Below are 57671 nucleotides of genomic sequence, written 5' to 3' on the forward strand. Positions count from 1 at the left end.
TCGCGGCGATAGGCACAGATAACCTCTTTTGCCTGCTGACGTAAAGCTGTACGCACACAATCCATGGCAGTATCACCACCGCCAAGAACCACTACGCGTTTATCGGCCATAGAAACATAATCTTTACTGGGAATATTCAGCAAATGTTCGGTATTGCCGATTAAATAAGGTAATGCCAGATAAACACCAGCGGCATCTTCATTTTCAATACCTGCACGCAGCCCCTGATAAGTACCTACACCCAGAAATATCGCATCATACTGCTGTTCCAGTTCTTGCAGGGTAACATCTTCACCTACTGTTACCCCCAGTCTGAACTCAATACCCATATCAGTCAGTACATGACGGCGGCGCATCATCACTTCTTTTTCCAGTTTAAAAGCCGGAATACCGAAAGTCAGTAAACCGCCGATTTCTGTCGCCCGTTCGTAGATCGTAACATCCACACCATTGCGAATCAGTACATCGGCACAGCCCAGCCCGGCCGGACCGGCACCGACTACCGCCACTTTTTTGCCTACTTTTTCCACCTTACTGATATCAGGATGCCATCCCTGTGCAAAAGCCTGTTCAGTAATGTATTTTTCAATGGCTCCAATCGTAACAGCTCCGAATTCAGCATTCAGCGTGCAATCACCTTCACACAAGCGGTCTTGCGGGCAAACCCGTCCGCAGACTTCCGGCAGACTGTTGGTAGAGTGTGCCAGTTCAACTGCTTCGATAATTCTTCCTTCATTGGCCAGTCGCAACCAGTTGGGAATATTATTGTGTAAAGGACATTTATTCTGACAGTACGGATTACCACAGGCCAGACAGCGGTCTGCCTGGGCAATAGCCTGTGCAGTAGTAAACGGCTGATAAATTTCCGCAAACTCATGCCGACGTACAGTCAGCGGTTCTTTCGGGGGATCCACACGCGGCACATCAATAAACTGATAAACATTTTCGCGTTGACTCATCTGGTGTTCCTTGCAATATTTCTAATTATTTCTGCATTATCCGGCGGGCTTACTGGGTCACTGCACGCAGTTCTGTAACTGTACGCGGCTTATGTCCCAGTAACGCATCAACATCATTGGCTTTCGGTTTAACCAGCACAAAACGGCTGACATAATTATCCCATTCTGCCAGAATGCGCTCCCCTAACGGACTGTGGGTATTCTCTACATGCTCGGCAATTAACCCGCGCAGATTTTCCTGATGCATAGTTAATTCGCTGATATCCAGTCCTTCCACCAGCTCCGGATTAATCCGCTGTTTAAAGCAGCCGTCTACATCCAGTACATAGGCAAAGCCACCGGTCATACCGGCACCAAAATTAATTCCGGTTTTACCGAGTACGCATACCACACCACCAGTCATATATTCACAGCCATTGTCACCAATGCCTTCTACGACCACCGTAGCGCCGGAATTGCGCACGGCAAAACGTTCACCGGCCTTACCGGAAGCAAATAGCTTGCCACCGGTAGCACCATACAGACAGGTATTGCCGATAATTGTCGTGTCTTCAGGACGGAAAGCTGTGCCGCCGTGCGGATGAATCACAATTTTGCCGCCGGCCATACCTTTACCCACATAATCATTGGCATCCCCGGTGAGATATAAATTTACAGTTCCGGCCAGCCATACGCCAAAACTTTGTCCGGCTGTTCCGGTCAGATAGATATCAAAACGCTGAGGTACGTGACCACGATTACCGTAAGTTTCTGCAATCCGGCCGGACAATGAGGCACCTACTGAACGGTCGGTATTATTAATATCATAATTTAATTCAACATCCTCACCGCTTTGTATCGCATCACCAATATCCTGCATGATGGTACGGTTAAGGCGTCCCGGATCAAACGGAGGATTGGTCTGAGTACAGTAGCGTGAGCTGCCATCCGGTACTTTCGGGGAATACAGCAGCTTGCTCAAATCCAGCGTACCTTGTTTAGGCGTAATTCCGGAAACAATTTCCAGTAACTCAGTACGGCCGATTAAATCCGTTAACTGAGTTACACCGAGCTGCGCCATAATTTCGCGTACATCCTGTGCGATGAATTTGAAATAATTCATTGCTTTCTCAGGCAGGCCGTGGAAATGTTCATGGCGCAGAGTATCATCCTGTGTCGCTACACCGGTAGCGCAGTTATTCAGATGGCAAATGCGCAGATAGCGGCAGCCCAGTGCAATCATCGGTCCGGTACCAAAACCAAAACTTTCAGCCCCCAGAATAGCTGCCTTCACAATATCCAGCCCGGTTTTCAGACCACCGTCAACCTGTAAGCGCACTTTATGGCGCAGATTATTTTCTACCAGAGCCTGCTGAGTTTCAGCCAGACCCAGTTCCCACGGGCTGCCTGCATATTTCACACTGGTTATCGGACTGGCACCGGTACCGCCGTCATAGCCGGAAATAGTAATCAGATCCGCATATGCCTTAGCCACACCGGTAGCAATCGTACCCACACCCGGTAAAGACACCAGCTTAACTGAAATCAGCGCACGCGGATTAATCTGTTTCAAGTCAAAAATCAGCTGTGCCAAATCTTCAATTGAATAAATATCATGATGCGGTGGCGGTGAAATCAGCGTAGACCCGGGAACGGCAAAGCGCAGCTGAGCAATGTACGGAGTCACCTTATCGCCGGGTAACTGACCACCTTCGCCCGGCTTGGCACCCTGTGCCACTTTAATCTGAATAACATCTGCACTCATCAGATAAGCCGGTGTTACACCAAAACGGCCGGAAGCCACCTGTTTAATCCGTGATACCCGTTCAGTGCCGTAGCGGTTCGGATCTTCGCCACCCTCTCCTGAATTGGAGAAACCGCCCAGACGGTTCATCGCAGTAGCCAGCGCTTCATGCGCTTCCGGACTCAGTGCACCGATAGACATTGCCGCACTGTCAAAGCGCTTATACAGATTTTCTGCTGCTTCTACCTGTTCCAGTTTAACCGGCGTTGCATTATCAGTTTTCAGACGCAGCAAATCTCGCAGCATAGCAGGCGGACGGTGGTTAACTGCATCTGCATAGCGACGGTAACGGCTATAGTCTCCGGTATTTATGGCCGCCTGCAATGTATTCACCACCTCAGGATTATAGGCATGATACTCACCCTGCGGCTTGTATTTCAGATAACCGCCGATTTCCAGTCCGCGGCTTTTCTGCCACGCACGCTTGTGAAGCCATCTGAGCTCATCATCCAGCTGGGCAAATGTTGCACCTTCAATCCGGTTAATCATATTCTTAAAGCATAACTGCATCACTTCGTGATGAAAGCCCACTGCTTCAAACAAACAGGCACAACGATAGGAAGAAATCGTTGAAATACCCATTTTGGAGATGATTTTATACAGCCCCTTATTAATACCATTGCGGAAATTCAGCATTACCTGCCGTAATGGTTTGGTAATTGCACCAATGCTAACCATTCTGGCCAGACTTTCATACGCCAGATACGGATACACTGCCGTGGCACCCAGACCAATCAGTACCGCAAAATGGTGCGGATTACGTGCCGAGGCAGTTTCAACAATAATATTGGCATCACAGCGCAAATTGGTTTCAACCAGACGCTGCTGAATAGCACCGACACTGAAAACAGCAGGAATAGCAATAGCATTCCGGCTGACATTGCGGTCTGATATCACCAGCAGAACAGCACCGTTTCTCACAGCAGCCACGGCTTCATCGCATAAATGTACCAGCGCTTCCTGCAAACTGGTTTCATTCGGGTTATAGACAGCATCCAGATGATGATGCTGATAATGCTCAGCTGATAACTGCAATAACTGCTGCATATCAGAGTACAGCAATACTGGTGATTTAAAATTCACCCGGTGTGACATTCCCTCAGCCTCAAAAAACACACTCATTTCGCGCCCGATACAAGTATTCAGGCTCATCACATGTTTTTCGCGCAAGGGGTCAATCGGCGGATTGGTTACCTGAGCAAAATACTGACGGAAATAGTCGTACAGTACCCGCGGCCGTTGTGACAACACCGCAAATGGCGTATCGTCACCCATTGATCCTACCGGTTCCTGCCCGTTTTCTCCCAGTATCCGCACTACATTTTCCAGCTCTTCCATATCATAACCGAACAGTTTCTGGTAAACCAGCAACTGGTCTGCTGACAAACTGGAGGTACCGGCCTCTTCATCCGGCAGTTTTTCAAACGGAATCAGCGATAATACATTTTTATCCAGCCATTCTTTATACGGATGCCGGGTTTTCAGCTCAGTATTGATATCCGCTGAATGCATCAGCCGGCCTTCACGCGTATCAATCACCAGCAACTCACCCGGTCCGACACGGCCTTTTTCCAGTACTTCATCTGGTGCGTAATCCCAGATACCTACTTCAGAGGCAATCGTAATCAGTTTATCCTGAGTAATAACATAGCGCGCCGGCCGTAAACCATTTCTGTCCAGCGTACAGGCCGCATAGCGGCCGTCACTCAGTACAATACCAGCCGGACCGTCCCATGGTTCCATATGCATGGAATTAAAATCGTAAAATGCACGCAAATCCTCATCCATATCCGGATTGTGCTGCCATGCCGGTGGTACCAGCAGACGCATAGCCCGGAACAAATCCATACCGCCGTTCACAAACAGCTCCAGCATATTGTCCAGAGAGCTGGAATCCGAACCGGTTTCATTTACAAACGGCGCAGCAGTCTGCAAATCGGGAATCAGCGGAGTATGGTATTTATACGAGCGTGCGCGCGCCCAGGCACGATTCCCTGAAATAGTATTAATTTCACCATTATGTGCCAGATAACGGAATGGCTGAGCCAGCTGCCAGCGTGGCAATGTATTGGTTGAAAAGCGCTGGTGAAACAGACAAATAGCACTTTGCATGCGCAAATCAGCCAGATCAGGATAAAACCGCGGCAAATCCTTGGGCATACACAGCCCTTTATAAATCATCGTCTGATTGGATAAGCTGCAAATATAAAAATCACGATGATTAATCCGTTTTTCAACACGCCGGCGAGTCATAAACAGCCGCCGTTCCAAATCACGCGGCAGCCAGCCGGCAGGCGCATTAACAAACACCTGCTGAATATAAGGCATATCCGCCAGAGCAATGGAACCAAGCATTTTCGGATTGGTGGGAACAGGCCGCCAGAATGAAATATTCAGCGTTTCACGGGTCAGTTCTTCCTCAATTATTGCTTTATATTCTTCTAGCAAAGCCTCATCACGGGGAAAGAAAATCATCCCTACGGCAAAGTTTTTGGCCAGCGTAATTCCTTCTTCTTCGGCAACAGCCTGAAAGAATTTTTTCGGCATTTGCAGTAACAGGCCACAACCATCACCTGTTTTGCCATCCGATAAAATCGCACCGCGATGCTGCATGCGTGACAGCCCAAGAATTGCGGTACGCACCACCTTATGGCTGGCTTCGCCTTCAATATTGGCAATCAATCCAAAACCGCAGTTTTCTTTTACCAGAGAGTGGTCGTATAAGCTGGACATCGGGAAACCTCATTTGCTGCACTAACTGCAAAGCACAAATTAATTAGACAAGGTAACAAACATACAAAAATTTACCTATAAGCGTCAAAACCTTTTTTCTCCGGCACCGCAAAAAAAACTCTGTGATTTCATTTAAATTTAGATTAAATCACTACGATAATCCGTTTTACTGCGTATAAAAATGGAATTGAGTACAATATCTGCTATTTTTCACCAATTTAGAGATAATTAATAATAACTGCCTAAACAGCCAAAAAAAATTGCCAAAAGCACAAATTATGCTATTGGCAAATTATTTTAATTGAGAATAATAATCAATTATTATTCTAATTCAACAATATAAAATTATCTGATTTAATTATTTCCGGCTTTAAATATAAAAAAACAGGCGCATCCTGTTTTTTTACTTTTCGGCTATAATAAATAAAAAAGGGAGATGCCGGCATCTCCCCGATAAATATTATTCATTAACGACACCCGCATGTTCAGCCTGAACATCAGCATGATAACTGGAGCGTACCATGGCACCAATGGCACCATGCTTAAAGCCCATCTCGTAAGCACGCTTTTCAAACTCCTTAAACTGCTGCGGCGTAACATAACGCAATACCGGCAAATGGCTGTTACTTGGCTGTAAATACTGGCCGATAGTAATCATTTCCACATCATGAGCACGTAAATCCTGCATAACTTCCAGAATTTCCTCATCACTCTCTCCCAGCCCTACCATCAGACCGGATTTGGTTGCCACTTCCGGCCTTAATGCCTTGTACTGTTTCAGCAGTTTCAGTGAATGCTGATAATCAGCTCCGGGGCGAGCCTGCTTATACAGGCGCGGTGCGGTTTCCAGATTGTGATTCAGTACATCCGGCGGTGTCTGTGCCAGAATATCCAGCGCAGTATCCAGACGGCCGCGAAAATCAGGCACCAGCACCTCAATCTGTGTATGCGGGCTGGACTCGCGAATGGCAGTAATGCAGTCGGCAAAATGCTGTGCCCCGCCATCGCGTAAATCATCACGGTCAACCGAAGTAATCACCACATAACGTAAATTCATTGCTTTCACTGAAGCAGCCAGATGCGTTGGTTCCTGCGGATCAAGCGGATTAGGACGTCCATGTCCCACATCACAGAACGGACAGCGGCGGGTGCAGATATCACCCATAATCATAAATGTTGCCGTACCCTTGCTGAAACATTCTCCAATATTCGGGCAGCTGGCTTCTTCGCATACAGTATGCAGCTTCTGCTCACGCACAATGCTTTTAATTTCAAAAAACTTCTGGCTGCTTGGCAGTCGTGCCCGTATCCATTCCGGCTTTTTCAGTTTTTCTTCCAGCGGCACAACCTTAATCGGAATGCGCGCAGTTTTTTCCGCACCTTTATGTTTTACCCCTTGGCTGTTATCTTGATTCATAGTACAACTTTCTGTGTAGATTTCCGCTCAGGCGGCGGTGCATTCAATTCTAAAGTCAGGTAGCCGGTTAAACGCTCAGCCACATCGGCCAGCTCAGGACAGGGCTTAACAAAATCCGCTATCTGGGTCATATGCAAACCGGCATAACCGCACGGATTAATATGTGTAAACGGAGTCAGATCCATATTCACATTCAGTGCCAGCCCGTGATACACCGCGCCTTGTTTAATACGCAGACCAAGCGAAGCAATTTTCTGCCCGTTCACATAAACACCGGGACGTTTCGGATCATTTACTGCTGTGATTCCGTAATCAGCCAGCGTTGCAATAATACTGTTTTCCAGCCGGCTGACCAGTTCGCGCACAGTAATATGCCGGCGCTTGAAATCAATCAGCGTATATACCACCAGCTGCCCCGGACCGTGATAAGTGACCTGTCCGCCACGGTCAATCTGCACTACCTCGATATCATCATGCACCAGAATATGTTCGGGCTTACCAGCCATACCCTGAGTAAACACCGGCGGATGTTCAACTACCCATAATTCATCTTCAGTATCAGCTGTACGCTGTGCAGTAAATTCCTGCATAGCCGCAAAAACCGGCTGATAGGTGCGTAAACCCAGCTGCACCACTTTCATAGTACAACTTTCACCATCGGATGGCTGCTTAAAGCACGATAAATATTATCCAGCTGTTCCTGATTTTCAGCACGAACCACCACCGTTGCACTAATATAATTACCCTTACTGCTCGGACGGGTATTAATATTTTCTGCCGCTGTATCCGGTGCATGCTGCTGCACCAACTCCAGCACTTTAGCCTCAAATTCCGGATGCTGTGCACCCATTACCTTAATCGGGAAATCCAGCGGAAATTCAATAATACTGGTTTTCAGATTATCACTCATTTCTGTACCTTTCCTGTCTGCTCACGTTTGTACCATGTAAATCCCATGCAAAACAGGCTTATTCACGTAAATTTTTTTAATCCAAAGCTAAGAACAGCTGCACAGCCAGACTAAACACCTGTTTTTTGTGCCAGATAGGCCTGTAATCCCCGTTCGCGCAATACACAGCTCGGGCATTTACCACAACCGCCCTCTATACCATCATAACAGGTATGTGTGTGTTTCCGTACATAGTCCAGATAGCCCAGCTCATCCGCCAATGCCCAGGTTTGCGCCTTATCCAGATACATCAGCGGCGTTATCAGCCTGAATTCATAATCCATAGCCAGATTCAGCGTTACATTCATAGACTGGACAAACACATTACGGCAATCAGGATAGCCGGAAAAATCCGTTTCACAAACACCGGCAATAACATCATGAATACCCTGACCCTTAGCGAAAATAGCCGCATAAAGTAAAAACAGCGCATTCCGTCCGTCAACAAAAGTATTGGGCAATCCTTCAGCCGGTGCCTCAATCGTCTGCTGTTTATCCATCAGCGCATTATGGGTAATACTTTGCAACAGCGACAAATCCATTACTGTCTGTGTCACGCCCAGATCCTGTGCAATCCAGCGTGCTTTTTCCAGCTCAATCGCATGACGCTGACCATACTGAAACGTAATCGTCTGCACATTCTCACGCCCGTAAGCAGCAATAGCCTGCAACAGGCAGGTAGTTGAATCCTGACCGCCGGAAAAAATTACCAGAGCCTTAGAATATTGTTTCATTATCCAGATTCCTTAGTTTTGATTTCAGAACCAGCCGGAAAGCCCTCTTTCCGGCCGCCTGACGTGGGAGGTTTGCGAACCACGCAGTCATTTATTACAAATTATAAAACATTTGCCCTCTTATACTGACAGTTTGGTCACGAAAGCGTGTAAAACAGGTAAAATAACCGGCTTTATTGCTGATATTTCAAATACACAAACATGTTGGTACTGGGAATAGAATCTTCTTGTGATGAAACCGGCGTCGCCCTGTACGACAGCACGCGCGGTCTGCTGGCTCATCAACTGCATACACAAATTGCCATGCATGCAGAATATGGCGGTGTCGTGCCTGAACTGGCCAGCCGCGATCACATCCGCCGGCTGACACCGCTTACTCAGGCCTGTCTGCAAGAGGCAGATAAAACATACAGTGATATCGACGCTATTGCCTACACACAGGGACCGGGTCTGGGCGGTGCACTTTTGGCCGGTGCCAGCTTTGCCAATGCACTGGCATTCGCCCTGAATAAACCGGTTATTCCGGTACATCACCTTGAAGGACACATGCTCTCGCCATTACTGAGCGAAGACAAACCTGCCTTTCCCTTCGTCGCCTTACTGGTTTCCGGCGGCCATACCCAGTTTATGGCCGTAAAAGGGATTGGCGACTATACCCTTCTGGGGGAAAGCATCGATGACGCTGCCGGAGAAGCTTTCGATAAAACCGCTAAACTGCTTGGCCTGCCTTATCCCGGCGGTGCCAGACTGTCAGAACTGGCCAGACTGGGACAACCGGGCAGCCTGCATTTTCCCCGCCCCATGCTGCATTCACACGACTTAAACATGAGTTTTTCCGGTTTAAAAACCGCAGTATTGACCGCAGTAAACAAAATCCGCACAGAAACAGGCTGTAAAGAACAGCTTCCGGAGCAAATTCGCAATGATATTTGCCGCGAATTTCAGAACGCCGTAGTAGATGTACTCACCAGCAAAGCAAGACAGGCATTAAAACAAACCGGTTATCAGCAGCTGGTTGTTGCCGGCGGTGTCGGCGCAAACTGGCAGCTACGCCAGAGCCTCAGCAATTTGCCCGGAATACAAACATTCTTTCCACCAATGGCCTACTGCACAGATAATGGCGCCATGATTGCTTTTGCCGGTGCCATGCACCTGAGCAACGCACAGCCTGCTGCCGGTTTTAATGTAAAGCCGCGCTGGCCGCTCAGCCAGATTGTTCAGTAATACCGTGCACCCTCGCACGGTTAACCGCACAGATTAATATGATTGAAATTAAAAACCTTAGTTTACAACGTGGTAATAAACAACTTTTGAATAATGCCAGCCTGACCATCTATCCGGGTCAGCGTATCGGCCTGATTGGTAAAAACGGCACCGGCAAATCCAGCCTGTTCGCTCTGATTGAAGGTAAAATCAGCCATGACAGCGGTGATATCCGTTTACCCAAACACTGGCAACTGGCCACTGTCAAACAGGAAACACCGGCACTGGATATACCCGCCCTGGACTATGTTTTGCAGGGCGATAGCGAATTGCAGCAACTGCAACAGCTACTGCAACAGGCCGAAGATGACGACGACGGCTTCAAACAGGCAGAATATCATGCAAGGCTGGATGAAATCGGCGCATACAGTGCACCGGCACGTGCAGCCAAACTGCTCAACGGTCTTGGTTTCTCACAGCAGGAACAGCAGCAACCGGTAAAATCATTCAGCGGTGGCTGGCGTATGCGCCTGAATCTGGCTCAGGCACTGATGTGCCGTACGGATTTACTTCTGCTGGATGAACCTACCAACCATCTGGATCTGGAAACAGTATTGTGGCTGGAACAGCATCTGGCTGGTCTGGATACCACCCAGATAATCATTTCGCATGACCGTGATTTCCTGAATGCCACCACCACTCAGACAGTTGAACTGACACAACAGCAGCTTATCCTCTACGGCGGCAACTATGATTTTTATCAGCAGGAACGTGCACAGCGGCTGACTCAGCAGCAGGCTGCCTATCTTAAACAGCAGGCACATATTCAGCACCTGCAATCCTTTATCGACCGCTTTAAAGCCAAAGCCACCAAAGCAGTACAGGCACAAAGCCGAATCAAAGCACTGGCACGGCTTGAACGCATTGCCCCGGCTCATCTGGACAGTGAGTTTTCGTTTCAGTTTGCGCAGCCTGACCATCTGCCCAATCCGTTGCTGAAACTGGAACACATTAACCTCGGCTATGGTGACAAAACCGTTCTGCACGATATCGACCTCTCAGTTGAATCCGGAGCACGTTATGGCCTGCTCGGGGTAAACGGCAGCGGTAAATCCACTCTTATCAAAGCCATTTCCGGCAGTCTGAAACCACTAAATGGTCAGATTATCCGCGCGGAAAAACTCAAAATCGGTTATTTCGCCCAGCATCAGCTCGAAACACTGCGTGCAGACCAAAGTCCGGTCTGGCATATTCAGCAGCTGTCACCGGCCGTACGCGAACAGGAAATCCGCAACTTCCTCGGCAGCTTTGCCTTCATCGGAGATATGGCTTTACAACCAATCGCCCCTTTTTCCGGCGGTGAAAAAGCCCGTCTGGCACTGGCAATGATTGTCTGGCAAAAACCGAACCTGCTGCTGCTGGATGAACCCACAAACCATCTTGATCTGGACATGCGCCATGCATTAACTGTAGCATTACAGACGTTTAAAGGCGCACTGATCGTAGTCTCTCACGACCGCAGTCTGCTTGAATCCACTACTGATGCCTTAATTTATCTCAGTGATGGCGAACTGAAACACTTTGATGGTGACCTCAGCAATTACCGCCAGTGGCGTTTAACTCAGGATCAGCATAACGGTGAACAGCCGCAGGATTCGCGTGATAACCACAATCGCAAAGAGCAGAAACGCATTGAAGCACAACAACGTCAGCAGCGTGCCCGTCTGATTAAACCGTTATTGAAAAATATCGAAAAAGCCGAACGGGATATGGGAAACTGGCAGCAGCAACGCAAACAACATGAAGCATTTCTTGCCAGTGAAGAAGCATATCTTGACGAAAATCAGACAAAATTACAACAAACCCTTACCCAATTGGCTGAGCTCAAAGTAAAATTAGCTCAGACTGAAGAAAAATGGCTTGAATGGCAGCAAGAAGTAGAAAACATTAACCAGACTACTTGAATTATTGCAGTATAAGGCTCAATAATGACATACAAAAAAATCATTCCCATACTAATATTTACCAGTGGCCTGTTTATAGGACAGAGTGCCGTTGCAAAAGTGTATACCTGTCTTGAAAACGGCGAAGTTGTCTATACCTCAAAACTAAAGGGAAATTGTGCCGTAGCCAACTTACCGGCTATCGGTAGCTATAGCGACAGCCGTCCCAGCTACCGCAACAGTAGTGCTTCGGCCACAATACGCAGCCGCCCGCGGCCTGCAACCAAGGTAGCAACAGCCTATAGCGGCCTGCAACCCACAGTTAATATCGTTCCTAAAGGCAGCGACAATACCCGTCGTGCCATTTTGCAGCAGGAGCTGACCAATGAACGTAATGCTCTTGCTCAGGCACAGCAGGCACTGAACCGCAGCCGTACCGGTAAAGGCGGTAATATTACCGAACTGCAAAGTGCGGTACTTGACCGGCAGCAGAACATTCAGGCCATACAGCGGGAACTTGGTCGTATGTAAACCCAGATAAAGGATAAATCATGAGAAAATCCCTGATACTTGCCACATTGTGTACACTGATAAGCACTTCTGCACTGGCACAGATATATGAATGCACCGACAGCAGGGGGAATCACAGTTACAGCGAAGTTCCGAAAGGTAAAAACTGCCATTCTGTCAGCAATCTGGGCGGGAATTTCTCAACCACTTCTGCCTACAAACCTGCGGTAGCTACTCCTGATACCAAAGATGCAGATTCAGCCGCCCGCAACCAGCCTGATCAGGCCGCGATTTCTGCTGCCCGTAAAAACCTTGCAGATGCCAAAAAAGCACTGGAAGACGGTAAAAAAATTCGTATGGGAAATGAACGCAACTACGTGCGCTATCAGGAACGTATAAAAGGTCTGGAAGATGCCGTAAAATCCCGGCAGCAGGATTTGGATAAAGCTTTGAATGGCAAATAAAATTTGCTTAGAATTTACCGGCTTAAAATACTTTTTAGCCGGTAAATAACTTGAATGATTCATTAAAAGTATATATCTGAGAATTAACTCTATTATTCAGGCAGTATTATCAAATATAAATCGTAGATAAACCATATAAAAACACTCCTGATATAAAGTAATAACATCATTCTCAGCCTCAACGCATCGATCAAATATCTGTTAAAACTACTATCAATATTGATTAAATAATAGATAATCATCACTATCAGTACAAAAAGATTTTTCTTTTTCTGATTAATCAATCTACATCTGATGATTCTTTTCTCAAATTTTTAACTTAATTACTTTGCGAATAATCCTTTAGATTTAATTTTATCGCACTGTTTGGTAACTCCACACGTAAACCTTTTGTCTTATTCTCTATTGACGGAATAAAAATTAAAGTTTTAGAACCAACATTAGTAAATAGAATATCTATATGTTCTAATTCGCACATGTTATCATCACATGGATTTTTTAAATCGGATTCAGACTTTTGGGAATTTAATTTATTTATTTTTTTTTGCAGTACTAAGTTGAAATAATTTTTATCTACATATAACGAAACATCAATTTGCCTTATACCATAAAAAGCAAGAGAATATTTAATTAAATTATTTGAAAACTGACCTACTACTAATGGAGTGAAAAATAAAAGCAATATAAACATTAAATTAAATTTAACTTTTTCGTTTTTTTCTGGTTTCTTTTTCTCAATATTTTGATTTACTGTTCTTTTTGTTTTTATAATAATATGATTATTATAAAAAAATTTTCCAGCATATATTAGCAACATCAAAAATTGTACAAGAATTATTTTTGGAAAATAAAAAACTCCTGAGTACATACTTAAAAGTAAAATTATTTCTGCTATTACTCCAAAAATATATATTATTCTCCTATCACTCAATGACGGAATTCCTTTTAATTTATAATTTTTAAATTTATAAGATTTTATTTCATTATAATAAATATTAGGCCGTGATTTTACTCTTGATACATAAAGAAAAAAGAAAATTGCTAAATTTGCCCAATATAGCACCCCAACAAATGATGCATATAACATACCAAAACTTATAGTTATTAATATAAATACTAACGTATCACTAATTTGTACATCTGGAGGAATAAAATGTACCTCCATGCAGTAAAAAGTAAAAATAATAATCCCAATAGTTGGACATGTAATACTTATAATCTTGAATATATTTAGTATCAATTGGGTAATTTCTTTAATTTTTTCCATAAATAAAATTTGACATATCATCATGTTATATCAACAAAAAATCCACCAATATTAACATACACAAGTTAACATTAGTGGATTTGATTTTATTCCATCTTTTTAATTATTATTTACTCCAGCTTCGGATGTAAATCAATATATTGCTGCTTACGCTTTTCCAGCTCACCTATCTGCTCCTGTAAGCGGGCAATTTCTGCATCAATATCATCCACACTCTGCTCAATATGCTGATAAGTCTGCACCAGCAGCTCACGCGCTTCCTGCTTATTCGAAGCTGAAGGAGACACACCGCGCAGCGGGCGGTTGGCCGTTTCTTTCAGGCAGATACCGGTAACAATACCGATAATTCCCACCAGCATCAGATAATAAGCCGGAATAAACAGATCATTAGTAGCATCCACCAGCGCAGCGGCAATAGTCGGCGTTAAACCGGCAATAATAATCGCAATATTAAACGCACTGGCCAGAGCACTGTAACGGATACGGGTAGGAAACAGTGCCGGCAGCGTAGAAGCCATAACACCGGTAAAAGAATTCAGAATCAGCGCCAGAATAAACAGCCCGAGAAAAATCAGCCCTACTTTGCCACTGGTAATCAGCTGAAAACACGGAATAGCCAGAATCAGCAATGCAATTGAGCCGCCAATCACAAATGGCTTACGTCCGATTTTATCGCTGACAAAACCAATAATCGGCTGCATAAACATCATACCAATCATAATCGCAATAATAATCAGCACACCGCGATCTTCACCATAATGCAGATTATGCGACAAATAGCTAGGCATATAAGTCAGCAGCATGTAGTAAGTGATATTTGTGGTTAACACCAGCCCGACACTCACCAGCAATGTAGGCCAGAAACGCTGCATAATTTTCTTAAACGAAACCTGAGGCCGGTTACCAACGTCTTCCTGCTCAGCCTTTTCCATCATATCCAGATGTTGCTGAAAAGCCGGAGTTTCCTCCGCAGCATGGCGCAAATACAAGCCCAGCAGACCTAAAGGAGCAGCCAGAAAAAACGGAATGCGCCAGCCCCACGAGAGAAAATGTGCCGAACCCATAATATTTTCCAGCAATACCACCAGCCCTGCACCAAGCACAAACCCGCAGATTGAACCAAAATCCAGAAAACTGCCCAGAAAACCGCGCTGCCTGTCGGGTGAATATTCCGCGACAAAAATAGCCGCTCCCGTATATTCACCGCCCACAGAAAACCCTTGAGCCAGCTTACACAACAGCAACAGCACAGGTGCCCACATACCAATACTGTTATACGATGGAATCAGACCAATACAAAAAGTACTGAGTGCCATAATAATAATGGTAGTCGACAATACTTTCTGCCGGCCGAAGCGATCGCCAAGTATCCCGAAAAATACACCACCAAGCGGGCGCACCAGAAATGGTACGGAGAAGGTACCCAGTGCGGCGATTATCTGCACACTGGGCGAAGCAGACGGAAAAAATACCTGTCCCAGCGCATAAGCCACAAAACCATATACCCCAAAATCAAACCACTCCATGGCATTACCCAGTGCAGCGGCAGAAATGGCCTTTTTAAGCTTATTCTGGTCAACAATAGTGATATCGTGTAATTCCAGCGTTCCGTTCTGAGTAGGAATCAGTGGTGGAACATGAGAAGAAGCCTCATTTTGTTTATTAACAGCTGTCATGATAATCCTCTCATTATTAATATTTAAATGATATTTCAATTATAACATGCGTCTGAAAACGCTTTGTAATTGAATTTTAAAGAAAACTATCTACAGCATAATCGATAAAAGAGCGCTTGTGCTACAATTATTTTATTCCACCCCGATTTTTCATAGTTTATTAATTCACTTTCACAGCCTGTTTGCCGCATTACTGTGCCGCTATCCTGCCTGCTCCGGCATCAGCCCGCAAAGCCTGCCTGTACAGTGGCAGCTGTACATGAATCTGATGCAATTGCCGCCATAATACCTTTTCAACCACATCATCATCCGGCAGCGGCCTGCTCACTTTTAACAGCTCTGCCAATGCCTCCCACTTAGTTTGAAAAAGTGCAGAATCGGGTTTCTGCTCCATCAATTCTGCCAGACTGCCGGCAATCGTCATCCAGTATTGCACCTGTTCCGGCGTCAGCTGTGGACGCAGGCGATCCACCTGAGCACGAATCGCACCCAGTGCAGAAATACAGCTTAACAATACATAATTCAGTTGCAGCAAGGTTTTACCCTCAGCCAGATGTTGCCCGTAACGTTTTGGCTCCATCGACATATCAGCTACAGTATTACTCAGCGTAACCGCCAGCTCGTGTGCATTGCGTCGCGCCGCGCGATAAACAACATCGTCGCTCAGCCCGTTCTGCAACTGCTGCGCTACCTGTCGCAGATAGACACCGTCACTACTTAAGGCGCGTCCGGCAATCCGCCCCAGCGTCAGATAACGCCAGTCTGGCCACAAATACGATACCGCACACCATGCCAGCACAGAGCCAAGAATCGTATCCGTAAAGCGTGACAGCATGGCTGACTGCGTATCCATACCGATAATCGCAAAGCCCACCAGCACCTGAACCGTAATAAAAAACGTGGAGAAACTGTAGCGACGAACCCTGAATGCAAAAAACAGCACCGTACTAACCACCACAATTATCAGCCTGCCAGACAGCGCAGGCACAAAATAGGGCAATGCCGAACCGACTACTACCCCCAGCAGCGTACCCACAATTCTTTGTTTCAGCCTGGCTGTTGTTGCCGAATAATTCGGCTGACAAACAATAACCCCGGTCAGCAAAATCCAGTAACCCATTTTCAGATGGAAACTTTCAACCACCACACAGGTAACAGCAGTCAGAATGGCCAGACGCACAGCATGGCGCAACACATTCGACTGAAAAGTAAAATGTGCTTTTAACGCCGGCAGAATATCGCGTATCCGGTCAACATCCAGCCCGGCAATCTGCAAATCACCGATGTTTTGTTCTTTACTGTTATTCTTTACCTGTTCCAGCCACAACAGCTGCTCATTAATCGCCAGAATATTAGCCGTTAGCTGCTGTAAACCCGGTAAATCCTCATCACTGCCATGTTCTGCACAATAACGTGCCACAGCCTGCTGCACACCTTCACCGGCACGCTGAAGCATCAGATTAAATGCATACGGTTTATCTTCCTGCAGGCATTCACTCATCTGCCGGCAAGCCTGAGCCTGCAACACAATCAAGCGCTGAATACGGTAAATTAAATCAGAGTGTGCCAGCTTGTGCGCCAGTGCCGCATAATCAACATGACGCGAACTGATACGTTCATGGATATTCTGTGCAGTCAGATAATATTGCAGCAGCATACCAATACTACGCTGCCGGTGCTGCCGGCGCAGACGATAAAACAAAGCAGTACGGCACTGATTAAAACCATTAATCACCGCCGTATTTTTCATTGCCAGCTCAAGTTCCCTTTCTGCAAGCAAATCCACCTCATCCGGGTCAAAAAACTGAGCTTTTACCAGCATATAATCGGCTAGTCTGGCAAAAGAGCCGGCCAGATTGTCCTGCACCGGCCGGTTGGGAAACAGCAGATGCAGCACCAGCGTACACAGACTAAACAAACTGGTACCGCAAACCAGCATAATCGGATTGGTATACCAGGGTAAAAGCGGCGAATAAGTCAGCACCGTATACAGCATCACCAGCAGCGTACCAAAAGCAATCGTGCGGTATCGCACATCAACAGCACCCATCATCGTCATACTGAATGCCGCCCACACCATCAGCAGCGAAAACGCCAGCGGATGCCCGAATGTCCACTGCACCGCAGTAGCGGCCAGAGAAAAATGTATCAGCGTAAAAAACAGATTGCGTAAACGGCCGGTAAATCCATCATCCAGATCCACCAGCCCGCCGGCAATAATTCCCAGAAACAGCGCTGTACTTTCAGCCGTATTGCCCGTATACCATACCCACAGTGCCGCCAGCATCATACTGAGCAGCATCGGTAAATTGGCCAGATAACCTGCACGTACCGGAATTGTTCGCATCAAACCGCCTCTAATGACCAGAAAACACAACCTGCCCCATTTTAGCAAGCTGCCGGATAAACCGGACAGATTATTTACAGCATAAAAAAACCGGCTTCAAAAAGCCGGTTTTCCATATACAGACACAATTATTTCTTCTCAGCCTGTGCCTGCCAGGTATCACGCAAAGTTACAGTACGGTTAAATACCGGATTTTCCGCAGTATGGTCATAGCGGTCAGTCACAAAGTAGCCCAGACGCTCAAACTGATAGCGCGTTTCCGGTGCCAGCGTATTTGCTACAGGCTCCACCAGTGCATCAATTTCTGTTACCGAGGCCGGATTCAGAAACTCAGTAAAATCACGATACTGACCATCATCACCGCGTACCGCATCCGGACGTTCCACAGTAAACAGCCGGTCATACAACCGCACCTTAGCCGGCACAGCATATTCAGTAGACAGCCAGTGAATAACACCTTTCACCTTACGTCCCTGCGGCTTAGAAGCCAGCGTGTCATGGTCTATCGAGCATTTCAGCGACACCACCCGTCCGGACGCATCCTGCACCACTTCCTCACACTTAATCACATAGCTGTAACGCAGGCGCACTTCACCGCCCAGCGTTAAACGCTGCCAGCCTTTAGGCGGCTCCAGCGCAAAATCGTCTGCTTCAATATAAATCGTTTTCGTTAGCGGTATCAGACGCTCGCCCATTTCCGGATGATGCGGATGAAACGGTGCTTCACGGCTTTGCGTTATCGCCTCATCAAAATTAATCAGCTCAACTTTAATCGGATTGAGCACCGCAATCATCCGAGGTGCCACACTTTCCAGATCTTCACGAATAGCACCTTCCAGAACACTCATATCCACCACATTTTCGCTCTTGGAAATACCTACCCGTTTGGCAAACAGACGCAGCCCTTCCGGCGTATAACCGCGGCGGCGCATACCGGAAATAGTTGGCATACGCGGGTCGTCCCAGCCGGACACATGGTCTTGCACTACCAGCTGATTCAGCTTGCGTTTGGAAGTAATCGAATACAGCAGTTCCAGCCGTGAAAACTCATACTGATGCGGCTGATGCGCAATCGTAATATTCTCCACCACCCAGTCATACAGCGGCCGGTGTGATTCAAATTCCAGCGTACACAGCGAATGGGTAATATTTTCAATCGCATCCGAAATCGCATGCGTATAATCATACATCGGATAAATAACCCATTTATCACCAGTGCGATGATGATGCACGCGGCGGATACGGTAGATTACCGGATCACGCAGATTAATATTGCCCGCAGCCATATCAATTTTCAGCCGCAGCGTTTTACTGCCATCCGGAAACTCCCCATTGCGCATACGGGCAAACAAATCCAGATTTTCTTCTATCGTACGCTCACGATACGGGCTGTTTTTACCCGGCTCCGTTAACGTACCGCGATACTGACGCATTTCCTCAGCATCCAGATCATCCACATACGCCTTACCTGCTTTAATCAGCTCCAGCGCATACTCATACAAACGTTCAAAATAATCTGAAGCAAAACGTTCCTCATGCCACTGGAAACCCAGCCACTGCACATCTTCCTTAATCGAGCGCACATACTCATCCGATTCTTTCTCAGGATTCGTATCATCAAAGCGCAGATTACACAAACCATCATAAATATAAGCCAGACCAAAATTCAGGCAAATCGATTTAGCATGGCCGATATGCAGATAACCATTAGGTTCGGGAGGGAAACGCGTAATTACCTGCCGGCATTTCCCGCTTTGCAGGTCTTCCTCAATAATAGAGCGTATAAAATGATTATCGGCAAACTGATCTTTATTAAGCATAGTTCTTCTGAATATGTGCAAATGTGTTTTGCAGAATAAAAACGCCTGAAAACACCAACTAAAAGGTAATAATTATATACCCAATTTATATAAGCAATATACAATTATACTAACCAAAAACGTATCAATTAAACAGTTTAGTAATAATTAAGCAAATACTAAACCAAATCAGATGAAATACAAACAATAATTTACCGATTAATTAAATTCAGCATCCATCACCGGAAAAACCCAAATTGCCTTTGTCTGCCATCGGGCAGACTCAACAGCGACAATACCTACCTGTCAGACGCACACTGCCCGTACCAAATAAAATATACTTAATATTCAAAGCATAAAAATCCAGCCAGCCGTAAAGCACAGAATACAACACACAAGCTGTCATACCACATCCGTTAAAATGGCATTGCGCCTTCAACACAATTCATTCCGTAAACATATTTTCAGCAAAACATCTTCCGGAAACGAACCGCATCACATCAGCCAGTTACAAAAAGCCATAATAAATCACTGAGCCGCCATAAACCCATGCATACATTAATATCTGCATTAATTTATTTCATATAATAATCAGACTACAAAACAAAGTTTTTATGTACAATTATCAGAATTAAATTTGAAAATTCATTCAAATAAAAATACACACATCTTTACCCGCACAATCAACAACCCGAAATTTTTATCAACACATGCTTTCTTCCGGTTTAGTGCCAGACACAATCCGGCATACAGCCTGCATAGTTACCAGCCTTAGTGCAGGTCTTAATACCGGTAAATAGATATTCAGGCATTAAGAGCACGAATATCCGGCAGGAAGCAACTGATATCAAAGGATTAATCATGGTACGAGTAAACAAATTCAACCGGCAGAATAAATTTAAAAAAATAAACCGGCAACAAACAGGCAGTGATAAACAGCCCCAAAGCAAAGGGAAAATCAGCCCGGAAACACAGACATCTGCACGCACCGCAACCCCTTCCCTGCTTTTGCGCCTGTATCATTACTATTTCAACCCTGATAAAACCGTAAGAAGAAAAAACCGCATAAGCTCACTGCAAACAAGCGCCAGATTCTCCGTATTAATATGTATTGCTTTAATTATCTTTGCATCGGTCAGAAATATTATCAGATTAAAACATGCCAGCATCACCAACACACACACTTTACAGAATTCCGGTATCAAAAATACACCTGCTCCCATCAAAATCCGCAATAGCAGTACACAATCCCGAAACAAAGAGCACAAAATCCGGCAAGAACATCATTAACCAAATAAATTTTTAATAGTCACATACCGTATTATTAGCGAGAGAATAATAACAGAGAAAATAATTTATAATATCAAATAAAACCATCGGCATATCTAACCAATCCGGCAAAATTAACAGCTGAACGTTTTATCTTTATATTCAGGATTTAGCTGTTAATTTATTTTTCCACTGGTCTGTATTCCTATTTATATTTATTGCTTTATTAAAAATAATTAAATACATCCATCAGCATTTTATGCAAATATATTATCAATAACCAGCACGGAACTGGAGATTTGTTATTATTCAAACGATATTTGCCATATTCACTGCGGATAATAAAACGCCACTGCCCCAATAGAGGAACAATGGCGTTATTTTAATAAAATTCCAGATTCCGGCTATGGCTGAATCAGCCAGCTTTTTTGCAAAGACAACAGTTCAGGCTTGCCGGCGCAAGCTTACTTGCACCGGTAAGTTGTCAGCCGGCGACCATAGCTAGCCTGCAAAACTTATTTACTGCTAACCGGCAACTTGCCCTGCTGCTCCAATTCCTTTATATATTCGGGCAGAATCACCTGCTTAATATTTGCCCGCTCCTGCTTGATTGCATCCATCTTGGCTTTATTACGCCGGTAATCTGCCATGGATTTGATTGACGGGCGCGGTGTACATAGTTTCTGGCTTTTCGCGAATAGTTCAAACTGTTTTTTTACTACTTCCGGTGCATTTTCCTGTCGGGTACCGTAATCAATAAAAATCTGATTACAGGCCAGAAAATGCACTGTGATATTTCTTACCTTGCCAAAATCATCACCAGCAAATGCTGGCGGTGGTGGTAATGGGATTACTGCTGAATAGTTTTCATAATATTGCCTCATTATACTTTTTTGACTTTCATCAAAATTAACTCCCGGCATATCTAACATACGTGCTTTCCAGCCTGGGTAAGGTAAAACCTCCCAGTTGATACGTGCTGTCATGCCCGGTTTCCATTTCGCCGGCAGATAGGCAGCTCCACAAGTAGATCCTCCACCAAAGCGTTTTTTACCAACTTCATAATCGTCGACACCATTAGTATTCGGAATGCAGCCACCATTGATTGAGCCACCGGAAATATTTTCATAGACGTATACAAGTGCCTCTACCGGCGCGGCATAGGATTTGTTTTTGCCGGAAGTAACGCCAACAAACGGTTCAAAACCGCCGCCGCAGGAGGTGATGGCGGTAGCCGACAGCAGCAATAAACTTAGCCGGATAAAGCGGCTAGCGGTGAATATTTTTTTACCAGACATTTAATGCTCACTCTTCTATTCTTGTTTTAAAAAGCACTACAGATAAAATTTAAAGCCTGTTATGTATCTATTTACTAGTAACCGGCAGCTTGCCCTGCTGCTCCAATTCTTTAATGTACTCCGGCAGGATTACCTGCTTAATATTTGCCCGTTCCTGTTTGATTGCATCCAGTTTGGCTTTATTACGCCGGTAATCTGCCATGGATTTAATTGATGGGCGCGGTGTGCATAGTTTCTGGCTTTTCGCAAACAGCGCGAACTGTTTCTTTACTGCCTCACGGGTATCATCATCTGTAGTACCGTAATCAATATATAACTGATTACAAGCCAGAAAATGAACAGTAATATTACTTACTTTACCAAAATCATCACCGGCAGATGGTGGAGGTGGTGGTAATGGTATGACAGCAGAATGATCTTCATGATATTGTGCTATTGCATTTTTTTCATTTTGGTCAAATTCTAATCCAGGCACATTAAGAACTTTTGCATGCCAACCCGGATAAGGTAATACATTCCAATAAATTTTTGCTGTCATACCCGGTTTCCATTTCGCCGGCAAATAGGCGGCTCCACAAGTAGATCCTCCACCAAAGCGTTTTTTACCAACTTCATAATCATCGACACCATTGGTATTGGGAATACAACCACCATTAATTGAACCACCGTGCACATTTTCATAGTTGTATTCCAGTGCTTCAACCGGCGCCGCATAGGATTTGTTTTTACCGGATGTAACACCGACAAATGGTTCAAAACCGCCACCGCAGGAGGTGATGGCGGTAGCCGACAGCAGCAATAAACTTAGCCGGATAAGGCGGTTTACGGTGAATATTTTTTTACCAGACATTTAATGCTCACTCTTCTATTCTTGTTTTAAAAAGCACTACAGATAAAATTCAAAGCCTGTTATGTGTCGTCTATTTACCTGTAACCGGCAGCTTGCCCTGTTGCTCCAGTTCCTTTATATATTCCGGCAGGATTACCTGCTTAATATTTGCCCGTTCCTGCTTAATTGCATCCATTTTTGCTTTGTTACGCCGGTAATCTGCCATGGTTTTTACTATAGGGCGCGGCGTACATAATTTTTCGCTTTTAGCAAAAAGTTTATAATGCATGGGCGTATTTCTGCCTTCTTCTACTGTACCGTAAGTAATATACAATTGATTACAGGCCAGAAAATGCACTGTGATATTTGCTACTTTGCCAAAATCATCACCGGCAGATGGTGGTGGAGGGGGTAATGGTATTACTGCTGAATAGTTCTCAGCATATTGTTCCATAATAGCTGATTCTTCACGATCTATAACTAAGCCCGGTTTATTCAATATTTTTGGTCGCCAATCTGGATAAGGCAAAACCCGCCAGTTAATACGAGCTGTCATACCTAGCTTCCATTTCGCCGACAAATAGGCTGCGCCACACGTAGCACCACCGCCGTAGCGTTTTTTACCAACTTCATAATCATCTACGCCCGGTGTTTTGGGAATACAACCACCATTAATTGAACCACCAGACATATCTTCATAATTGTATTCCAATGCCTCTACCGGCGCGGCATAGGATTTGTTTTTACCGGATGTAACACCGACAAACGGTTCAAAACCGCCGCCGCAGGAGGTAATGGCGGTAGCCGACAGCAGTAATAAACATAGCCGGATAAAGCGGCTAGCGGTGAATATTTTTTTAGCAGACATTTGATTCTCACTCTTCTTGGGTTAAACACTGTGATTACTGCATTGTGTATTTAATAATTGATTTGGTAGCTGCATCTCTGATTTCCGCTTTATTCCGGTTTTTGTTATCACCCTGTTGCCGGTACTGCTTACATCTGTCAGTTTTTATGCAATGATATTACCAATATCTGGCGCAGAAACGGAAATTTTTTATTAGTCGAACCGGTATTTGTACTGCGGATAATAAAACGCCACTGTACCCGTATGGGAACAATGGCGTTATTTTCAGGAGATTCCGGCTAAGGCTGAATCAGCCGGCTTTTTTGCAAAGACAACAGTTCAGAATTGCCGGCGCAAGCTTACTTGCACCGGTAAATTGTCAGCCGGCGACCACAGCAAGCCTGCAAAACTTACTTACTGCTAACCGGCAGCTTGCCCTGCTGTTCCAGTTCCTTTATATATTCCGGCAGGATTACCTGCTGGATATTGTCACGTTCTTTTTTGATTGCATCCAGCTTAGCTTTATTGCGCCGGTAATCTGCCATAGATTTGATAGTCGGGCGCGGCGTACATAATTTTTCGCTTTTAGCATACAATGCAAACTGTTTCTTTACTGCTTCACGGGTATCATCGTCTGTAGTACCGTAATCAATATACAACTGATTACAGGCCAGAAAATGGACAGTAATATTACTTACCTTACCAAAATCATCACCTGCAGATGCTGGCGGTGGTGGCAAAGGTATTACTGCTGAATGGTTTTCATCATACTGAGCTATAATAGCTGCTTCATTTTTATCAACATTTACACCGGGTAAATTTAGAGCTCTGGGATTCCACCTAGGATAAGGTAAAACTCGCCAATATATACGTGCAGTCATACCCGGTTTCCATTTTGCCGGCAGATAAGCTGCTCCACAGGTAGCACCACCTCCGTAACGTTTTTTACCAACTTCATAATCATCTATGCCTGGTGTTTTGGGAATACAACCACCATTAATCGAACCACCGGACATATTTTCATAGTTATACTCCAGTGCCTCTACCGGCGCGGCATAGGATTTGTTTTTGCCGGAAGTAACGCCGACAAAAGGTTCAAACCTTCCGCCACAGGAGGTAATGGCGCTAGCCGACAGCAGCAATAAACTTAGCCGGATAAGGCGGCTAGCGGTGAATATTTTTTTACCAGACATTTAATGCTCACTCTTCTATTCTTGTTTTAAAAAGCACTACAGATAAAATTCAAAGCCCGTTATGTGTCGTCTATTTACCAGTAACCGGCAGCTTGCCCTGTTGCTCTAATTCTTTAATGTATTCCGGCAGAATCACCTGCTTAATATTTGCCCGCTCCTGCTTGATTGCATCCATCTTGGCTTTATTACGCCGGTAATCTGCCATGGTTTTTACTAAAGGGCGCGGCGTGCATAGCTTCTCACTTTTCGCAAACAGCGCGAACTGTTTCTTGACTGCTTCGCGTGTATCATCATCTGTGGTGCCATAATCAATATATAACTGATTACAAGCTAGAAAATGAACAGTAATATTACTTACTTTACCAAAATCATCTCCGGCAGTTGGTGGCGGGGGTGGTAATGGTATTACTGCTGAATAATTTTCAGCATACTGATCCATAATAGCTGATTCTTGACTATCAAAAACCAATCCGGGTTTATTTAATACTTTTGGCTGCCAAGTTGGGTAAGGTAAAACCCGCCAGTTAATACGTGCAGTCATACCCGGTTTCCATTTCGCCGGCAGATAGGCGGCACCGCAAGTTGAACCACCACCAAAGCGTTTTTTACCAACCTCATACTCATTTACTCCTGATGTATTCGGTATACAACCACCATTGATTGAACCTCTTGACAAATCTTCATAATTGTATTCAAGAGCCTCAACTGGCGCGGCATAGGATTTATTTTTACCTGAAGTAACACCGACAAAGGGCTCAAAACCTCGACCGTAAGAGGTGATGGCAGTTGCCGACAGCAGCAATAAACTTAGCCGGATAAGGCGGCTTGCCGTAAATATTTTTTTATCAGACATTTAATGCTCACTCTTCTATTCTTGTTTTAAAAAACACTACAGATAATATTCACAGCCCGTTATATGTCTATTTACTAGTAACCGGCAGCTTGCCCTGCTGCTCCAGTTCCTTTATATATTCCGGCAGGATTACCTGCTGGATATTGTCACGTTCTTTTTTAATTGCATCCATCTTAGCTTTATTACGCCGGTAATCTGCCATGGATTTGATTGATGGGCGTGGCGTACACAGTTTCTGGCTTTTCGCAAAAAGCTGGTAATGCATCGGGGTATTTCTGCCTTCTTCTACTGTACCGTAAGTAATATACAATTGATTACAGGCCAGAAAATGCACTGTGATATTTGCTACCTTGCCAAAATCATCACCGGCAGATGGTGGAGGCGGGGGTAATGGTATTACTGCGGAATGATTTTCATCATACTGAGCTATAATAGCTGCTTCATTTTTATCAAAATTAACACCGGGTAAATCTAAACCTCTAGGATTCCACCTAGGATAAGGTAAAACGCGCCAATATATACGTGCAGTCATACCCGGTTTCCATTTCGCCGGCAAATAGGCAGCTCCGCAAGTAGCACCACCGCCGTAGCGTTTTTTACCAACTTCATAATCATCAACACCGTTGGTTCCCGGAATACAGCCACCATTAATCGAACCTCCGGACATATTTTCATAGTTATATTCCAGTGCCTCTACCGGCGCGGCATAGGATTTATTTTTACCTGAAGTAACGCCGACAAAGGGTTCGAAGCCTCCGCCACAGGAGGTAACAACGGTTACCGACAATAACAATAAACTTAGCCGGATAAGGCGGCTTACAGTAAATATTTTTTTACCAGACATTTGATTCTCACTCTTCTTGGGTTAAACACTGTGATTACTGCATTGTGTATTTAATAATTGATTTCATCGCTGCATCTCTGATTTCCGCTTTATTCCGGTTTTGTTATCGTCCTGTTGCCGGTACTGCTTACATCTGTCAGTTTTTATGCAATGATATTACCAACATCTGGCGCAGAAACGAAAGTTTTTTATTAGTCGAACCGATATTTACACTGCGGATAATAAAACGCCACTGTACCCGTATGGGAACAATGGCGTTATTTTCAGAAGATTCCGGCTATGGCTAAATCAGCCGGCTTTTTTGCAAAGAGAACAGTTCAGGCTTGCCGGCGCAAGCTTACTTGCACCGGTAAGTTGTCAGCCGGCGACCATAGCTAGCCTGCAAAACTTATTTACTGCTAACCGGCAGCTTGCCCTGCTGCTCCAGCTCCTTAATATATTCCGGCAGGATTACCTGCTGGATATTGTCACGTTCTTTTTTAATTGCATCCATCTTGGCTTTATTACGCCGGTAATCTGCCATGGATTTGATTGACGGGAGCGGGGTACATAGTTTCTGGCTTTTCGCAAACAATTTGTAATGCATTGGCGTATTTCTGCCTTCTTCTACTGTACCGTAAGTAATATACAATTGATTACAGGCCAGAAAATGCACTGTGATATTCCTTACCTTGCCAAAATCATCACCGGCAGATGGCGGTGGAGGCGGTAAAGGAATTACTGCTGAATGACTTTCATGATATTGCGCTATTGCTTTTTTTTCATTTTCATCAAAATTGACCCCTGGTAAATTTAATCCTCTTGCATGCCAACCCGGATAAGGTAACACTGTCCAGTTAATACGCGCAGTCATACCCGGTTTCCATTTCGCCGGCAGATAGGCGGCACCGCAAGTTGAACCACCACCAAAGCGTTTTTTGCCAACCTCATAATCATCTACGCCCGGTGTATTCGGAATACAACCACCATTGATTGAACCACCATGTACATTTTCATAGTTGTATTCCAATGCCTCAACCGGCGCCGCATAAGCTTTATTTTTACCGGAAGTAACGCCGACAAACGGTTCAAAACCGCCGCCACAGGAGGTAATGGCGGTAGCCGACAGCAGCAATAAACTTAGCCGGATAAAGCGGCTAGCGGTGAATATTTTTTTACCAGACATTTGATTCTCACTCTTCTTGGGTTAAACGCTGTGATTACTGCATTGTGTATTTAATAATTGATTTCATCGCTGCATCTGCACCTTCCCCTTTATTCAATTGTTAGCTATCGTATTACTTCCGGTATTTATTCCATATATCAATATATTACACAATCATACACAATAGCGCAGTATATTTGTTAACAGCTTAAGCAATTAAGCGGCGATGATAAAAATTCTGGCTATGCGCTTTACTCACATACAGGCAGAGCAGCAGAATAAAACGCCATTGCCCCGGTACGGCGGCAATGGCGTTGCAACAAAGGCAGCGTGAATACAACGCTGCGTGCCGCTTACGGCTACAGCAGCCAGCTTTGCAGTACTTTTTTAATCAATTCGATTTTTTGCGGCGAAATCGCCTGCATCTGCGGCGGAATATTACCGCTTTGCAGCTGCTGCAACAGGCTGGCGATTTCCGGCTGGCTGCGGCTGGCAATGTTTTCCGGCAGATACTGGTTGATTTCCAGGTCGCCGAGACCAAGCCGGCTGAGCGCAGATTTACCCATCTGCTCTACTGCCTGATCGTAAATATCGCCGCCGCTGTTGTTGTAAAAAGCCTGCGCAAGGGTTTGCGGATCCTGTGCACCGCTCTCCAGCAAGGCAGTACTGTTTTGCGCGCTGATGCGGCTGTTTTGCTGGTACTGGCTGATTTGCTGGCGTAAATGCTCGGCCAGACTGTCTTTGCTGATGTCTTCCAGACCGGGCGGCTGCATCAGGCTCGCCTGCGGCAGCGCCGCTACCGGATCGGAATAAACGGTCATCCCCTGTTTAAGGGCTTCCTGCAGCTGCTGCTTATCCAGTGTGCCGGCTTTAGCCTGCTGCACCGCATTTTCCAGTTGTTTCTGATTCTCGGTAACCTTATCCAGCATTTGTTTCACCTGCTCAGCCTGCTGCTTCAGCTGGGCATTGGACTCTTTCATCTTATCCAGCGCCTTTTGCTGCTCGGTAAGCAGCTCGCGGATTTCATTCAGATTCTTGATGGTTTCATCACTGTTCTGAATAACCTGACCGAGGGTTTTATCGAGAAATTCCTTATCGGTCCACGGCTTCTGCTTGTCATATTCGGCTTTAATCTGCTGGGTGGCGGTTTGCAAATCCTTGGTGAACTGACGCAGCTTTTTCAGATTGTCGGCAGTCGGCAGAATTTTACCGGTATCCGGATCGATAGCCAGTGCCTGATAGTCCTGAGTAAGCAGGTTCCATGCGGCTCTGTCTGCATCGGTAACAAACAGCTCGGGATTATTCAGACCAATCAGAATATAGGCCGGATTGCCGTATTTCACGCTCATATAGGCGCTGCGGGCAATCCCGGCTATCCCGACCACGCGATTCGCCAGCAGCACCGGCGACAGCGGTTTATTCGAAAAGCCGCCGCTGAACACCAGACGGTGGGCAAAATAGCTGGTAAACGGTTCACGGCTTTGCAGCAGCGAATCATGCATAAACCAGGCGCGTGAATCATGAATCTGGTCGTCGAAAATCTGCACCATCTGCGGATAATTGGCGGAATATTTTTCTGCATGGTTTTTCAGCCGGTTGATAATCGCCGTTTTCTCACTCAAATCTGCCTTCTGCAGCCGCTGCCAGATATCCATCACCGAACTTGTAGCCAGTTCGAGGCCGTGGAGATTCTTCTGATAGCGCTGGCGCAGGACATCGAGCAGAGTACCGGTAACCAGTGCGCCTTTATCGGCATTCTTGAACATCTCGCTGATTTCCTGCGTTGAATAATCCCATGGCATTTTGGTTTTATTCTCGCCTTTCTGCCCTTTACCGTCTGCCGGTGCACTACCGCCTGCCGGCGGACCTGAGGCAACAATATTTTTCGCCAGTGGCGGCAGCGGAAGGGTATTGGTATTACCTGATGCAGGCGTTTTAAGATCAGCAACTTTTGCGCCGAAATACAGCTCATCGCCATTATCATGAATGTCTTTGTATTCGGCAGCTTCGTCGTCGTTATTCAGCATATACATGCTGCCGGCAAACAGGGTATCAAGCAGGAAACCGGCGGAAAGCATATTCTCCAGATGAAATTCATGCAGATAATCGGCTTTGAAATCCTTGGCGCCTTCAATCAAGTCCCAGCCGTCGTTGCCGGGTACGTAATTTTTATTGATAATGCCATCGAGAAACTCCTGCCGTTTTTCTTTTGGAATATCTTCCAGACCGGCCTGCTTCCACATTTCATCATTATCGGCAACCGGCTTATCGGGGAAATTGCCTTTACCGGCTTCGTTGGCCTCTTTACGCCCTTTATTGATAATATCCGTACGGCCGTTTTTAGTTTCTTTGTCTTCCTTTTCTCCGACGCTGCCATCCTTCGAAAGCTGTAAACCAAGGAAACGCGCATAGCCGGCAATACCGGAGCGTACCCAGCGCAGAATCCGATAGGCAGTAAAATGATGGACTTGCTTTTGCAGTGCGGTGCTGATATTCGAGGTTTCCAGTGTTTTTAGCCAGGCATTAAAGCGCTCAACCATCTCTGGCTGAGTATCAAACTCCTTGACAGTCATTACATCCATAAATTCATAGTTTTTCAGCTTGAAGCGTGGATGCTTTTGTATATCTTTAGCCAAAACTGGATGCTCTCCCCATATCTGTAAAGGCATACCATGCTGCCAGCAGCGCGCATACATATCATGCAGAGCAATCTGCGAGAGCACATGCCCGATGCCATAATTGCTTTTAAACTGCTCACCGGGCGGATAGCCACCGCCGATATCGGAGTGCACACCGGGATAGATATATTCCTTGAAATTGCCTTTCGGATAGCCGCCGTCAACACAGATACTGTCGACCGAGAAGCTTTTGCGCTGCTCATGCGCGGAAACAAAGTGGTAGCAGTTTTTAATAAAACCGGCGCTGCCAGCGCGCTGCAGCGACATGGTGCGATGCGCCCATGAGCAGTGACCGGTAACCATAGCCACCAGCGGCGACATACCAACTGTGGCAACGGTATCAAACAAGCCGCACATCTCCACATAAATCGGGATACCGAGCAGTTTCAGCTCTATGCCTTCATAGGGTTTTTCTGCTTTCTTATTATCGGCCTTAGCCGGTTTGTTGCCTTTGGGAGCACTGGCGCTCATGGTAGCAGCCTGCGCCTGCACCCGCTGCATGGCGGCTTTGGTAGCGCTGCTGTTTACCGGCGCGGCGGCGGCAGGAGCCGGCTGCTTGGCTTTATCCTTGTCCTGCTCGTCTGATTTGTCTTTGTTTTTCGCCTCGGCTTCCTCTTTGGCTTTAGCGCGGTCGTCTTTACGCTGTTTGATGCGCTCTTTCTCCTGCTCCGCCATCAGCTTTTCCAGCTGCTCGCGTGCGTCAGCATTTTCATCACGGTCGAGCAGATAGTCGAGCAGCCAGTTCATAAAGGTGCGCGCCTCGGCGGCACCGCGGGAAAAGCCGACCACATACAGCTTAATTGCATCGGGTAATGGTTTGGAATCCGGGCGCTGCAAGGTATCCAGAAAGCTGTCGAGCTGGCTTTTGCGCCCGGCACGCGAATCCATGCCTTTTACCATTTTCTGCGCCGTTTCCTGCGGCAGTTTCTGCTCATTAAATATTTTACTGATACCTAAGCTGGCACATAAACGGGTTAAACCCCAGTTTATCCGCGCCTGGCCGAACTTCGCCAGTGCCTCGCCAAGCATGCCCGGATCATCATCGCCGATTTCCTCAAAGCGGGTGCCGACGCCCTGAATATAATGCCGGAACCAGCCGTATTTAATCATTTCCTCATTACTATCATTATCGCCGGGGCGACCACCTGCACCCATACAGGCATGAAACAGACGTGCGGCATTGGAAGTACGCGGATAAGTATACGGCTTAATCAGCTTTGCCTGCTGAGCTGCGGCTTCTTTAAGCGGATCAAGCTGCTCTGCGGTCGGTGGTGTAGCACCCGATACCACGCTGTCAGCTTTTTCATGATTATTGGTGCCATCAAAAAAGAAGCTGATTTTAAGCACTTTCTGGCACGGCTTGGCTTTAGTGCGGTCGACAAAATTATTGTCTTTGCGGTTTTCCTGAATGCTGCTGATGGAAGCCGGCAGGCGGCCACCGGCGGCAGTGGGAAATTCATCCGGCTTCAGCACGCCCGGCCACTGAAATTCAATCGGCTTAATCGTCGGCAAATACGGCTTAAGCTTATCGCCGATCTTTTTTCCGATACTCGGCGGTTTGTCCAGAGCGGGGACTCCCGGCCCGGTTTGCGGCAGAAATTTGTCGTCGGGCTTGTTACCATTCGCTGTTGTATTCGCCGGTGTTTTAGCGCCCGGTTTTTGACCTTGCTGCGAAGCTGCCGGCTTATTCGGCTGGTTTTGCCCGGACTGGGGCTTGTTCGGCTGGTTTTGCCCGGACTGCGGTTTTTTCGGGTTGGCTGGAGACGGATGATTGGCAGCATCGGCAGCGTCACCATCCTTATAAATTCCGAAATCATTCTGCTCTGGCGAGTGGCCGGCAGTGATGCTATTTATACTGATTACTTTATTGGTCGGATTGTTCGACCCAGGCAGCGGCGCTTTGCCGCCACCCGGCTTGCCCGCTCCTGCGGCACCAGCAGGTTTATCGCCTGCGCCCGGCTTACCGCCTGCGGCACCGCCACCGGCAGGCTTTCCGCCTGCACCCGGTTTACCGCCGCCGGCACCTCCCGGCTGCGGAGCACCGGCAGGTGCATTCGGCTGTTTTTTATTATCGTCGTTACTCGCCATAACTGGTTTCCCTCTTTAACTAAGAAATACAAATAAGCTGAGTGCCGGTGGCCGGTAGTACTTCGTATTGTGAGGCAGGCTGATTCTGTTTGCCCGGATGCCGACGCTGCTCCCTGGTCTGTGCATTTATGCCGATATAAGCGCTATCTGAATGCACCGTTTTCATAACCGCTTATTTTAACATATTTAATACAGTTTCTGTAGTTTTGTTTACATAATTATAAATAAAAACACAATATAAAAAACGCAGCCATACCGGCAATCTGCGGTATGGCTGCGAAAAATTAAATGATATTTTATTTACTCGGCGTAGGAATTTTGCCCTGCTGCTCCAGTTCTTTAATATATTCCGGCAGAATTACCTGCTTAATATTTGCCCGTTCCTGCTTGATTGCATCCAGCTTGGCTTTATTGCGCCGGTAATCCGCCATGGATTTGATTGACGGGCGTGGCGTACATAGTTTCTGGCTTTTCGCAAATAATGCAAACTGCTTTTTGACTGCATCACGAGCATCATCATCTTTGGTGCCATAATCAATATATATTTGGTTACAAGCTAGGAAATGGACAGTAATATTACTTGTCTTACCAAAATCATCACCCATAGATGGTGGTGGAGGTGGGAGTGGTATTACTGCTGAATGACTCTCAGTATATTGCATTATAGTTTGATATTCATGTTCATCTACATTAACACCGGGTAAGTTTAAACCACGAGGTCTCCAGCCCGGATAAGGTAACACTGTCCAGTGTATACGTGCAGTCATACCAGGCTTCCATTTCGCCGGCAGATAGGCAGCTCCACAAGTAGATCCTCCGCCAAAGCGTTTTTTACCGACTTCATAATCATCTACTCCCGATGTATTCGGAATACAACCACCATTAATTGAACCGCCATGTACATTTTCATAATTGTATTCAAGAGCCTCTACCGGCGCAGCATAGGATTTGTTTTTACCGGAAGTAACGCCGACAAAAGGTTCGAAGCCTCCGCCACAGGAGGTAACCGCGGTTACCGACAGCAGTAATAAACTCAGCCGGATAAGACGGCTTGCCGTAAATATTTTTCTTCCAGACATTTGATTCTCACTATTCTTAAATTGATACGGTATTTTTATGCAAAATTCGGTGTTAACTTTGTATTAGCAGCCGTGTCTGATTTACCGGCTTTATGCCGGTTTTGGTTGATGGTATCGCTTCCGGCTTTTACTACCTATATCAATATTTTACACAATTACCACTACCGGCGCAGAATATTATTTATATTAATATGCTGAATATAATTAATTTTCCGGACTAAGACATTATTTATGTATATATTAATTTTTTACAGCATAATATTGCCATATTCTGGTTTTTATTTATTTTTATGGCTATGCGGGATTCATTCTGTTGTGGTGAAAGTGCCGGTTGCAGCGCCGGCAATGGCTGTTACTGTTGCCAAATCAACCGGCGCACTAAGCAGCAAAAACCGCCAGTCTATTTACCAGTAACCGGCAGTTTGCCCTGTTGCTCCAGTTCTTTAATGTACTCCGGCAGAATTACCTGCTTAATATTAGCCCGTTCCTGCTTGATTGCATCCAGCTTGGCTTTATTGAGCCGGTAATCTGCCATGGATTTAATTGACGGGCGCGGTGTGCATAGTTTCTGGCTTTTCCTAAATAGTTCAAACTGTTTCTTTACTGCTTCACGGGTATCATCATCTGTAGTACCGTAATCAATATATAACTGATTACAAGCCAGAAAATGCACTGTGATATTACTTACCTTGCCAAAATCATCACCGGCAGACGGTGGCGGAGGTGGTAAAGGAATTACCGCTGAATGATTTTCATCATATTGACCAATAATAGCTGATTCTTTTTCATCAAAATTCACACCGGGCAAATTTAACATTTTTGGATGCCATTTAGGATATGGTAGCACTCGCCAGTGAATTCGCGCAGTCATACCTGGTTTCCATTTCGCCGGCAAATAGGCAGCTCCACAAGTAGATCCTCCACCAAAGCGTTTTTTACCAACTTCATAATCGTCGACACCATTAGTATTCGGAATGCAGCCACCATTGATTGAACCACCGGAAATATTTTCATAGACGTATACAAGTGCCTCCACTGGCGCAGCATAAGCTTTGTTTTTACCGGAAGTAACGCCAACAAAGGGTTCGAAACCTCCGCCACAGGAGGTAACCGCGGTTACCGACAGCAGCAATAAACTCAGCCGGATAAGGCGGCTTGCCGTAAATATTTTTCTTCCGGACATTTGATTCTCACTATTCTTGAATTGATACGGTATTTTTATGCAAAATTCGGGGTTAACTTTGTATTAGCAGCCGTGTCTGTTTTGCCGGCTTTCTGCCGGTTTTAGTTGATGGTATCGCTTCCGGCTTTTATTACATATCAGTATTTTATACAATTACAGCTATTGGCGCAGGATATTGTTTATATTAATATGCTGAATATAATTAATTTTCCGGACTAAGACATTATTTATGTATATATTAATTTTTTACAGCATAATATTGCGATATTCTGGTTTTTATTTATTTTTATGGCTATGCGGGATTCATTCCGTTGTGGTGAAAGTGCCGGTTGCAGCGCCGGCGATGGCTGTCACTGTTGCCAAATCAACCGGCGCACTAAGCAGCAAAAACCGCCAGTCTATTTAGCAGTAACCGGCAGCTTGCCCTGCTGCTCCAGTTCCTTTATATATTCCGGCAGGATTACCTGCTTAATATTTGCCCGCTCCTGCTTGATTGCATCCAGCTTGGCTTTATTACGCCGGTAATCCGCCATGGATTTGATTGACGGGCGGGGGGTACACAGTTTCTGGCTTTTCGCAAACAATTTGTAATGCATTGGCGTATTTCTGCCTTCTTCTACTGTACCGTAAGTAATATACAATTGATTACAGGCCAGAAAATGCACTGTGATATTTGCTACCTTGCCAAAATCATCACCGGCAGATGGTGGTGGAGGTGGTAATGGGATTACTGCTGAATAGTTTTCACTGTATTGCTGAATAGTAGCCCGTTCTTTTTCGTCAACATTCACACCAGGCAAATCTAATCCTCTCGCATGCCAGCCCGGATATGGCAAAACCCTCCAGTTAATACGCGCAGTCATACCCGGTTTCCATTTCGCCGGCAGATAGGCAGCTCCACAAGTAGATCCTCCACCAAAGCGTTTTTTACCAACTTCATAATCGTCGACACCATTAGTATTCGGAATGCAGCCACCATTGATTGAACCACCGGAAATATTTTCATAGACGTATACAAGTGCCTCCACTGGTGCAGCGTAGGCTTTGTTTTTGCCGGAAGTAACGCCGACAAAAGGTTCAAACCTGCCGCCGCAGGAGGTAATAGCGGTAGCCGACAGCAGTAATAAGCTCAGCCGGATAAGACGGCTTGCGGTAAATATTTTTCTTCCTGACATTTAATGCTCACTTTATAGATACAAAAGACAATATTAGTTTCTGTGGCTTACAGATTTAATCAATAATAGATAGCGGACTATCATCCGATAAATGCACTTACTGTATTTTATCTGCACTAAATCTGTTTGTTATTGAATTAAACAAACAGTATAGCAATGGATTAATCATATTGAGCAATGCTAATTCACTCTCAACAGATTGAATATTATATTTAATTTTTGCTGATGAAGGTTTGATTTATGTCGAAAATTTGTATATGAATCAATTTATTAAGATTGATGGAATTGATATTTCTTCTTTAGGATTGGTTGTTGAAATAATTTCGATAAAGTTGATTATAAATAATTAATGAGGATCGTTGAAAGACGCGCCGGTTCTCTGTAATCATTAATATATAATTAAAATGTATCTGTTAATCATTTGATATATAAATGAAAATATTCAGGACTATAATAGTGACCTGATTGTTAAAATTTTTTCGATATGTAACAAAATGTATAACTCAGAATATTAAGCTGAATTAATGATGAATTTTATAAAAAATTTATTTTGTTCTTATCTTACCCGGATTTGCTGGGTTTATTTCAGCCGCAGATAATTGGGTGGCTTCACTTCTTTTACCCGATATTTCAGTGGATTTTGGCAGCCCTATTTCTCAGGCAAGTATTATTTTAACTGCATATCTCTTTCCGTATGGTGTGCTGCAACCGTTTTATGGTTTTTATAGTGATTGGTATGGCTGTAAGAAAATAGTATTACTCCTCTTCAGAAGCAGAATTAATTAAATGTTTAGAAAAAATTTTTTATATCAGTCAAGCTGAGTTAAATAGATCGCAGCAGAAATTTTTTAATGTATTTTCAAATTATTATGAAGAAAAAGTGTACATCGGTAATTGCAAAAAATAAACTTAAAAAATCTGATAAAGAATTGATTAAATATCGTGATTTACAGTGTGACTTTGCTTATTCGTTAGGGGGTGGAGCAATTGGTAATGCTCTAAATATGTTAAAATACACATGTTTAGCTGAACTAATTTTCAACGAGCAAAACAACTTGATCTTTATCGGTCTGATTGTTTGTAACTGTTATAAAATTTTTCTACTTATTGTTATTGCATAAAAATAAAGTTATATATTGTTATTCTCAGTATGTGATAAGACATTCAACAAAAGATTGATATAGTTATGAAACTCACTTTTTTAGGAACAAGCTCAGGTTCACCAACCGCTGAGCGCAATGTCAGTAGTATTATGCTCGATCTCCGACAAGAAAGAGGCCGATTATGGCTTTTTGATTGTGGTGAGGCAACTCAAATGCAAATGCAGAAAGCAAAATTCAGCTTAGCCAAATTAGAGATGATATTTATAACACATTTGCATGGTGATCATCTGTTTGGTTTACCGGGTGTTTTAACTACACGTTCATTAACCCAAAATCAATCGGAACTAACTTTGATTGGCCCTAAAGGTATCAAACAATTTATTCAAACTGTGATTGATATTAGTTATTCCTGGATAACTTATCCTTTAAACATTATTGAACTTGATCAAGATGGTTTGGTATTTGAAGATACTAAATTGCGGGTTGAAGCCAAATTATTAGCGCATCGGGTACCTTGTTTTGGTTATCGTGTTATTGAAAAGGATTCATCACCTGTCTTAGATATCGACAAATTACAGCAAGATAATATTAATCCTGGTCCACATTATGCCTATTTAAAAGAAGGTAAAACAGTAACACTAGCTGATGGCCGTGTCATTGATGGTCGTAATTATCTTGGTGATTTTAAACAAGGGAAAAAACTGGCTATTTTAGGTGATACAGTACCTTGTGATGCTTCAATTGAATTAGCTAAAGATGTTGACGTACTTGTGCATGAAGCAACGCATGAAAGTGCATTAGGACAAAAAGCAATTGAGCATGGTCATTCTACCACTGTTCATGCAGCCACGATTGCTAAACAAGCCAATGTTAAAAGATTGATTATAACGCATATAAGCCCTCGATATTCTCTCAATGACAATGCTAAATTAGTTAATGAGGCTAAGAGCATTTTTATCCATACTGAAATCGCAACTGATTTTGCCACGTTCCAAGTATAGAAGAATATGCCGACATTATCGGCTAGTTTGCTGATGTTTCAATGAGTAATAAAATTTCGCAAGAAAAGCTAATTGAGCCTGAAATTTATAGATTTTGTAAAAATATTCAGGAGTCTGTACCGTTTCATTTTTTATTCAGAATAAAATCATTAAATACCCATTACTTTAGAAAAAATAAGAAATATGCTGTATATTTCTTATTTTTTGTCCACAGCAGATTTTATTTAGTAATAAGCTTGGATAAACTTTAATGATCTGTTTTAAATTAGCATTCCTAATTTTTTCATCCAATTCACATAATCATCTGCACTTTTATCTATATCTTTTTGTGTAATTTTATCCGGATAGTCTGGCTCATTATTTGCGCCATAAATTGCAAAAACGGGCTGATAATCAGCCTGAACGTAATTTATTGTTAATTCAAAGGGGCTGAGAATTTGCTCAAGTGTATATTTATAATGTCCTGTTTGAGAATAGTCTGCTTTCTTTATACCCGCCGAAACAGCTAAACCTACTTTTTTACTTCTTAATTTATCGCCTAAGGCACCAAATGCCCATCCGTAAGTGAAAACTTCATCCAACCATTGTTTTAATAATGGTGGACAATTAAACCAATATATCGGAAATTGAATTACCAAATTTTGATGATTTTCAATTAAGTTTTGTTCAAAACCAGAGTTTATTTTAAAAGAGGGATAGTAAGAATATAAATCATGTATGGTTACTTGTTCATGATACTGATTTAATCTATTAACCCAGCATCGGTTAACACTCGAAGAGGCTAAGTGAGGATGAGCAACAATCACTAAAGTGCGTTTCATTGTTAAATATTCCTTCTATATTATTATCAATAATTAAGTCATACTAATATTAATACGATTAATTTTGAAGTACGGTAATTACCGTTATGTACTAGCTTTATGGAAAGTATCTACATGGAAAATCATCATTGTGCCGAAGATCATTTTGAGGATAGTGGATTTAATTACACTCTCTCAATGATTCGAGGTAAGTATAAAATTGTGATTCTTTATTGGTTAAACGAAAATCAACCATCAATGCGATTCAATGAACTTAAACGAAGCATTAATCATATTTCTTTTAAGACACTGAGTAATACCCTAAAAGAGATGGAAAAAGATAAATTAATTTTTAGAAAAGAATATCCGCAAATTCCACCTAAAGTGGAATATGGGTTATTAGAACGAGGTAAATCTTTAGTTCCTATTTTAGATATGCTTTGCCAATGGGGAAATAATCATAAAAATGACCCATTATCATAATCTGAAAAAACTTTATCCGCCGACATTGTCGGCGTATTTATATGACTGAAGGCAGAATTTGGTGGCGGAGGGATTGGTAATCCTGGAAGCTTTAAATTATCAAATTCTATTTATGGTATTTCTTTGCCTGATCTTTATTCCTCTGCTGATTACAATACGCAGTAAAGATATATAAATCAATATATCAGACTATATTTAAGCTTTAGTATCAATGTGATAGCTGATGTCGATGCAGTTATACGGAATTCTTGCATAATCAGTTTGTTAGTTTATCTTGAGTTTATTGTGTTATCGATATAGCGGTATTTTTATGTGTATGGATTTTCTATATAAGTTTTAGCGATAAGCACGGATATGCGGCTATTGTTCAGAAAATAAGATTTCTGCTGTGTCTGATAGTGATACACGGAAAAAAACAGTGTCCTATATCCGCTGGATTAAGCGGTATTATTATAAATGGAATATTGCTTGAAGATGCCGGATTGACGGTGAATGCAGGCTCTGCCCTGCTATCAGGAAAAATTTTTATCCGGCGGTATAAATCATACCTGTTGCGACCGGGCTAATACAAAAAAAACGCCACCGCATTTTTGAAAAATGAAGTGGCGCTTATTACTGCACTATATAGTTATAAGTGTTAGTTATAATTATATATTTTTGTATGTCTATGTTATTTCCTTTTAACTTATACTAAATAAATTTAATCCGTACAGCAAGTGTTTTTTTCAGTTTTATGCTTTAGTTGCGATTTTAAAATTATAGTGTTGGAAAGTAACTACAGTATAACGGGTACAGTAATAATTACAGACGAAACTATCACTATATACTGGTACGTGTATGCTCTAAATTGCGGCAATGACACAAAAAAAACCAAATTCAGCAAGAATTTGGTAAGGAAGTTTATGGCAATAATGGTTTTTAGTATGTGTGTGTTCAGTTGTTTATGGTTTGTTGTTGCGGAGTATGTAAGTTAAGCGATTTAATTGTCCAGTCGCGAATACGCTGTACCAGCTCGGGGTTTTGTTCCAGTTTCTGACCATAGCTCGGTATCCATTCATGCAGTTTTTGCTTCCATTCGCCGCTGACTTTATCGGCAAAGCAGTGTTCGAGTAATTCAAGCATAATGGATACGGAAGTAGAAGCACCCGGAGATGCGCCTAACAGGGCAGCCAGTGTACCATCGGTAGATTTTACCAGCTCAGTACCAAACTGTAGCACGCCACCTTTTTGCGGATCTTTTTTGATTACCTGTACGCGATTGCCGGCAACGGCCAGATGCCAGTCTTCATCGCGGGCTTCGGGATAAAAGGTACGTAATTCCTGCATGCGGTCGGTAAAGCTTAATCGTACCTGCTGTATCAGGTAATGCTCAAGGGCGAAGTTATGTACGCCGACGGTGAGCATGGGGCAAATATTGGCAAAATTCAGGGTCTGGAACAGATCTTTAAATGAGCCGCATTTGAGAAATTTGGTGGTAAAGCCGGCAAAAGGACCAAAAAGCAATGCATCTTCGCCATCGATAACCCGTTTATCAAGATGCGGTACACTCATCGGCGGGGCGCCGACTGATGCTTTGCCATATACTTTGGCATTATGCTGTCTGACAATTTCGGGATTTTTACATACCAGCCACTGACCGGATACGGGAAAGCCGCCGTAGCCTTTGCTGGCTTCAATCTGGCTTTTCTGCAGCAGTCTGAGGGAGCCGCCACCTGCGCCAATAAATACAAAGCGGGCAGATACTTGTTGGCAGGTTTGATTAATTAAATCTTTGATTTTCAGGTGCCAGCGGCCATCTTGCTGTTTCAAGTCGATAATTTCGTGTTGCAGATGCAGTTGACAGCCGTGACTGGTGAGGTTGTTAATCAGGATGCGGCTTAAGGCGCCGTAATTGACATCGGTACCCAGATCCGACCAGGTAACGGCTATTGGCTCACTGTTATCCCGCCCCTGCATCATGAGCGGCACCCACTGGCTAATCTGCTCTTTATCTTCGGTATAAACCATATCCTGAAACAGGCGGTATTGCTGCAAGGCGGCAAAACGTTTACGCAGAAAAGCAACATCAGTTTCACCGCGTACAAGGCTCATATGCGGCACACTGCGGATAAATTCACTGGGATTGGCAATCATGCCGGCATCGACAAGTGATGCCCAGAATTGTTTGGACAATTCAAACTGTTCGATAATTTTAATTGCTTTGGATACTTCGATTGTGCCGTCTTTCAGCTCAGGGGTGTAGTTGAGTTCGCACAGGGCTGAATGACCGGTACCGGCATTATTCCATGCATCTGAGCTTTCTGTAGCCACTCCAGCGAGACGTTCGTAGATATTAATCTGCCAGTCTGGCTGTAACCCCTTAAGAAAGGTTCCCAGTGTCGCGCTCATTATGCCGGCGCCGATTAATACTACGTCTGCTGAGCTATCGCTATTGGTGTTTTTCATAACGCAAACTCTTTTCTCTTCTCTTCAGGCTACTCTGATTAAATGTTTATCTGGAAGTTCGCACACGGAGTAATCAATATTGGTGTGATTTACTTGTTTTTGACTTAAATCATTGACAATAACAAGTGGTTAATTTAAGCACTTTTACTAACAGGCAGCAATAGCAAAATACGGTATGTACCAGACTCTATGGCTTTTTATTAACTATTTTATTGTTTATTAAGAAAATTGTTTTTTATTAGCATGACAATGCTATTTTATAGTAACAGCAAATGATTATATCTTTATTGTTTTAAATTAATTTTTATATATTTTTATACAAATTTTTACAAATCAATAACAAGGGTATTATAACTATGCCGGCTATGACCGCTGCGGTTATGGCTATTTTTTCTGTGCCTGTTGTTGCAAACTGCTTACACACAGCGCACTGATGGCGGCGGCCAGTGCATTAAACAGTATCGGTATCCAGTCCAGCGGCCAGCTAAATAGCCAGTTTTGCAGGAGTGCGACTGAAAAGGCAATAATGGCTGCGGCTGCGGCTGCGCTGAGCAGAAAGCGCGGCAGACGCCAGACAAAATAAGAGCAGAATACGGCCGCCAATAGTGAAGGGACTAACGCAAAAAGCATGCAGCCACAGATAAGTACAAGAATAAGCTTGATATCATTGAAATTAAGTAAGCTGATCTGCATCAAGGGCAGTTCACTATTGGCGCGCCAGTAAAATAATATAGTACAGAATAAAGCGGTGATGATTACACTGCTTAGCGTTTGCAGCATAATTGCGGGCAGTCTGGCCAAAGCTGATGGATGATGGGTATGGATCTGCTTGTGCTGCATGATGCTGTCCCGTTCTGATCGGCCGGCTAACAGGAGCCGGCTCGTGTTATTCAGTGTACCTGACAATGCCGTATGCAAGTATGCTGTCTGGTGTTAAGTATCTCTGACTACTCCGGCATGATACTAGATACTTTACCGCAGCCGGTGCAGAAAAAGCCAGTGATTAAGCTTCGCTGGCACCAAATAACAGATTTTCTTTAATCGCACGGATTTTGTCCCGAATCTGTGCTGCCTCTTCAAACTGTAAATCACGTGCAGCAGCCTGCATGGCTTTTTCCAGTTTGGCGATTTCTTTAACAGCATCATCTTCGTTATGGATTTCTCCAACTTTGAGTTTGCTGCGACCTCGCCCTTTGCTGCCGTTTTCATCGTGGTAAACGCCATCTATCAGGTCGCGTACCTGTTTTTTAATTTGCTGAGGCACGATACCGTGTTCTGCATTAAAGGATATCTGACGGGCACGGCGGCGCTCAGTTTCGTCTATGGCGGCTTTCATGGAATCGGTAATTTTATCGGCATACAGTATAGCTTTACCGTTAACATTGCGTGCAGCGCGGCCTATGGTCTGAATCAGGCTGCGGTGACTGCGCAGAAAACCTTCTTTATCCGCATCCAGAATTGCCACCAGTGAAACTTCGGGAATATCCAGCCCTTCACGCAGCAGGTTAATGCCTACCAGTACATCAAACAATCCCAGACGCAGGTCACGAATGATTTCTACCCGTTCGACGGTATCAATGTCACTGTGCAGATAGCGCACTTTTACACCCAGCTCGGCGTAGTAATCGGTAAGCTGTTCGGCCATGCGTTTGGTTAGCGTGGTGACCAGCACGCGCTCGCCCAGCTCGCGGCGGATATTGATTTCCGAGAGTAAGTCGTCTACCTGTGTAGCCACAGGACGGATAATGATTTCCGGATCCACCAGACCGGTGGGTCGCACCACCTGCTCGACTACCTGACCGGCATGTTCTTCTTCATATTTCGCCGGTGTAGCCGACACAAATATGGTTTGCGGCATCACCCGCTCAAATTCATTGAATTTTAACGGCCGGTTATCCCGCGCAGACGGCAGGCGAAAGCCATAATCCACCAGATTCTGCTTACGTGAAGCATCGCCCTTGTACATACCGCCAATCTGGCTGACGGTAACATGGCTCTCATCGATAAACATCAGTGCATTTTTGGGCAGATAATCCATTAATGTAGGCGGCGGCTCTCCTTCCGGTTTGCCGGAAAAGTGGCGTGAGTAGTTTTCAATACCTTTGCAAAAACCCATTTCATAGAGCATTTCCAGATCAAAGCGGGTGCGCTGTTCAATGCGCTGCGCTTCGACCAGTCGTCCTTCATGGGTAAACCATTTAATCCGGTCGCCCAGCTCCTGTTTGATGTTTTCGCATGCCCGCAATACGGTTTCGCGCGGGGTAACATAGTGGCTGGACGGGAATACGGTATAGCGCCCGACCCGCTGTTGCAGGCTGCCGGATATCGGGTCGAACAGCTGCATACGGTCTACTTCGTCGTCAAACAGACTGACACGCAAAGCCAGCTCAGAACTTTCTGCAGGGAAAATATCAATCACATCACCGCGCACGCGGAAAGAACCGCGGGCAAAGTCGATATCGCCCCGCTCATACTGCATGGCTACCAGACGCGCGATGATATCGCGCTGGTCGATTTTCTGCCCTTCTTTCAGGTGCAGAATCATCTGGTGATACTCATTAGGGTCACCAATACCATAAATGGCCGATACAGTTGCCACAATCACCACATCCTGACGCTGCATCAGGCTTTTGGTGGCACTCAGACGCATCTGCTCGATATGCTCGTTAATGGCCGAATCTTTTTCAATAAACAGGTCTCGGCTGGGCACATAGGCTTCCGGCTGATAGTAATCATAATAGGAAACAAAATACTCGACTGCGTTTTCCGGAAAAAACTCACGCATTTCCGCATATAACTGGGCGGCAAGCGTTTTGTTATGCGCCATGATAATTGCCGGTCGACCGCTTCGGGCAATCACATTGGCCATGGTGAATGTTTTACCGGAACCGGTAACGCCGAGCAGAGTCTGGCCGGATAAACCGTCTTCCAGCCCCTCCAGCAATCCTTTGATTGCAGCCGGCTGATCACCGGCAGGCGGAAATGGCTGGTGCAGTTTAAACACACTACCCGGATACTGAATAACATCCATAAGTTGGTAACCTAAATAAAATTCAACTCAGCAAAAAATCACGGCTGAAACAGCCAAAACCGCCGGCAGCGGTTTTGGCTTACAAATAAGGCCATTACAGGTAAAAAGCAAGTTTAAACATAATGCTTTATATCACTTCTGCCTGCTGAAATACCGGCTACTGCCAGACTTTACTTTTTATGGTGGTTTTCTAACAAATCAGTTATTTAATCAGAAAGCTAATATTCCACAGCAGCCAATCAGGCATATTATGCCGAGCCTGCCCTGCCGGCCGGTGGTTTTGCGTTAGCCGACAGCAGGCAATAGATGGTTGGTGTAATCATACTGCGCCCTGTCTGGCTGTGTTGTAAAACCCGCAAAGGGTATATTTTTATGCGCTTTTCCGGATTGATTTCTGTATTACAGCCATTTAGAAACATTATAATCAAATCATTGATTACACCAACCAGAATAACCGGTGAGTACCGGCAGAATATTGTTATACAGGGGAAAAAGTATCATGGGTAAACTCAGCCTGGGCAAATGCCAGCCAATCGAAATTGATGCCGATAATCCGTTTAAAAACGATGCACTGGGCAGAAAAGAGAATATCGAGAATCTAACCCAATTTATTACCAGCTTTGAACAGTCTATTGTACTGTGTATTGATGGTGGCTGGGGACAGGGTAAAACCACCTTTATCAAAATGTGGCAACAGTACCTGAATAATCAGCATATACCTACAATTTATTTTAACGCTTGGGAAAGTGATTATACTGACGATGCCTTGATTGCACTGATTGGGGAAATTAGTTTATCTATAGAAAAATTAAAAGTTCAGGATAAAACTAAGGCCGAAAAAATCATTGCGCCTATCTATAAATATGCAGCCAAATTTGCTAAAGCTGTTGCACCTTCTGCTGCCAATCTAAGTATTAAAGCTATTTCAGGTGGTTTAACCAATGCTGATGAACTAGCCAAAACCTTAGGTGCATTAGGTGAATCCCTAGTGAAAGAACAGATTAAAAAATACGAAGAATCTCGCAAAACTTTAAGCAAATTTAAAGAAGAATTAAGTAAGCTGGCACAATGTTATACGGGCGGCGATAAACAAAAGCCGTTGGTAATTTTTATTGATGAACTGGATCGCTGTCGCCCTGATTTTGCGATTGAGGTGCTGGAAAAAGCCAAACATTTGTTTAATGTCGATAATATTATTTTTGTACTGGCGACGGATAAAACTCAGCTCGGCCATTCTATCAGGGCTGTGTACGGTCAAGGGCTGGATGTTAACGGCTATCTGCGCCGGTTTATTGATTTTGATTATCAGCTTCCGCTATCAAATCGAAAATATATTACTCATTTAATAAATAAATTTTCACTTGGAAAGTATTTTCAAACAAAAGATACAAACGTTCCGGCTAGTGAATTTTTAGTAGATATTGTTCACAAATACACATTAAGCTTAAGAGAACAAGAAGCTCTTTGTAATATTTTTAATGTCGTTATTAGAACGAAAATTAATATTCGTTTAAAAAATTGGACACTTATTATATTTATCTTTTTAATTATATTAAAATTAAAATTTCCGGATATTTATAAAAATTTGGGTAATAAAAATTTTAGTGATTTTCTTGATGAAACAATAAAAAATATTGATTCACATTGTGCTTCAGATGATAAAAATTCTAATTATTATTTGGAATTATTAGAATTTTTATTGTTAAGAACATCTCCATATATTTATGATTTATATTCATCAGAAGATGAAATTGAGCAAAATGTAAGAAAATTTAATTTTGATGAAAATAAAATAGAAAGACTAATTGACATTGAAATTGAATATGAATACGAAAAACCTAGCATAAATTTACAAATGGTGTTAAACATAAAAAAAGCCATTGAAATTTCTAATTCATTCAAAATTAATTAATTTTCCGGATAGGTACTTATCTACATTTTTTATCTTTTTTTACGAATAAAGAATTAATATCTGAAATATTGAAACCTGCTGGCAAAAATAAAATTTGAATAAAAAAAACGCCATAATGGTGGTTTAAATATTTATTTTTTCGGTGTACGTTTAGAATAATCAATGGCTTTGTAATAATCTGCACCACTGCCTGCCGGCGGTTTGGCTGCCTTTTTAAGACAGGCATTCATCACTGTTTCATCATTCAGTCTGAACTGTTTACTGTCCAGTTTACCGCTTAAGGCCTGATTTTTGATTTTTTTAGCGATATTGATTAAATCCTCACGTGACATGAAACCGGTCAGATTATAAATCCGGTTCTCTGCAATTTCCTTTTCAAGGCCGTTTCTTTTTATCAGATTATAATATTGCAGCATGCCATTATTCAGATATTCTTCCGGCGTCCCTTTCAGAAACGCCGCTCTGATTTCGGTGGAAACAACATTATCCGCAGCAGATAAAGATTTCTGCCCTTTGTAGGCCATGTCATACTGATTGTTGGCTGTGGATACAAAAGCTTTTAACGTAATGCACTGCGGCGGCAGATCATTCACATCGCTGGTTTCATAATTGTATTCTTTGGCAGCGGCACCGGCGGATATACAAAAAAATAAAACTGAGGTAAGCAGCAGTTTGTTCATACGGTTTTCCTGATTAATCAGATATTGCTTTAACTTTATATATCAAATCAGATATAGCCAGAGCCTCCATGCAGACAGCGACAATAAAGCTTAAATTCTGTTTCTCTTAATCCATGATAACTTCACAATAAAGATATCAATGAATGATTAATGTTTAAAGATATAGTTTATATGGTAAATAAGTTTTATATTTTTTTGTCTGCCGAAGTCATTTTCTCCGCATACTGAGCTGATTACTTACCTAAGTGATTTCAGTTGGACGGATAGCATTTTTTAGATAAATCTGAACAGCTTTGCCGGTGTATCCCAGAGTATATTGTGTGTCAGCTGTTTATCCTGCAACAGCATATTCAGCTGTGCAGACAAATAATCAGGGGTAATCTGCTGTTCAAATTGGGTATGCGGCCAGTCACTGCCCCACATCAGCCGATGGCTGCCCAGATTTTCTACTAATAAAGGGATGGCAGAAGCAAAGAATTTGTGACCTTCTGCTGCGGCAGCGCTAATCCGGTATGCTCCGGACAGTTTGCACCATATCATTCCGCTACGCCCCCACTCGAGTAACTGCTGAAAACCATAATCTCGGGCAGGCAGACAATCCAAAGGCCGGCCGAAATGATCAATCACTACTTTCACATTCTGTTTGAGCAGTGTTGCCATCATGTCACTGAGTTTGTTACTGCGGCAATGTACTTCTACATGCCAGTTGAGCTCTTTTACTTTATCAAGCAGATTTTGCCATGAATCGGTTTGTAAATCCGGCTGGACACCATCAATAATATTCAGGCGTATACCGACAATACCGCCTTTATCCAGGGCTTCAAGTTCGGGCATTGTGACGGAGGGCTCAACACAGGCAACGCCTCTGAGACGGGGTTTAGTCTGTGCAATAGCCTGAAGCATAAAGCTATTGTCATAACCCAGAAAACTGGGCTGAATCAATACGCCATGTGTGCAGCCATGAGCATCCAGATGTGCCAGATAATCAGCGAGCGGCGCATTTTGTGCCGGTGTGTAGCGGCGGCCGGCTACCATCGGTAAATCCAGCATAAAAACATGGGCGTGGCTGTCTATAATACCCACCGACTCCTGATTCATGTTATTCCTCTTTTTCAATCTGCTATTTGTCAGATATCTGACCGTCCTGATTAATTTCGCTTAAGTCGCGCCCTTTGGTTTCCGGTAACAGCAATACGCTAATGACCACGATTGAATAAGCCCAGCTGGCATCTATACCGATGGCTGAACCCAGCGACATTGAAGCGCTCATATGCCCGACCAGAGACGGAAATGCAGAGGAAAGAATACGGCCGAAGTTATAACAGAAGCCTACTCCTGCACCTCTGTATTTCTGCGGATACAATTCATTAAATAATGCCCCAAGACTGGAGGGGATGCCGGCAGCAAAGAATCCCAGCGGAAAACCCAGAAACAGCATCTGGGTATTGGTTAAGGGGACAAACAGATAAATACGTACAGTAATCACACAACATATAGCAAAGCAGGCAACATTAAAACGTCTGCCGATTTTATCGAGTAAAACTGAACTGGCCATACAGCCACACCAGAAGGCAACGATGATTACTGCCAGATAGGCACTGGAATTGAGCACAGAAAGGTGGCGTTCTTCTTTCAGATACGTAGGCAGCCATGACATGATTGCATGATAACCGCCATGTGCGCCCAAACCCAGTAAACCGCCTAGTAAAGTAATACGAATCAGTGAAGGAGAAAAGATACCGAACAATGCTTCTTTAATAGGCATGCTGTTTTCGTTTTTCGAAACTACGCTAGCTTGTTTTACCGGCTCCTGTACATGCCGGCGTACATAGAAAATCAGTAATGCCGGCAATAAACCAACTGCAAACATGATGCGCCAGGCGAAAGTTTCCGGAGCCAGACTGAATACAATGGAAAATAGTATAACAGCCAGTCCCCATCCCACTGCCCATGCACTTTGTACTGTTGCCATCACTTTGCCGCGATACTGGCTGGAAATAGTTTCTGCCATCAGTACAGCTCCGGCTGCCCATTCACCGCCAATACCAAATCCTTGTAAAGCTTTCAGCACCAGCAACCAGTGATATTCGGTAACAAATGCCGCCAGAAATGTAAAAATTGCAAACCATATAATCATAATTTGCAATGTTTTAACGCGTCCGTACCGGTCTGAAAGAGCTCCTGCAAACCAGCCACCCAGTGCTGAAGTGACAAGTGTGGCACTACTGAATAAGCCGGCCTCCCCTTTACTGATAGCAAAATATACAAGTAGTGACGGAATCACCAAACCAAACATCTGTGTTTCCAGAGCATCGAGTGCCCAGCCACTAAAGCATGCCCAAAAGGTTTTTCTTTCATTTCCTGATACTGCCCGGTACCACGTAAACATAAAGTTTCTCTTTCTTTATCTAATTTAGAGAAGATCAATTTGTTGTGCTTGCAGCAGAGATAGAACTTAACTTTTAAAACTTTATGCCTTTAATTTACGCTTAATAGCATTTAAAGCCAATAAAAAAACATAATGTTATTCAAAACAAAATAAAACAGATAAAATTTTTCATTAATAACCCTTTTTTTGATAATCAATCTATTAAACATTAAGATATACAAGATTTATCTTTCCAGATATATACACTAGTATATTAATCTTTTTCCATTTAACTACAATTATATACAATAAAGTTTTGATTTTAAGCAAATCTTTAAGTCTTTATTGCACACAAAGGTTATTAATTAATAAATTATTTTAATTCTAATAAAATTGGTACATTTTGTGCACCTTTTTTTCTATTACATTTGTTTTAGCAACAAATTATGAAAATTTATTCTTAATAAAGAATATTATTTTAATAATAATATTTTTTTAAAAATAAATACCAATAAATATCCAATATCTATCCGTAGTTGTCCCTGACAAGCGTTAAAACATTCATTTTATTTGGCATACAATTTATGCAAATAATATTAAATGATTATTATGGTGAATGAACCATTTTATGGTCAGACAATATATAATTTTATTTTATTTTTATAAAAAATTATATATATCTTTGTCTTGATGTTTATTTATAATCCATCTTATTCTCCCTGAGTTTAAACTTTGATTAAATTAAAACAAACCCATATATCAGATTATATTTTTAAACAATATATCTAATCAAATTAATTTTTACATAAAAAATTTAATTTTAACATTAAATAATTTTACTTTATTTATTGCTATAATTTAAGGTTTTTAATACCGCTGAAATTTATTTCAAAAATTACCTATAAAACAGATGAAAGTTTTGAATTAGATAATAAATATAATGTATGAATACTAAACAGAATAATTTCTGCAATTTCCATACCTGATAAGATTAAGAAACCGAATTCCATTTTTTATAATTTATTAAAGTTAATATGAAATTTCAGCTAAGAATATTTTTATTTGCACCTTTATTTTATTTTTCAGTAAGCAAACACTCTATTTTTTAATCATTTAAACCCACCAATGTTATTGTGAGAATGTGCTGTAATACTCCTCTTCCCAGTATTGGTTTTAAAAATAATTATTTTTTTTATACAAACTGACTTTCTCTTACTTCGTGATTATCTAAATACGAATTCAATAATTATTTATTTTCGGGCAAATATACAGTGGAAGAAAATAGCTATGTTTTCAAATATCAATCTTTATACAAGATTTTCAGGATAATTCTGTAACAGCAATTAATATTATTCTCTAAAACTGTAGTGATGAAAAAAACACCATCAATACTGGCGAAGTAATATTAACAATAAAACCAAAGCTGATTGCTACCGGTACGGCAGTAATGCCGCCGGAAGACTGTATTACCGGCAAAGTAAAATCCAGACTGGTTGCACCGCCTACGCTGACGGCTGTAGTGGGATAACGACGCATCAGTACGGGAATAAAAATAAGCGCAAAGAATTCGCGTGCCAGATCATTAAACATAGCAATACTGCCCCAGACTGCCCCGTAAGCCTGACTCATGATAATGCTGGAAAGTGAATACCAGCCATAACCGCTGCTGAGTGCCAGCCCTTTACTTACAGACACATCAGGCATAATCAGAGCAAATAGCAAACCGCCAAGCAGGCTGGCCAGTGTGAACAATCCGGCACAGATAACGCCGCGGCGATTGAGAAATACCTGATGCAGGGTAATGCCGCTGCTGCGCAACTGCATGCCCACCAGTAAAAGTAAAATTATCAGTGCTTTATTAACAGCAGCCAGCGGGCTGCCCAGCCAGTCAAAAGAGAGGTAATTGCCGGCGATCAGCCCGGCAAGCAGACAGCCAACCTGCTTGAGACTGCCCATAATACTGGTATTGCCGGACTGGCCTGTTTGCTGCTGCCGGTTCAGCCGCCACGGATAACGACGGTCAAACCAGATAAATATCAGGAGGTTGGCTGCGATAAGGCAGACGAATAATACCGCTACAGTTAAGCTGATATTAGCCAGTTGTGCGCCCAGATCGGGCTCTTGCGCCAGAGATAATCCTATTAGAAATAAAATCAGATACACCAGCCATGCCAGCCCGTAATTCAGCCAGTTTACAACCCGTGCCGGTGTGGGTATGCAAAATCCGATAAACAAGGGAACTAGGATGATTAGCAGGGAGATTAAATGTTGCATGGATATTTGTGTACGGCAGAATTAGGGATAATAAACGGTTTAGCTACAGGCAGGTACAAAACAGGCAGCACATTGTGTAACAATGTGCTGCCTGTGAAATACACGTTCAGGTTTTACTGATCAACGAAAGCGCGTTCGATAACGTAGTCACCACGCTGCCCCATTTTCGGGGAAATAGTCAAACCAAAACTGTTAAGTGTTTCACAGCTGTCTCTGAGCATTTCGGGGCTGCCGCAAATCATTGCCCGGTCGTCAGCAGGATTAATCGGCGGCAAGCCAATGTCGGTAAACAGTTTACCCGATTTCATTAAATCAGTCAGGCGCCCGTGGTGGATGAAATCTTCCCGGGAAACCACCGGATAGTAAATCAGTTTTTCACGTACTAATTCACCCAGATATTCATGATTGGGTAACTCTGTGGTGAAATGATCATAATAGGCCAGATCTTTTTTATAGCGCACGCCGTGAATCAGAATGATTTTTTCAAACTGTTCATAGATGTCCGGGTCTTTGGTTACGCTGAGAAATGGTGCCAGACCGGTACCGGTAGACAGCAGATACAGATGTTTGCCGGGGTTAAGGTCACCGGCAATCAGGGTACCGGTAGGCTTTTTACTCACCAGTACTTCGTCACCCGGTTTCAGATGCTGCAGGCGGCTGGTTAACGGACCGTCCTGTACTTTAATACTGAAAAAAGCCAGCTCTTCTTCCCAATTGGCACTGGCAATACTGTAGGCTCTCATCAGGGGTTTACCGTCTACCATCAGACCAATCATCACAAACTGACCATTCTGAAAACGTAATGATTCGTCCCGTGTACAGGTAAATGTGAAATATGCGTCTGTCCAGTGGTGTACAGACAATACTTTTTGTGTGTTATAGGCTGCCATTAATTATCCATGGTTAAGGAAAGCGGTATTATTAGCGTAAACCGAAAACACGCCAGCTTTCTGTTGCCATTCAGGGACATTTATGCTCTGGTTGCTGACGTAAGGTGTGAATTTTAAGACAATTTGATGTGCTGTTCAATGGGTTTTAGAGTATTCACTTTAATAAAAGTACTCTGTTTCAGGTAGTTTTATCTAAACAGCAGTAAATATATCAACAGGTTGCCATAAATATAGCAACCTGTTGATGTTAAGCTGGTTTATCCGCAGTTACAGACGGCCATGGCACAGTTTGTATTTCAAACCGCTGCCACACGGGCACGGATCGTTACGACGAATAACAATACCGCGTGCTTCCAGAGCTTCGGGGCTGAAATCTTCATCTTCTGCTGCATTATCAGCAGCGAATACTTCTTGCTGCTCTTCTTCAGAGGCCGGTTGAAAACGCACTGAAATCAGCAATGAAGCAACGGTATGGCGAATATTGCTCCACATGGCCTGAAACATTTCAAATGCTTCGCGTTTGTATTCCTGTTTCGGATTTTTCTGGGCATAACCGCGCAGATGAATACCCTGACGCAGGTAATCCATATCGGCCAGATGTTCACGCCAGCGGCTGTCAATGATTTGCAGCATAATGTCGCGTTCAAATTTGCGCATGGTGTCGATGCCAACCAGTTCGACTTTATAAGCATAATCTTTTTCTACTATATCCAGCAGACGTTCAGAAATGCTTTCGTTGTCGAGGCTGTTGTCTTCTTTAAGCCAGTCATTGATGGAAACTTCAATGTTGTAATCAGCAGCCAGTTTGTTTTCCAGACCGGAAATATCCCACTGCTCCTCCATACTATCCGGCGGAATAAAGCTGTCTACAGTATCAACAATTGCATCATGGCGTATTTCCTGCATCATACCGTCAATATCGTTGCTGGCCAGAATATCGGCACGCTGATGATAAATAACCTTACGCTGGTCGTTGGCTACATCATCGTATTCAAGTACTTGTTTGCGCATGTCGAAGTTACGGTTTTCGACTTTGCGCTGTGCTCCTTCAATCTGACGGTTGAGCATTCCGGCTTCTATGGCTACGCCGCGTTCAGGAGCCAGACGGTTAAGAATGGCTGTTGCACGGTCAAGTGCAAACAGGCGCAACAGCGGATCTTCAAACGACAGGTAAAAGCGGCTGGAACCGGCATCACCCTGACGACCGGCACGGCCGCGCAGCTGATTATCAATACGGCGGCTTTCATGGCGTTCGGTACCGATAATGTGTAAACCGCCAGCTGCAATCACGGCATCGTGGTCAATCTGCCATTGCTGCTGTAATTTGTCGATTTCGCTCTTTTTCGCTTCTTCGGTGAGGCTGTCGTCGGCATTAATGGCATCTATTTGCGGTTTGATATTGCCGCCGAGCACAATATCCGTACCACGACCGGCCATATTGGTGGCTACGGTAATCATGCCGGGGCGGCCTGCCTGAGCAATAATATCCGCTTCACGCGCATGTTCTTTGGCGTTGAGAACATTGTGCCTGAGGTGTTCTTTATCCAGCAAGGCGGATACCAGTTCGGAATTTTCAATACTGGTGGTACCAACAAGGATTGGCTGACCTTTGGCATGGCGCTCTTTGATATCGGCAACTACAGCTTCGTATTTTTCTTCGATAGAACGATATATCTGGTCGTTCAGATCTTTACGTATCATCGGGCGGTTTGGCGGGATGATAACGGTTTCCAGACCGTAAATATTCTGGAATTCAAAGGCTTCCGTGTCGGCAGTACCGGTCATGCCGGCCAGTTTGTCATACAGACGGAAGAAATTCTGGAAAGTAATGGAAGCCAGTGTCTGGTTTTCTTTGTTGATTTCCACGCCTTCTTTGGCTTCAACAGCCTGATGCAGACCATCAGACCAGCGCCGGCCGGCCATCAGGCGGCCGGTAAATTCGTCAACAATAATTACTTCCCCATCCTGTACCACATAATGCTGGTCGCGCTGGTAGAGTGTATAAGCACGCAGCGCAGCCATCAGATGATGCATCAGCATGATATTGGTGGTGGAATACAGGGAATCGCCTTCCTGCAGTAATCCCATTTTGGTGAGAATCTGCTCGGCATGCTCATGCCCCTGATCACTGAGCACTACCTGCCGTGCTTTTTCGTCTACCCAGTAATCGCCCTCACCGTCTTCGCTTTTTTGGGCAATCAGCAGTGGCGGAATCTGATTCATTACCTGATAAAGGGTAACGTTATCGTCAGCCTGACCGGAAATAATCAACGGTGTACGGGCTTCGTCAATCAGAATGGAGTCTACTTCATCAACTACTGCAAATGACAGCTCACGCTGCACTTTTTCGCTTTGATCACTTACCATGTTGTCGCGTAAATAATCGAAGCCGTATTCATTGTTGGTACCGTAGGTAATATCAGCCAGATAAGCAGCTTTTTTATCGGCATGATCCATGTTGCTGATAATGATGCCGACAGACATGCCCAGAAATTCATACAGCGGACGCATGATTCCGGCATCACGTGCAGCCAGATAATCATTCACGGTAACTACATGTACGCCTTTACCGGTCAGAGCATTCAGATAGACGGCTGTCGTGGCAACCAGTGTTTTCCCTTCACCGGTACGCATTTCGGCAATTTTGCCATAATGCAGTACCATACCGCCGATAAGCTGCACATCAAAATGCCGCATACCGAGTACACGCTTACTGGCTTCACGGCATACGGCAAAAGCTTCTACCAGCAGGCTATCGAGTTTTTCCCCATCAGCCAGACGTTGTTTGAATTCAGCAGTTTTAGCCTGTAGTTCAGTATCGCTTAAAGCTTGAAGTTGTGGTTCGAGCGCATTGATTCTGGATACTTCTTTACGATATTGTTTCAAAAGCCGGTCGTTGCGGCTTCCGAGAATTTTTTTTGCTAAGTTTTTCAACATAAATCAACAGTCCGGCACCTGCTGGCGCAATAAATAGTAAGCTGGAAATAGGAGATTTTAACACAAGCGCCTACGCTGCTGTGCGGCTGTTTGCATGCCTGTGTCAATTATGTGCAATCTGAAGCTGTTCAGAAGTTACTGATTGCTGTTTATGGTGCTTAATATAATGGTAAAACCCTTTTTTCCAAGCATTGTCTGACACAACAGAAGCTGTTCATGTCTTTAACGCTGCTATATGAAGATGAAAAAATTTATATGCAATACCGATTATTACTGTTCCGGCAACTGAATTTTGTTTAAAAATAGTTGATTGCACACCAGTAGAAGGATATTGATTCATAATCAGAACTGAATAAATATTATTTATATTTCTTTAATTTTGTCATCCTGATTAAATTATTTTTTATCATTGCTTAAAGCGTCTGACAAATACACAGGCTGAAATAGCTCAATTGCTCTTTTCACTTAAACGGCGCAGTGCTGCCGCTAGCTCTGGATGATGTGTTAAGGCCTCTGCCGAACGTGCCAGCGTATCGCGCGCCACAGGGCTTAAACTGGCATGCTTTACTGCTTCGGGTTTTGATTCTGCCGGCTGAACTTTAACCTTTACAGTTTCAATTGAAGCATCAATCTGACACAGTTGCGGCAATAATGCCGGCAACACCATACGTAAACGTGAAGCAGCCATACTATTTTGCGCAATCACCACCAGACAGCCGGTGCGTACACAGGCAACACTAAACTGAGTTCGCATACTTGCCGGCAACTCTTGTTTCAGACAGTTACTCAGGCGTTGCCAGTGTGCGGATTGCTGCAATAATTGATTAAGCTGGGCGTTTTTTTTGCCGAATTGATTCAGGTTCATACTGCCATACTAACTTAATTTGCCGGTGACATCAGAATATTTGGTTTAGTTTGAAAGTTATAGCTAAGTTTACACTCGTTATATCAGGAGCTGATTTTATCCGGTGATTAAAAGCCGTTTTCCATAATAATCTGTCCCGGTACTCTGTTACGGTGCATGCTATAGCCCATATCCAGTAAGGTCTGAAAAGTATCGGTGACCATGGCCGGATTACCACACAGCATAAAACGGGTTTGTTCAGGGTTGAAATTCAAACCCAGTCCCTCTGCCAGCGTACCATTCTGCAATAATTGCGGCAGACGCTGACCGAGTGCTCCGGCAGTAGGTTCACGGGTAACCACCGGCTGGTAAGTCAGTTGGTCTGTATATTCGCCAATCAGAGGGTGATGGATTAACTCGTTTATATGCTGGCTGAAAATCAGTTCATTGGCATATGAAACGGAATGTACCAGTCCGATATGCCGGAAACGTTCCCAGACAGCAGGCTGTTGCAGCATAGACAGAAACGGCGCAATGCCGCTGCCGGTACTGAGCATGATCAGCTGCTCGCCATCAGTAAACCGCCCTGGCAGAAAAAAGCCAAAAGCGGTTTTATCCAGCAATATAGAATCGCCCGCC

At 43.8% G+C, this 57671-nt stretch carries 44 protein-coding genes (2 of these 44 only partly in view); 10 read left to right on the forward strand and 34 right to left on the reverse strand.

The genetic code is table 11. The features are described 5' to 3' along the window. The 6 genes from H3U73_RS07185 to queC form a co-directional block, all read right to left on the reverse strand. Positions 1-959, reverse strand: the 5' portion of a protein-coding gene (locus H3U73_RS07185) for an FAD-dependent oxidoreductase (protein WP_084551300.1). 451 nt of this gene lie to the left of the window's left edge; only the first 959 of its 1410 coding nucleotides appear in the window; the start codon lies at positions 957-959; its stop codon lies beyond the left edge, outside the window. A gap of 49 nt (positions 960-1008) precedes the next feature. Continuing rightward, entirely contained in the window at positions 1009-5475 is a 4467-nt protein-coding gene (gltB, locus tag H3U73_RS07190) for a glutamate synthase large subunit (RefSeq protein WP_037475329.1), read from the reverse strand. Between the two features lie 460 nt (positions 5476-5935). Continuing rightward, positions 5936-6892 carry a lipoyl synthase gene (gene lipA / locus H3U73_RS07195; protein ID WP_078474798.1) on the reverse strand — a complete coding sequence of 319 codons (957 nt, stop codon included), beginning with the start codon at positions 6890-6892 and terminating at the stop codon, positions 5936-5938. Further along, complete coding sequence (gene lipB, locus H3U73_RS07200) at positions 6889-7533, reverse strand: lipoyl(octanoyl) transferase LipB (protein WP_198190269.1); 645 nt, start codon at positions 7531-7533, stop codon at positions 6889-6891. The genes lipA and lipB overlap by 4 nt, the downstream gene beginning before the upstream one ends. Next, positions 7530-7802, reverse strand: a complete 273-nt coding sequence (locus H3U73_RS07205) for a YbeD family protein (protein ID WP_198190270.1) — start codon at positions 7800-7802, stop codon at positions 7530-7532. Before H3U73_RS07205 ends, lipB begins: the two co-directional genes overlap by 4 nt. 110 nt (positions 7803-7912) lie before the next feature. Beyond that, positions 7913-8575 carry a 7-cyano-7-deazaguanine synthase QueC gene (gene queC, locus H3U73_RS07210; RefSeq protein WP_198190271.1) on the reverse strand — a complete coding sequence of 221 codons (663 nt, stop codon included), beginning with the start codon at positions 8573-8575 and terminating at the stop codon, positions 7913-7915. A 201-nt stretch (positions 8576-8776) separates the two neighbouring features. On the opposite strand from queC, the gene tsaD reads away from it, so the two are divergent. The 4 genes from tsaD to H3U73_RS07230 are packed head-to-tail and all read left to right on the forward strand — an operon-like array spanning position 8777 to position 12695. Further along, positions 8777-9799 carry a tRNA (adenosine(37)-N6)-threonylcarbamoyltransferase complex transferase subunit TsaD gene (gene tsaD / locus H3U73_RS07215; protein WP_100125109.1) on the forward strand — a complete coding sequence of 341 codons (1023 nt, stop codon included), beginning with the start codon at positions 8777-8779 and terminating at the stop codon, positions 9797-9799. 38 nt (positions 9800-9837) lie between these two features. Continuing rightward, positions 9838-11742, forward strand: a complete 1905-nt coding sequence (locus tag H3U73_RS07220; protein ID WP_198190272.1) for an ATP-binding cassette domain-containing protein — start codon at positions 9838-9840, stop codon at positions 11740-11742. A gap of 24 nt (positions 11743-11766) precedes the next feature. After that, positions 11767-12252, forward strand: coding sequence for a hypothetical protein (locus tag H3U73_RS07225; RefSeq protein WP_025330034.1), 486 nt, complete (start codon positions 11767-11769; stop codon positions 12250-12252). A gap of 20 nt (positions 12253-12272) precedes the next feature. Further along, the gene (locus H3U73_RS07230; RefSeq protein ID WP_198190273.1) at positions 12273-12695 is read left to right on the forward strand and encodes a DUF4124 domain-containing protein; all 423 of its coding nucleotides are present in this window, start codon (positions 12273-12275) and stop codon (positions 12693-12695) included. A 319-nt stretch (positions 12696-13014) separates the two neighbouring features. Here the strand turns inward: H3U73_RS07230 and H3U73_RS07235 are convergent, their stop codons facing one another. The 4 genes from H3U73_RS07235 to H3U73_RS07250 all read right to left on the reverse strand — a co-directional run bounded on the left by H3U73_RS07235 (position 13015) and on the right by H3U73_RS07250 (position 19805). Further along, positions 13015-13962: a hypothetical protein gene (locus H3U73_RS07235; protein WP_144235516.1), complete on the reverse strand. Its 948-nt coding sequence runs from the start codon at positions 13960-13962 to the stop codon at positions 13015-13017. 110 nt (positions 13963-14072) lie between these two features. Beyond that, on the reverse strand, positions 14073-15638 hold the full coding sequence (gene proP, locus H3U73_RS07240) for a glycine betaine/L-proline transporter ProP (protein ID WP_084585094.1): 1566 nt from the start codon (positions 15636-15638) through the stop codon (positions 14073-14075). Positions 15639-15828: 190 nt separating this feature from the next. After that, positions 15829-17985, reverse strand: a complete 2157-nt coding sequence (gene yccS, locus H3U73_RS07245) for a YccS family putative transporter (protein ID WP_198190274.1) — start codon at positions 17983-17985, stop codon at positions 15829-15831. Positions 17986-18113: 128 nt separating this feature from the next. Next, a complete protein-coding gene (locus H3U73_RS07250) occupies positions 18114-19805 on the reverse strand; it encodes a glutamine--tRNA ligase/YqeY domain fusion protein (protein WP_198185610.1) in 1692 nt (563 codons plus the stop codon). An 840-nt stretch (positions 19806-20645) separates the two neighbouring features. Here H3U73_RS07250 and H3U73_RS07255 point away from each other — a divergent pair. Next, positions 20646-21074 (forward strand): hypothetical protein, encoded by a 429-nt coding sequence (locus H3U73_RS07255; protein ID WP_025330028.1) that lies wholly within the window; start codon positions 20646-20648, stop codon positions 21072-21074. 494 nt (positions 21075-21568) lie between these two features. Here H3U73_RS07255 and H3U73_RS07260 read toward each other — a convergent pair whose 3' ends face one another. The 6 genes from H3U73_RS07260 to H3U73_RS07285 form a co-directional block, all read right to left on the reverse strand. Then, the gene (locus H3U73_RS07260; RefSeq protein ID WP_198190275.1) at positions 21569-22351 is read right to left on the reverse strand and encodes a DUF3304 domain-containing protein; all 783 of its coding nucleotides are present in this window, start codon (positions 22349-22351) and stop codon (positions 21569-21571) included. Between the two features lie 67 nt (positions 22352-22418). Beyond that, positions 22419-23201: a DUF3304 domain-containing protein gene (locus tag H3U73_RS07265; RefSeq protein WP_198190276.1), complete on the reverse strand. Its 783-nt coding sequence runs from the start codon at positions 23199-23201 to the stop codon at positions 22419-22421. A gap of 70 nt (positions 23202-23271) precedes the next feature. Then, positions 23272-24048, reverse strand: coding sequence for a DUF3304 domain-containing protein (locus H3U73_RS07270; RefSeq protein WP_198190277.1), 777 nt, complete (start codon positions 24046-24048; stop codon positions 23272-23274). Positions 24049-24437: 389 nt separating this feature from the next. Beyond that, entirely contained in the window at positions 24438-25220 is a 783-nt protein-coding gene (locus H3U73_RS07275; protein WP_198190278.1) for a DUF3304 domain-containing protein, read from the reverse strand. 70 nt (positions 25221-25290) lie between these two features. Beyond that, positions 25291-26073, reverse strand: coding sequence for a DUF3304 domain-containing protein (locus tag H3U73_RS07280; protein WP_198190279.1), 783 nt, complete (start codon positions 26071-26073; stop codon positions 25291-25293). Positions 26074-26140: 67 nt separating this feature from the next. Further along, entirely contained in the window at positions 26141-26917 is a 777-nt protein-coding gene (locus tag H3U73_RS07285) for a DUF3304 domain-containing protein (RefSeq protein WP_198190280.1), read from the reverse strand. Between the two features lie 44 nt (positions 26918-26961). Between H3U73_RS07285 and H3U73_RS07290 the strand changes: the two genes are divergently transcribed. Next, positions 26962-27204 carry a hypothetical protein gene (locus H3U73_RS07290; RefSeq protein WP_198190281.1) on the forward strand — a complete coding sequence of 81 codons (243 nt, stop codon included), beginning with the start codon at positions 26962-26964 and terminating at the stop codon, positions 27202-27204. Positions 27205-27305: 101 nt separating this feature from the next. On the opposite strand, the gene H3U73_RS07295 is transcribed toward H3U73_RS07290, so the two are convergent. From H3U73_RS07295 to H3U73_RS07320, 6 genes are all read right to left on the reverse strand, one after another. Then, on the reverse strand, positions 27306-28082 hold the full coding sequence (locus tag H3U73_RS07295; protein ID WP_198190282.1) for a DUF3304 domain-containing protein: 777 nt from the start codon (positions 28080-28082) through the stop codon (positions 27306-27308). A gap of 338 nt (positions 28083-28420) precedes the next feature. Further along, positions 28421-32827, reverse strand: a complete 4407-nt coding sequence (locus tag H3U73_RS07300; RefSeq protein WP_198190283.1) for a phospholipase effector Tle1 domain-containing protein — start codon at positions 32825-32827, stop codon at positions 28421-28423. 19 nt (positions 32828-32846) lie between these two features. Further along, positions 32847-32993 (reverse strand): hypothetical protein, encoded by a 147-nt coding sequence (locus H3U73_RS07305; protein WP_198190284.1) that lies wholly within the window; start codon positions 32991-32993, stop codon positions 32847-32849. 130 nt (positions 32994-33123) lie between these two features. Next, complete coding sequence (locus H3U73_RS07310) at positions 33124-33906, reverse strand: DUF3304 domain-containing protein (RefSeq protein ID WP_198190285.1); 783 nt, start codon at positions 33904-33906, stop codon at positions 33124-33126. A 400-nt stretch (positions 33907-34306) separates the two neighbouring features. Next, a complete protein-coding gene (locus H3U73_RS07315) occupies positions 34307-35089 on the reverse strand; it encodes a DUF3304 domain-containing protein (RefSeq protein ID WP_198190286.1) in 783 nt (260 codons plus the stop codon). Between the two features lie 398 nt (positions 35090-35487). After that, positions 35488-36264, reverse strand: coding sequence for a DUF3304 domain-containing protein (locus tag H3U73_RS07320; RefSeq protein WP_198190287.1), 777 nt, complete (start codon positions 36262-36264; stop codon positions 35488-35490). A gap of 582 nt (positions 36265-36846) precedes the next feature. Here H3U73_RS07320 and H3U73_RS10840 point away from each other — a divergent pair. Both H3U73_RS10840 and rnz read left to right on the forward strand, forming a co-directional pair. Then, positions 36847-37050: an MFS transporter gene (locus H3U73_RS10840; protein WP_370570149.1), complete on the forward strand. Its 204-nt coding sequence runs from the start codon at positions 36847-36849 to the stop codon at positions 37048-37050. Positions 37051-37450: 400 nt separating this feature from the next. Next, positions 37451-38368: a ribonuclease Z gene (rnz, locus tag H3U73_RS07330; RefSeq protein WP_025330012.1), complete on the forward strand. Its 918-nt coding sequence runs from the start codon at positions 37451-37453 to the stop codon at positions 38366-38368. A gap of 260 nt (positions 38369-38628) precedes the next feature. Here rnz and H3U73_RS07335 read toward each other — a convergent pair whose 3' ends face one another. Then, on the reverse strand, positions 38629-39189 hold the full coding sequence (locus tag H3U73_RS07335) for an NAD(P)H-dependent oxidoreductase (RefSeq protein WP_198190289.1): 561 nt from the start codon (positions 39187-39189) through the stop codon (positions 38629-38631). A gap of 114 nt (positions 39190-39303) precedes the next feature. Between H3U73_RS07335 and H3U73_RS07340 the strand changes: the two genes are divergently transcribed. Continuing rightward, positions 39304-39651, forward strand: coding sequence for a helix-turn-helix domain-containing protein (locus H3U73_RS07340; RefSeq protein WP_084563288.1), 348 nt, complete (start codon positions 39304-39306; stop codon positions 39649-39651). 933 nt (positions 39652-40584) lie between these two features. Here the strand turns inward: H3U73_RS07340 and mqo are convergent. The 3 genes from mqo to uvrB form a co-directional block, all read right to left on the reverse strand. After that, entirely contained in the window at positions 40585-42096 is a 1512-nt protein-coding gene (gene mqo, locus H3U73_RS07345) for a malate dehydrogenase (quinone) (RefSeq protein WP_084550029.1), read from the reverse strand. A gap of 384 nt (positions 42097-42480) precedes the next feature. After that, positions 42481-42936 (reverse strand): hypothetical protein, encoded by a 456-nt coding sequence (locus tag H3U73_RS07350; RefSeq protein ID WP_198190290.1) that lies wholly within the window; start codon positions 42934-42936, stop codon positions 42481-42483. Between the two features lie 163 nt (positions 42937-43099). Then, entirely contained in the window at positions 43100-45127 is a 2028-nt protein-coding gene (gene uvrB, locus H3U73_RS07355; RefSeq protein ID WP_084585002.1) for an excinuclease ABC subunit UvrB, read from the reverse strand. A gap of 499 nt (positions 45128-45626) precedes the next feature. Between uvrB and H3U73_RS07360 the strand changes: the two genes are divergently transcribed. Beyond that, positions 45627-47039, forward strand: coding sequence for a P-loop NTPase fold protein (locus tag H3U73_RS07360; protein WP_198190291.1), 1413 nt, complete (start codon positions 45627-45629; stop codon positions 47037-47039). A 131-nt stretch (positions 47040-47170) separates the two neighbouring features. On the opposite strand, the gene H3U73_RS07365 is transcribed toward H3U73_RS07360, so the two are convergent. The 8 genes from H3U73_RS07365 to H3U73_RS07400 all read right to left on the reverse strand — a co-directional run. Continuing rightward, positions 47171-47719: a hypothetical protein gene (locus tag H3U73_RS07365; protein WP_037393945.1), complete on the reverse strand. Its 549-nt coding sequence runs from the start codon at positions 47717-47719 to the stop codon at positions 47171-47173. Between the two features lie 273 nt (positions 47720-47992). Beyond that, a complete protein-coding gene (locus H3U73_RS07370; protein ID WP_198190292.1) occupies positions 47993-48817 on the reverse strand; it encodes an amidohydrolase in 825 nt (274 codons plus the stop codon). Between the two features lie 22 nt (positions 48818-48839). Beyond that, a complete protein-coding gene (locus tag H3U73_RS07375; protein ID WP_198190293.1) occupies positions 48840-50108 on the reverse strand; it encodes an MFS transporter in 1269 nt (422 codons plus the stop codon). 1335 nt (positions 50109-51443) lie between these two features. Next, entirely contained in the window at positions 51444-52361 is a 918-nt protein-coding gene (locus H3U73_RS07380) for a lysine exporter LysO family protein (protein WP_198185572.1), read from the reverse strand. Positions 52362-52474: 113 nt separating this feature from the next. Next, on the reverse strand, positions 52475-53251 hold the full coding sequence (locus H3U73_RS07385; RefSeq protein WP_037393939.1) for a ferredoxin--NADP reductase: 777 nt from the start codon (positions 53249-53251) through the stop codon (positions 52475-52477). Positions 53252-53518: 267 nt separating this feature from the next. Then, positions 53519-56188, reverse strand: a complete 2670-nt coding sequence (gene secA / locus H3U73_RS07390; protein ID WP_084585976.1) for a preprotein translocase subunit SecA — start codon at positions 56186-56188, stop codon at positions 53519-53521. 448 nt (positions 56189-56636) lie between these two features. Then, entirely contained in the window at positions 56637-57053 is a 417-nt protein-coding gene (locus H3U73_RS07395) for a DciA family protein (protein WP_084585975.1), read from the reverse strand. 107 nt (positions 57054-57160) lie between these two features. Continuing rightward, positions 57161-57671, reverse strand: partial view of a ferredoxin--NADP reductase gene (locus H3U73_RS07400; protein ID WP_084585974.1) — the 3' portion only. 266 nt of this gene lie beyond the right edge of the window; only the last 511 of its 777 coding nucleotides appear in the window; its start codon lies beyond the right edge, outside the window — the gene reads right to left on this strand; its stop codon occupies positions 57161-57163.

Origin of the sequence: Snodgrassella sp. W8124, from assembly GCF_016100875.1 — a bacterium.
GTDB lineage: Bacteria > Pseudomonadota > Gammaproteobacteria > Burkholderiales > Neisseriaceae > Snodgrassella > Snodgrassella alvi.

Excerpts from the sequence above, each read along its gene's own strand:
- H3U73_RS07250 (WP_198185610.1), bottom strand. The coding sequence starts at position 19,805 with ATGCTTAATAAAGATCAGTTTGCCGATAATCATTTTATACGCTCTATT.
- H3U73_RS07265 (WP_198190276.1), bottom strand. The coding sequence starts at position 23,201 with ATGTCTGGTAAAAAAATATTCACCGTAAACCGCCTTATCCGGCTAAGT.
- H3U73_RS07295 (WP_198190282.1), bottom strand. The coding sequence starts at position 28,082 with ATGTCTGGTAAAAAAATATTCACCGCTAGCCGCTTTATCCGGCTAAGT.
- H3U73_RS07235 (WP_144235516.1), bottom strand. The coding sequence starts at position 13,962 with ATGGAAAAAATTAAAGAAATTACCCAATTGATACTAAATATATTCAAG.
- lipB (WP_198190269.1), bottom strand. The coding sequence starts at position 7,533 with ATGAAAGTGGTGCAGCTGGGTTTACGCACCTATCAGCCGGTTTTTGCG.
- H3U73_RS07320 (WP_198190287.1), bottom strand. The coding sequence starts at position 36,264 with ATGTCAGGAAGAAAAATATTTACCGCAAGCCGTCTTATCCGGCTGAGC.
- secA (WP_084585976.1), bottom strand. The coding sequence starts at position 56,188 with ATGTTGAAAAACTTAGCAAAAAAAATTCTCGGAAGCCGCAACGACCGG.
- rnz (WP_025330012.1), top strand. The coding sequence starts at position 37,451 with ATGAAACTCACTTTTTTAGGAACAAGCTCAGGTTCACCAACCGCTGAG.
- H3U73_RS07280 (WP_198190279.1), bottom strand. The coding sequence starts at position 26,073 with ATGTCTGATAAAAAAATATTTACGGCAAGCCGCCTTATCCGGCTAAGT.
- H3U73_RS07375 (WP_198190293.1), bottom strand. The coding sequence starts at position 50,108 with ATGTTTACGTGGTACCGGGCAGTATCAGGAAATGAAAGAAAAACCTTT.
- H3U73_RS07380 (WP_198185572.1), bottom strand. The coding sequence starts at position 52,361 with ATGCAACATTTAATCTCCCTGCTAATCATCCTAGTTCCCTTGTTTATC.
- H3U73_RS07365 (WP_037393945.1), bottom strand. The coding sequence starts at position 47,719 with ATGAACAAACTGCTGCTTACCTCAGTTTTATTTTTTTGTATATCCGCC.
- H3U73_RS07310 (WP_198190285.1), bottom strand. The coding sequence starts at position 33,906 with ATGTCTGGAAGAAAAATATTTACGGCAAGCCGTCTTATCCGGCTGAGT.
- H3U73_RS07315 (WP_198190286.1), bottom strand. The coding sequence starts at position 35,089 with ATGTCCGGAAGAAAAATATTTACGGCAAGCCGCCTTATCCGGCTGAGT.
- H3U73_RS07370 (WP_198190292.1), bottom strand. The coding sequence starts at position 48,817 with ATGAATCAGGAGTCGGTGGGTATTATAGACAGCCACGCCCATGTTTTT.
- H3U73_RS07220 (WP_198190272.1), top strand. The coding sequence starts at position 9,838 with ATGATTGAAATTAAAAACCTTAGTTTACAACGTGGTAATAAACAACTT.
- H3U73_RS07305 (WP_198190284.1), bottom strand. The coding sequence starts at position 32,993 with ATGAAAACGGTGCATTCAGATAGCGCTTATATCGGCATAAATGCACAG.
- H3U73_RS07360 (WP_198190291.1), top strand. The coding sequence starts at position 45,627 with ATGGGTAAACTCAGCCTGGGCAAATGCCAGCCAATCGAAATTGATGCC.
- H3U73_RS07395 (WP_084585975.1), bottom strand. The coding sequence starts at position 57,053 with ATGAACCTGAATCAATTCGGCAAAAAAAACGCCCAGCTTAATCAATTA.
- yccS (WP_198190274.1), bottom strand. The coding sequence starts at position 17,985 with ATGCGAACAATTCCGGTACGTGCAGGTTATCTGGCCAATTTACCGATG.
- uvrB (WP_084585002.1), bottom strand. The coding sequence starts at position 45,127 with ATGGATGTTATTCAGTATCCGGGTAGTGTGTTTAAACTGCACCAGCCA.
- lipA (WP_078474798.1), bottom strand. The coding sequence starts at position 6,892 with ATGAATCAAGATAACAGCCAAGGGGTAAAACATAAAGGTGCGGAAAAA.
- H3U73_RS07340 (WP_084563288.1), top strand. The coding sequence starts at position 39,304 with ATGGAAAATCATCATTGTGCCGAAGATCATTTTGAGGATAGTGGATTT.
- proP (WP_084585094.1), bottom strand. The coding sequence starts at position 15,638 with ATGACAGCTGTTAATAAACAAAATGAGGCTTCTTCTCATGTTCCACCA.
- H3U73_RS07335 (WP_198190289.1), bottom strand. The coding sequence starts at position 39,189 with ATGAAACGCACTTTAGTGATTGTTGCTCATCCTCACTTAGCCTCTTCG.
- H3U73_RS07300 (WP_198190283.1), bottom strand. The coding sequence starts at position 32,827 with ATGGCGAGTAACGACGATAATAAAAAACAGCCGAATGCACCTGCCGGT.
- H3U73_RS07205 (WP_198190270.1), bottom strand. The coding sequence starts at position 7,802 with ATGAGTGATAATCTGAAAACCAGTATTATTGAATTTCCGCTGGATTTC.
- H3U73_RS07225 (WP_025330034.1), top strand. The coding sequence starts at position 11,767 with ATGACATACAAAAAAATCATTCCCATACTAATATTTACCAGTGGCCTG.
- gltB (WP_037475329.1), bottom strand. The coding sequence starts at position 5,475 with ATGTCCAGCTTATACGACCACTCTCTGGTAAAAGAAAACTGCGGTTTT.
- tsaD (WP_100125109.1), top strand. The coding sequence starts at position 8,777 with ATGTTGGTACTGGGAATAGAATCTTCTTGTGATGAAACCGGCGTCGCC.
- H3U73_RS07385 (WP_037393939.1), bottom strand. The coding sequence starts at position 53,251 with ATGGCAGCCTATAACACACAAAAAGTATTGTCTGTACACCACTGGACA.
- H3U73_RS07275 (WP_198190278.1), bottom strand. The coding sequence starts at position 25,220 with ATGTCTGGTAAAAAAATATTCACCGCTAGCCGCCTTATCCGGCTAAGT.
- H3U73_RS07285 (WP_198190280.1), bottom strand. The coding sequence starts at position 26,917 with ATGTCTGGTAAAAAAATATTTACTGTAAGCCGCCTTATCCGGCTAAGT.
- queC (WP_198190271.1), bottom strand. The coding sequence starts at position 8,575 with ATGAAACAATATTCTAAGGCTCTGGTAATTTTTTCCGGCGGTCAGGAT.
- H3U73_RS07230 (WP_198190273.1), top strand. The coding sequence starts at position 12,273 with ATGAGAAAATCCCTGATACTTGCCACATTGTGTACACTGATAAGCACT.
- H3U73_RS07260 (WP_198190275.1), bottom strand. The coding sequence starts at position 22,351 with ATGTCTGGTAAAAAAATATTCACCGCTAGCCGCTTTATCCGGCTAAGT.
- H3U73_RS07350 (WP_198190290.1), bottom strand. The coding sequence starts at position 42,936 with ATGCAGCACAAGCAGATCCATACCCATCATCCATCAGCTTTGGCCAGA.
- H3U73_RS07255 (WP_025330028.1), top strand. The coding sequence starts at position 20,646 with ATGGTACGAGTAAACAAATTCAACCGGCAGAATAAATTTAAAAAAATA.
- H3U73_RS07270 (WP_198190277.1), bottom strand. The coding sequence starts at position 24,048 with ATGTCTGCTAAAAAAATATTCACCGCTAGCCGCTTTATCCGGCTATGT.
- mqo (WP_084550029.1), bottom strand. The coding sequence starts at position 42,096 with ATGAAAAACACCAATAGCGATAGCTCAGCAGACGTAGTATTAATCGGC.